This is a genomic window from Glycomyces sp. MUSA5-2 (assembly GCF_037034145.1).
GTDB classification, from domain to species: Bacteria; Actinomycetota; Actinomycetes; order Mycobacteriales; family Micromonosporaceae; genus Glycomyces; species Glycomyces artemisiae.
On sequence record NZ_JBAGKG010000002.1, the window covers coordinates 57672 to 113997 of the forward strand.

Annotated in this window: 60 protein-coding genes and 2 pseudogenes (1 of these 62 running past the window's edge); 8 read left to right on the forward strand and 54 right to left on the reverse strand. The window is 68.3% G+C overall.

The features are described 5' to 3' along the window. The 28 genes and pseudogenes from WA640_RS05925 to WA640_RS06060 all read right to left on the reverse strand — a co-directional run. On the reverse strand, nt 1–592 hold the 5' portion of the coding sequence (locus WA640_RS05925; RefSeq protein ID WP_335986613.1) for a DNA-processing protein DprA. Its footprint begins 350 nt before the window's first position; 592 of the gene's 942 nt are visible here — the first part of the coding sequence; it begins with the start codon at nt 590–592; its stop codon lies off the left edge, out of view. A gap of 110 nt (nt 593–702) precedes the next feature. Next, nucleotides 703–1314, reverse strand: coding sequence for a hypothetical protein (locus WA640_RS05930; RefSeq protein ID WP_335986615.1), 612 nt, complete (start codon nt 1312–1314; stop codon nt 703–705). A gap of 105 nt (nt 1315–1419) precedes the next feature. After that, a complete protein-coding gene (locus WA640_RS05935) occupies nt 1420–2328 on the reverse strand; it encodes a hypothetical protein (protein WP_335986617.1) in 909 nt (302 codons plus the stop codon). Between the two features lie 70 nt (nt 2329–2398). Further along, entirely contained in the window at nt 2399–3028 is a 630-nt protein-coding gene (locus WA640_RS05940) for a hypothetical protein (RefSeq protein WP_335986618.1), read from the reverse strand. Between the two features lie 83 nt (nt 3029–3111). Further along, entirely contained in the window at nt 3112–3792 is a 681-nt protein-coding gene (locus WA640_RS05945) for a hypothetical protein (protein ID WP_335986619.1), read from the reverse strand. Between the two features lie 79 nt (nt 3793–3871). Then, nucleotides 3872–4372 carry a hypothetical protein gene (locus WA640_RS05950; protein ID WP_335986620.1) on the reverse strand — a complete coding sequence of 167 codons (501 nt, stop codon included), beginning with the start codon at nt 4370–4372 and terminating at the stop codon, nt 3872–3874. Nucleotides 4373–4467: 95 nt separating this feature from the next. Continuing rightward, nucleotides 4468–5586 (reverse strand): hypothetical protein, encoded by a 1119-nt coding sequence (locus WA640_RS05955; protein ID WP_335986622.1) that lies wholly within the window; start codon nt 5584–5586, stop codon nt 4468–4470. A gap of 97 nt (nt 5587–5683) precedes the next feature. Next, nucleotides 5684–6229, reverse strand: a complete 546-nt coding sequence (locus WA640_RS05960; protein WP_335987543.1) for an antirestriction protein ArdA — start codon at nt 6227–6229, stop codon at nt 5684–5686. Continuing rightward, nucleotides 6229–6582 (reverse strand): hypothetical protein, encoded by a 354-nt coding sequence (locus WA640_RS05965; RefSeq protein WP_335986623.1) that lies wholly within the window; start codon nt 6580–6582, stop codon nt 6229–6231. Before WA640_RS05965 ends, WA640_RS05960 begins: the two co-directional genes overlap by 1 nt. Before the next feature lie 76 nt (nt 6583–6658). Further along, nucleotides 6659–8584 (reverse strand): hypothetical protein, encoded by a 1926-nt coding sequence (locus WA640_RS05970; protein ID WP_335986624.1) that lies wholly within the window; start codon nt 8582–8584, stop codon nt 6659–6661. Between the two features lie 112 nt (nt 8585–8696). After that, on the reverse strand, nt 8697–9233 hold the full coding sequence (locus WA640_RS05975; RefSeq protein ID WP_335986625.1) for a DUF4192 family protein: 537 nt from the start codon (nt 9231–9233) through the stop codon (nt 8697–8699). Further along, nucleotides 9230–10777, reverse strand: coding sequence for a YifB family Mg chelatase-like AAA ATPase (locus WA640_RS05980; protein ID WP_335986626.1), 1548 nt, complete (start codon nt 10775–10777; stop codon nt 9230–9232). Before WA640_RS05980 ends, WA640_RS05975 begins: the two co-directional genes overlap by 4 nt. A gap of 206 nt (nt 10778–10983) precedes the next feature. Continuing rightward, complete coding sequence (locus tag WA640_RS05985; protein WP_335986627.1) at nt 10984–11988, reverse strand: DUF4192 family protein; 1005 nt, start codon at nt 11986–11988, stop codon at nt 10984–10986. Nucleotides 11989–12067: 79 nt separating this feature from the next. Continuing rightward, on the reverse strand, nt 12068–12490 hold the full coding sequence (locus WA640_RS05990) for a hypothetical protein (protein ID WP_335986628.1): 423 nt from the start codon (nt 12488–12490) through the stop codon (nt 12068–12070). After that, nucleotides 12487–12951, reverse strand: coding sequence for a hypothetical protein (locus tag WA640_RS05995; protein WP_335986630.1), 465 nt, complete (start codon nt 12949–12951; stop codon nt 12487–12489). Before WA640_RS05995 ends, WA640_RS05990 begins: the two co-directional genes overlap by 4 nt. Continuing rightward, nucleotides 12948–13403 carry a hypothetical protein gene (locus WA640_RS06000; protein ID WP_335986632.1) on the reverse strand — a complete coding sequence of 152 codons (456 nt, stop codon included), beginning with the start codon at nt 13401–13403 and terminating at the stop codon, nt 12948–12950. Before WA640_RS06000 ends, WA640_RS05995 begins: the two co-directional genes overlap by 4 nt. A 133-nt stretch (nt 13404–13536) precedes the next feature. Beyond that, nucleotides 13537–14715, reverse strand: a complete 1179-nt coding sequence (locus tag WA640_RS06005; protein WP_335986633.1) for a DNA-processing protein DprA — start codon at nt 14713–14715, stop codon at nt 13537–13539. A gap of 112 nt (nt 14716–14827) precedes the next feature. Further along, nucleotides 14828–15688, reverse strand: a complete 861-nt coding sequence (locus WA640_RS06010; RefSeq protein ID WP_335986635.1) for a hypothetical protein — start codon at nt 15686–15688, stop codon at nt 14828–14830. 541 nt (nt 15689–16229) lie between these two features. Further along, nucleotides 16230–16805: pseudogene (locus WA640_RS28790) on the reverse strand (sigma-70 family RNA polymerase sigma factor); the annotation flags it as partial. A 1475-nt stretch (nt 16806–18280) separates the two neighbouring features. Then, the gene (locus tag WA640_RS06020; RefSeq protein ID WP_335986637.1) at nt 18281–19096 is read right to left on the reverse strand and encodes a S1 family peptidase; all 816 of its coding nucleotides are present in this window, start codon (nt 19094–19096) and stop codon (nt 18281–18283) included. Beyond that, nucleotides 19093–19413, reverse strand: coding sequence for a CU044_2847 family protein (locus tag WA640_RS06025; RefSeq protein ID WP_335986639.1), 321 nt, complete (start codon nt 19411–19413; stop codon nt 19093–19095). Before WA640_RS06025 ends, WA640_RS06020 begins: the two co-directional genes overlap by 4 nt. A 243-nt stretch (nt 19414–19656) precedes the next feature. After that, entirely contained in the window at nt 19657–20466 is an 810-nt protein-coding gene (locus tag WA640_RS06030) for a replication-relaxation family protein (protein WP_335986640.1), read from the reverse strand. Beyond that, on the reverse strand, nt 20466–22907 hold the full coding sequence (locus WA640_RS06035) for a type IV secretory system conjugative DNA transfer family protein (protein ID WP_335986641.1): 2442 nt from the start codon (nt 22905–22907) through the stop codon (nt 20466–20468). Before WA640_RS06035 ends, WA640_RS06030 begins: the two co-directional genes overlap by 1 nt. A gap of 13 nt (nt 22908–22920) precedes the next feature. Continuing rightward, nucleotides 22921–24075: a M23 family metallopeptidase gene (locus tag WA640_RS06040; RefSeq protein WP_335986642.1), complete on the reverse strand. Its 1155-nt coding sequence runs from the start codon at nt 24073–24075 to the stop codon at nt 22921–22923. After that, nucleotides 24072–25823: a VirB4 family type IV secretion system protein gene (locus WA640_RS06045; protein ID WP_335986643.1), complete on the reverse strand. Its 1752-nt coding sequence runs from the start codon at nt 25821–25823 to the stop codon at nt 24072–24074. The genes WA640_RS06040 and WA640_RS06045 overlap by 4 nt, the downstream gene beginning before the upstream one ends. Then, the gene (locus WA640_RS06050) at nt 25820–26671 is read right to left on the reverse strand and encodes a PrgI family protein (RefSeq protein WP_335986644.1); all 852 of its coding nucleotides are present in this window, start codon (nt 26669–26671) and stop codon (nt 25820–25822) included. Before WA640_RS06050 ends, WA640_RS06045 begins: the two co-directional genes overlap by 4 nt. Nucleotides 26672–26688: 17 nt before the next feature. Continuing rightward, nucleotides 26689–28200, reverse strand: coding sequence for a hypothetical protein (locus WA640_RS06055; RefSeq protein ID WP_335986645.1), 1512 nt, complete (start codon nt 28198–28200; stop codon nt 26689–26691). Nucleotides 28201–28209: 9 nt separating this feature from the next. Next, entirely contained in the window at nt 28210–28596 is a 387-nt protein-coding gene (locus WA640_RS06060; protein ID WP_335986647.1) for a pilin, read from the reverse strand. Between the two features lie 638 nt (nt 28597–29234). Here WA640_RS06060 and WA640_RS06065 point away from each other — a divergent pair. Beyond that, nucleotides 29235–29930: a hypothetical protein gene (locus WA640_RS06065; RefSeq protein WP_335986648.1), complete on the forward strand. Its 696-nt coding sequence runs from the start codon at nt 29235–29237 to the stop codon at nt 29928–29930. A 16-nt stretch (nt 29931–29946) separates the two neighbouring features. Here WA640_RS06065 and WA640_RS06070 read toward each other — a convergent pair whose 3' ends face one another. Beyond that, the gene (locus WA640_RS06070) at nt 29947–31293 is read right to left on the reverse strand and encodes a hypothetical protein (RefSeq protein WP_335986649.1); all 1347 of its coding nucleotides are present in this window, start codon (nt 31291–31293) and stop codon (nt 29947–29949) included. Nucleotides 31294–31495: 202 nt separating this feature from the next. Between WA640_RS06070 and WA640_RS06075 the strand changes: the two genes are divergently transcribed. After that, a complete protein-coding gene (locus WA640_RS06075; protein ID WP_335986650.1) occupies nt 31496–31972 on the forward strand; it encodes a GNAT family N-acetyltransferase in 477 nt (158 codons plus the stop codon). 9 nt (nt 31973–31981) lie between these two features. On the opposite strand, the gene WA640_RS06080 is transcribed toward WA640_RS06075, so the two are convergent. The 3 genes from WA640_RS06080 to WA640_RS06090 all read right to left on the reverse strand — a co-directional run bounded on the left by WA640_RS06080 (nt 31982) and on the right by WA640_RS06090 (nt 33834). Continuing rightward, a complete protein-coding gene (locus tag WA640_RS06080) occupies nt 31982–32764 on the reverse strand; it encodes an IS5 family transposase (protein WP_335986651.1) in 783 nt (260 codons plus the stop codon). Nucleotides 32765–32830: 66 nt separating this feature from the next. Further along, the gene (locus WA640_RS06085; protein ID WP_335986652.1) at nt 32831–33529 is read right to left on the reverse strand and encodes a 2'-5' RNA ligase family protein; all 699 of its coding nucleotides are present in this window, start codon (nt 33527–33529) and stop codon (nt 32831–32833) included. 17 nt (nt 33530–33546) lie between these two features. Next, nucleotides 33547–33834, reverse strand: coding sequence for an ArsR/SmtB family transcription factor (locus WA640_RS06090; protein WP_335986653.1), 288 nt, complete (start codon nt 33832–33834; stop codon nt 33547–33549). Between the two features lie 57 nt (nt 33835–33891). On the opposite strand from WA640_RS06090, the gene WA640_RS06095 reads away from it, so the two are divergent. Then, nucleotides 33892–34206 carry a cupin domain-containing protein gene (locus WA640_RS06095; RefSeq protein ID WP_335986654.1) on the forward strand — a complete coding sequence of 105 codons (315 nt, stop codon included), beginning with the start codon at nt 33892–33894 and terminating at the stop codon, nt 34204–34206. A gap of 142 nt (nt 34207–34348) precedes the next feature. Here WA640_RS06095 and WA640_RS06100 read toward each other — a convergent pair whose 3' ends face one another. The 8 genes from WA640_RS06100 to fxlM all read right to left on the reverse strand — a co-directional run bounded on the left by WA640_RS06100 (nt 34349) and on the right by fxlM (nt 44577). Beyond that, entirely contained in the window at nt 34349–35347 is a 999-nt protein-coding gene (locus WA640_RS06100; protein WP_335986655.1) for a hypothetical protein, read from the reverse strand. A 117-nt stretch (nt 35348–35464) separates the two neighbouring features. Further along, on the reverse strand, nt 35465–36607 hold the full coding sequence (locus WA640_RS06105; RefSeq protein ID WP_335986656.1) for a hypothetical protein: 1143 nt from the start codon (nt 36605–36607) through the stop codon (nt 35465–35467). Nucleotides 36608–36791: 184 nt separating this feature from the next. Beyond that, nucleotides 36792–37820 carry a hypothetical protein gene (locus tag WA640_RS06110; protein ID WP_335986657.1) on the reverse strand — a complete coding sequence of 343 codons (1029 nt, stop codon included), beginning with the start codon at nt 37818–37820 and terminating at the stop codon, nt 36792–36794. A 94-nt stretch (nt 37821–37914) separates the two neighbouring features. After that, nucleotides 37915–38799 carry a thiopeptide-type bacteriocin biosynthesis protein gene (locus WA640_RS06115; RefSeq protein ID WP_335986658.1) on the reverse strand — a complete coding sequence of 295 codons (885 nt, stop codon included), beginning with the start codon at nt 38797–38799 and terminating at the stop codon, nt 37915–37917. Next, nucleotides 38799–40016: a lanthionine synthetase C family protein gene (locus WA640_RS06120; protein ID WP_335986659.1), complete on the reverse strand. Its 1218-nt coding sequence runs from the start codon at nt 40014–40016 to the stop codon at nt 38799–38801. Before WA640_RS06120 ends, WA640_RS06115 begins: the two co-directional genes overlap by 1 nt. Beyond that, nucleotides 40013–43045: a lantibiotic dehydratase gene (locus WA640_RS06125; protein WP_335986660.1), complete on the reverse strand. Its 3033-nt coding sequence runs from the start codon at nt 43043–43045 to the stop codon at nt 40013–40015. Before WA640_RS06125 ends, WA640_RS06120 begins: the two co-directional genes overlap by 4 nt. A gap of 76 nt (nt 43046–43121) precedes the next feature. Continuing rightward, a complete protein-coding gene (locus WA640_RS06130) occupies nt 43122–43280 on the reverse strand; it encodes an FxLD family lanthipeptide (protein ID WP_335986662.1) in 159 nt (52 codons plus the stop codon). A 28-nt stretch (nt 43281–43308) separates the two neighbouring features. Then, nucleotides 43309–44577 (reverse strand): methyltransferase, FxLD system, encoded by a 1269-nt coding sequence (gene fxlM, locus WA640_RS06135; protein ID WP_335986664.1) that lies wholly within the window; start codon nt 44575–44577, stop codon nt 43309–43311. Between the two features lie 251 nt (nt 44578–44828). Here fxlM and WA640_RS06140 point away from each other — a divergent pair, with 251 nt between their 5' ends. Then, nucleotides 44829–46010 (forward strand): helix-turn-helix domain-containing protein, encoded by a 1182-nt coding sequence (locus tag WA640_RS06140; protein WP_335986666.1) that lies wholly within the window; start codon nt 44829–44831, stop codon nt 46008–46010. A gap of 263 nt (nt 46011–46273) precedes the next feature. Here WA640_RS06140 and WA640_RS06145 read toward each other — a convergent pair whose 3' ends face one another. The 13 genes from WA640_RS06145 to WA640_RS06205 all read right to left on the reverse strand — a co-directional run bounded on the left by WA640_RS06145 (nt 46274) and on the right by WA640_RS06205 (nt 52343). After that, on the reverse strand, nt 46274–46396 hold the full coding sequence (locus WA640_RS06145; RefSeq protein WP_335986667.1) for a hypothetical protein: 123 nt from the start codon (nt 46394–46396) through the stop codon (nt 46274–46276). Further along, a complete protein-coding gene (locus WA640_RS06150) occupies nt 46393–47238 on the reverse strand; it encodes an alpha/beta fold hydrolase (protein WP_335986668.1) in 846 nt (281 codons plus the stop codon). The genes WA640_RS06145 and WA640_RS06150 overlap by 4 nt, the downstream gene beginning before the upstream one ends. A gap of 37 nt (nt 47239–47275) precedes the next feature. Continuing rightward, nucleotides 47276–47881 carry a hypothetical protein gene (locus WA640_RS06155; RefSeq protein WP_335986669.1) on the reverse strand — a complete coding sequence of 202 codons (606 nt, stop codon included), beginning with the start codon at nt 47879–47881 and terminating at the stop codon, nt 47276–47278. Then, nucleotides 47878–48297 carry a hypothetical protein gene (locus WA640_RS06160; protein WP_335986670.1) on the reverse strand — a complete coding sequence of 140 codons (420 nt, stop codon included), beginning with the start codon at nt 48295–48297 and terminating at the stop codon, nt 47878–47880. The genes WA640_RS06155 and WA640_RS06160 overlap by 4 nt, the downstream gene beginning before the upstream one ends. Further along, entirely contained in the window at nt 48285–48674 is a 390-nt protein-coding gene (locus WA640_RS06165) for a hypothetical protein (RefSeq protein WP_335986671.1), read from the reverse strand. Before WA640_RS06165 ends, WA640_RS06160 begins: the two co-directional genes overlap by 13 nt. A gap of 122 nt (nt 48675–48796) precedes the next feature. Beyond that, complete coding sequence (locus tag WA640_RS06170; RefSeq protein WP_335986672.1) at nt 48797–49084, reverse strand: hypothetical protein; 288 nt, start codon at nt 49082–49084, stop codon at nt 48797–48799. Further along, nucleotides 49084–49692, reverse strand: a complete 609-nt coding sequence (locus WA640_RS06175; RefSeq protein WP_335986673.1) for a 2'-5' RNA ligase family protein — start codon at nt 49690–49692, stop codon at nt 49084–49086. The genes WA640_RS06170 and WA640_RS06175 overlap by 1 nt, the downstream gene beginning before the upstream one ends. Continuing rightward, the gene (locus WA640_RS06180; protein WP_335986675.1) at nt 49685–50146 is read right to left on the reverse strand and encodes a hypothetical protein; all 462 of its coding nucleotides are present in this window, start codon (nt 50144–50146) and stop codon (nt 49685–49687) included. The genes WA640_RS06175 and WA640_RS06180 overlap by 8 nt, the downstream gene beginning before the upstream one ends. A gap of 117 nt (nt 50147–50263) precedes the next feature. Beyond that, on the reverse strand, nt 50264–50908 hold the full coding sequence (locus tag WA640_RS06185; RefSeq protein WP_335986677.1) for a hypothetical protein: 645 nt from the start codon (nt 50906–50908) through the stop codon (nt 50264–50266). A gap of 100 nt (nt 50909–51008) precedes the next feature. Next, the gene (locus WA640_RS06190) at nt 51009–51344 is read right to left on the reverse strand and encodes a hypothetical protein (protein ID WP_335986679.1); all 336 of its coding nucleotides are present in this window, start codon (nt 51342–51344) and stop codon (nt 51009–51011) included. Continuing rightward, the gene (locus WA640_RS06195) at nt 51341–51616 is read right to left on the reverse strand and encodes a hypothetical protein (protein ID WP_335986682.1); all 276 of its coding nucleotides are present in this window, start codon (nt 51614–51616) and stop codon (nt 51341–51343) included. Before WA640_RS06195 ends, WA640_RS06190 begins: the two co-directional genes overlap by 4 nt. Beyond that, the gene (locus WA640_RS06200) at nt 51613–51927 is read right to left on the reverse strand and encodes a hypothetical protein (protein WP_335986683.1); all 315 of its coding nucleotides are present in this window, start codon (nt 51925–51927) and stop codon (nt 51613–51615) included. The genes WA640_RS06195 and WA640_RS06200 overlap by 4 nt, the downstream gene beginning before the upstream one ends. Next, a complete protein-coding gene (locus tag WA640_RS06205; protein ID WP_335986685.1) occupies nt 51924–52343 on the reverse strand; it encodes a hypothetical protein in 420 nt (139 codons plus the stop codon). Before WA640_RS06205 ends, WA640_RS06200 begins: the two co-directional genes overlap by 4 nt. A gap of 544 nt (nt 52344–52887) precedes the next feature. Between WA640_RS06205 and WA640_RS06210 the strand changes: the two genes are divergently transcribed. The 4 genes from WA640_RS06210 (at nt 52888) to WA640_RS06225 (ending at nt 55449) form a co-directional block, all read left to right on the forward strand. After that, entirely contained in the window at nt 52888–53115 is a 228-nt protein-coding gene (locus WA640_RS06210) for a helix-turn-helix domain-containing protein (protein ID WP_335986686.1), read from the forward strand. 18 nt (nt 53116–53133) lie between these two features. Further along, nucleotides 53134–53748 (forward strand): DUF5753 domain-containing protein, encoded by a 615-nt coding sequence (locus WA640_RS06215; protein ID WP_335986687.1) that lies wholly within the window; start codon nt 53134–53136, stop codon nt 53746–53748. Further along, nucleotides 53745–54398, forward strand: coding sequence for a DUF397 domain-containing protein (locus WA640_RS06220; protein WP_335986688.1), 654 nt, complete (start codon nt 53745–53747; stop codon nt 54396–54398). Before WA640_RS06215 ends, WA640_RS06220 begins: the two co-directional genes overlap by 4 nt. Nucleotides 54399–54561: 163 nt before the next feature. Then, the gene (locus WA640_RS06225; protein ID WP_335986690.1) at nt 54562–55449 is read left to right on the forward strand and encodes a S66 peptidase family protein; all 888 of its coding nucleotides are present in this window, start codon (nt 54562–54564) and stop codon (nt 55447–55449) included. A gap of 66 nt (nt 55450–55515) precedes the next feature. Here WA640_RS06225 and WA640_RS06230 read toward each other — a convergent pair. Then, nucleotides 55516–56316 (reverse strand): annotated as a pseudogene (locus tag WA640_RS06230) (IS5 family transposase). Between the last annotated feature and the right edge of the window lie 10 nt (nt 56317–56326).

Below are 56326 nucleotides of genomic sequence, written 5' to 3' on the forward strand. Positions count from 1 at the left end.
GGGAGGTCTGGCCGAATCCGCCGGCGACCACGGCGTTGACGGTCCGCCGGTGGGCGATCGCCTCGGCAGCGGCCTCGGCGGCAACACCAAGCCGTGCCGAGCACACCACGGTGACGCCGTGCTCGGACAGTCGCGCGGTGAGGTCGCGGGTGAACTGCTTCGCCCAGGTTGAGGGCCAGTCGTTTCCCACTACCGCGCTCCTGGGCCGATGGTGGCTGGCATCGACGCCTTGGACCCACAGGCACCACGGTTCACCCCAATTCGCGGTGCTCGGGTGTGCATGGAGCTCACTGAGACTGCGCGGCCATGCTTCGTCGTCGGGAGTCAGCAGCCGGGCCCGGTGCTCCTTCGCGGTGGCCTGCAGTCGCTCGGCCAGCCGGTGCACGTCATCGGCGCTGCTGATGCCGGTCCTGGCGAGTCCGGCGGCGACTTGTGCGGCGGGCCTGCCTGACAGGCCGCCGGTGAGGCCGAGGGCGAGGACGTCGGGGGCGCCGTGGGCGCGAATGAGGTCGCCGATCGCGGCGTGGCCGGGCCCCGTCACGGCGGTAAGGACGGCGCGTGCATCGCCGTCGTCGAGTTCGATGTGATCCATGGCGGTATCGCCTTTCGTTGTCGTGGAACGGAAAAAAGGCCGAGCGGCCGAGACCTGGTTGAGGTCTCCGCCGCTCGGCCGGTCATGGAGTTCGGTTGGGTCCGTGCCGATCAGCGCGAAGGCGTCGTGCCGTTGGTGTTCGGCGGCGGGACAGGCGTGTCGGTCGTGACGCGGCACCAGACGCGCTGGGAGTCCTCGTCGGTGTAGTGCTCGCCGAGGTCTTCGCCAAGCAAGTTGTCGAGGTCCCGGTTCGCTGCGTTCGTGCACTTGCCGGGGTGTAGCAGCGCCTGCTCCCAGCCGGGCGAGAGTTCGTCGCGATCGAAGGTGCGGGTGTAGCGCTTCTCCCACCAGTATTCGAACGTGACTGGGCCAGTGCCCGCGAGATTGAGGAAGCGGGTGTCCAGCACGGTGTCGGTGACTTCGAGGACGGCGCGGGCGTAGGGGACCGCGTTGAAATCCCACGGCAGACCCCGTGCGGTGTCGGCGTCGCGAACCGCCCCGGCGAGCACGAGCGCGGCCAGGTCCTGTTCGGCGCCATGGCGTTGATCGGGATCGTCGCTGCGCAGGCCGCGCAGGAGGGCCTGGAGGGTGTCGGTGGCGGCGGCGATGATCGTCTCGCGGTCGCCTTGTTCGTCGCGGTCCAGTTGGACTGCGGCGGCGGCGATGTGTGCGATCGCAGCCTCGGAGTCCCTCTGGCCGGTAGCGGGTGATGGCTTGTTCAAGATGTGTCCTTTCGCGTTGGTGTTGCCGTGAATCGACTGGAGCGCGGTGCGCTCACGTGGGTCCCGTGGTCAGGTCTCGGGTCTTGCCGGGCCGGGCGGTGCCGGTCACGGCCGCCACCCGAGGGCGGCGGCGCTGACCCCGATCCCGAGGAGGCTACGGACGTGCGCCGACAGTGGCTGTGTCGTCGTGCTGTACAGGTCCGTGGTGCTGACCTCCATGCCCCACCGCCATCGCGCGAGCGCCTGGAGCGCGAGACCGTTCTGGTCGGCGCGGTAGCCGGGGCCGTCGGTGCCCATGCCCTCCGACCAGTGCAGCGTCCTGACTGCGTCGGTCTCGGCAAGGAGGTGGTCGATGGCCCCTGCAAGCAGGCCCGGGCTGAGGGAGAACCGCTCGGCCATGAGCGCTCGTTCGCTGTCGTCGTCAGGTGTGAAGTTCTCGGTCAGCGCAAACAGGTCCCGCGATGGCAAGTGGCTGCCATCGGGAATGCGACCGAAGTCGGGGAGCGTTCCGCGGGGCGCTCCGGCCTGTTCGAGGCGCGCGTGCAAGCCGATCGCAGTCATGCGTGCGGCGACGGGCTCGGTGGCGGGAGGGTCCTGGAGCTTCCAGAGGTCGTCCCACATCAGCGAGCCTTCGAGCCAGCGCCGGTCCCCATAGATCCAGATGGATCGCTCACCGTCCCAGTGCATTCCGATCGCATCGACGAACTCGTGGGTGAACGTTTCCTCCCATGCCAGGTTGGCCCGGCCGGAGTCGAGGCTGCACAGCAGCGTCGTGAGACGCTCGGGCCGCAGTGGCGCCCAGGTCTCGGCGATGCCAGCGCCACCGGAGGCGATGACGTCATCGAGGTCGTGGACGGTCATGCCGCACGGCGCACCGGCCCGGGAGCCGAGCAGGACCATGGCTTCGTCGGGACGCTCGACCAGGTAGGGCGAGAGCGCGACCAGTGCGGCCGGGGACATGGCGGTCGGGTCGTAGTCCGGCTGGAGGGCGGTGGTGGGCAGTGGCTTGTTCAAGGCGTATTCCTTTCATCGTGGCGGGCGGGAGTGGCCGGTGCCGTTCCCGTTGGCGGTGTTGCGGGATCGGTTAGGCCGTGGCCTGCTGGTGCCGGTTGCGGCATCCGCAGTCGCACGCGCACGGCCGTGTGTCGCGGCCTTCGGTGATGTAGCGGCCCTGGCAGATCGAGTGCAGGCGTGCCGCGCATCCGACCGAGCGTTCGGGCCCGGGGTCGAGGTCGCGCATGTCGAGCGCGACCGGGCGCGCATGCACGCCTTCGTCGAGGTAGTACATGCAGAACACCGTCCGCCCCTCTCGGAAGGCCAGCGCGACAACGGAGGTCGTCTCGAACAGGTCTGGATCGAGCAGGGCCGGGTTGCTGTCGTACCGGGCCCGGTCGTGTTCGGATAGGCCCGCTTCGGGCAGCTCCAGCGCGAGGTCGCTGATGCCGAAGGCGATCGGCGGTGTCGTGACCTTGCTGATGATCTCGTTGAGTAGCGCCCCTGGTGAGAAGGCGACTTTGGCGCCTCCCCGGTACCAGGTCACGGCCTCGATCGCGGCACTGACCTGGGCGCGGTCGCTCTCGCGTGCGGTGCGCTGGCGGGCGAGGATCGACCAGTGCCGGTCGGTGCCGTCCGGGAGGTGCTCGGAGAGCCAGTACCCGGTGCGGGTACTGGGAGAGCCGCCGGTGGCGGCGGGTGGTGGTGGCTGGTGGTCCATGTGCTGGTACTCCAATCGGTTTGGAAAGAGGAACGGGCGCGCCGTACGGCGCGCCCGGGGGATCGGTGGTGTGCGAGCAGTTGCTAGTCCTGCTCGGGTTCGGCCTGGTCTTCGTCGGCGAATGCGTTCTTGCCGCGCTGGTAGATCGCGTCGGGGTCGAGGCCGTCGCGGCGGGCCAGGTGTCCGAGGTCGCCGATGAGGTCGGACAGGATTTCTTCGCGCCCTTCGCTGTCGGTGGACAGGTAGTCCCAGCCCTTGCGCGTCAGCGCGCTGAACGCCTGCACCGCAATCTCCGCCCAGGCGGCGCAGTGCTCGGCGATGGCGGACTCGTCGTAGGGGAGCAGGCCGGTGTGCAGCTGGCCGTTGCGTTCGCGCTGGCAGTTGTGGCAGCGCAGGTACCAGCGCGGGATCTCCCACACCTGCGTGCCGCAGTCTGTGCAGGTGAAGTGCCCTTGGCCGGAGGCGATGGCGGCATCGATCTCGGCCTCGCGGCGCTGGGCATGGAGTCGGATCGCTTCGATGACGATCAGCTCGGGATACCAGCCCGCGACTTCGGCGTACTCGAAAATGGCGGCGACGGCGGCGACGGCGTCGGCGCGCAGCACCTCCTCGGGCCCGGTCGGCGGGTCCTGGGACTTGTTCACGGCCATGATCACCCCCATGCCGCCGTACACGGCATGGTCGCGATTGGCAGCGATGGCGGCCTCGTGGGCTGCTTGCAAGTGCGGACGGGCCGGTGTCTCAATGGCGGCTTCCTCGCTCATGGTTGCTGTCCTTTCTGGTTGTCGGGTAAGACGAGCCGGGGCTCGCGCAGGAATGCGCGAGCCCCGGGGTGCGGTGTGGTTATCGGTGCTGCTTGGGCAGACGGACTCGTCCGGGCTCCAGCACCAGGAAGAACGCCTGGTGCTGCCGTTCGAGATAGTCGGCGTCCAAGGCGTCGCAGGCGTCGCCGAGCGCGACCTTGGACCTGCGGACCAGCCCTGCGAGGTTGCGGTGCTCGATGGCCTTCCCGCAGTCGGTGCAGGCGTCCCACAGCTCACTGAAGTGCTGCTCTTGGACGATGTCGTTGTCGTCGCCGAGGACCAGCAGCTGCATCCCGGGAGCCCGGTAGCGCCAGACGGGTTCAGTGTCATTGCAGAAGTCGCAGCGGTTGTCGATCTGCGCTTCGTAGTGCTCGTCCCGTGGTTGCGGCTCCGGGTCGTGGGCGGCCTCGTCGTCGAGCGGGTGCCTATAGATCACTTCACCGGTGGGTTCGCCGTCGTCTCCGAAGGGCAGGTACCGGTTGAGCGGTCGCAGGCAGGCCCCGCAGATCATGCGCGGTGCCGGTGGTGGTGTGCTGTCCAAAGCAGCTCTCCTTCTCGTTCTCTTGCGGAAGTGGATGAATGGCGGGTTGCAGCCGGCCGGGGCTCTCGGGTTCGAATCGGAGCCTCGGCTGGCACCTACGGGTTCGGGCGTGAGCGTTTGCGCGGGTTGGCGACGATCGCGACCAGGTCCGCGGCGTATCTCGTGTCGCACTCGGCGCGGCTGATGTAGTCGCGGCTGCGCACCCGCACGAACCCGAGGCCGTCTGGCACTGGGGGCGCGGAGACCCTGGCGCGGCGGCTGACGCTGGAGGTGAACTCGTCGCCGACGGCCAAGGCGCCCATGACGGTCGCCCGTCCGTCCCGCTCGCACCCGCACTTGCACGAGCACGGTGCGGTGCCGTTGGTGGTGCGGCCCCGGCACTGGCCGTGCTCGCCGCGTCGGCACGCACCGCTCGCACCCGGCCCCGGGGGTGCGGGCGGCAGGGCGCGGGTCTGGACGAGGACCGGCACCGACCGGCCCACCACCGCCAACCCGAACACCTCCACCGCAGCGCCCGTTTCGAGGGAGCGGACGGCGACCATGCGGACTGAGCTCATCGGTGCGCCGATGCCCCTGCCGAGGAGCCCGATCGCGACCAGTGCCTGTGTCGGCCAGGACGGTTCGCCTTGCACAACGCCGACGGCGGCGGCCAGGCCCGAAGGCAGCTGGTGGAGCAGCGGCGCAGCGCTGCTGCGGTGCAGCAGGTCCCCGCTGCGGCCGACCGACACCCAGTCGCAGCGGGCGGCGAGCACGCTGAGCTGCTCGCGCTGCTCAGGGGCGTGGTTGACCGCGCTGGCGCTGCTCGGCCAGGTCCGGCGAACTCCTTCGGCGAGGAGCCCGGTGACCGGGTCGGCGGCCAGAGCGACCAGTGCCGCGTCTCGGATGCGACGTGTGCGGTCGGCGCGGCCGGAGTCGTCGAGGTGGACGCCGACGGCGGCGAGCTGGTGCTCGCGTTCGGTCTGGTCGATGCCGCGGAAGGCGCTGCTGCGGCGCAGTTGCCCGGTGTCGGTGAGGATGCGCTCGATCCCCTCGGGCTGGGCTCCGGCGATGAACTCCGAGACCTGCTTGGGGCTGGTGCCGAATGCGGCGGCGAGGTCATCGACGGTCGTCCACGCCCCGAACGGCATGGCTTTCAACACGGTGGTGACGTGGTCGCGCCACGGGTGGCTCAGCGGCGGCGGTGCACTGCCGCTGAGGTCTTCGATACTGCGCATAACGAATGTCCTTTCGATTGCTGGATAACGGAAAGCGCCGCAGCCGATGGCTGCGGCACCGAACGTGCGAGCCCGGTGCGGGCCCGATGTGATGTGGTCATTCGAGGTGCCAGACGTGCAGCGTCCGGCCGATACGGGCCGACTCGTAGTCGAGGAGATCGTTCTCGCCGACCTCCTCCCAGTCGATGTACGGGTCGAGCACCTCCTGCACATGCCCCGGGAGTTCGTGCCAGCCGAGCAGGTCGGCGCCATGCTCCATGCCGAACGCCCGGACCGACGCGAACGCCCCGATGTAGTTGCCCTCGCACTGCGCGGCAAGCTCGGCGCTGGCCGGTTCGCCGACGGCTTTGACGTAGGCAGCGAATACGGCGCGCTGGTCGGGCTCCATGTCGTCGAGGACCCGTGCCACCTCCACGGCGGTGACGACGGATTCGCCGATGGCGTCGCTGAAGTGCCCGAGGTCGCCGTCGAGGTCGAACACGCCGATCTCCTCGTGCAGCTCCAAGTCGTCACGGTGGTCGCCGTGGTCGACGCCGAGCTGGTGCACCAGCTCGATGCTGGGGGTCTGGTCGGGCAGATCGAACCAGGCGCCGACGAGGAAGCCCTCGTTGTAGCAGGCCCAGCACCCGACCCATGCCTGCATCACAACCGCGGCCCCGGGTCCGCGTCGGTGCCGTCGGCTGCGGGCGGCTCGTCCCACAGGAGCCGGCCGTCGTGGACGACGATCTCGATGTCCGCCGACGCCCCCGCGAGGACTTCGGCGGTGTGCGGGTCGTCGAATGCCTCGTCGCAGATCACGATCGTCTGCAACGGCTTCCCGGATTTGTCGTGGAGGGAAATGGCGACCGACTGCTTGAGGTCGAGCTGCCGGCCGTGCCGTTTGCAGGCGTAGAGCTGCTCGGCGGCCATGCGCCGCAGGAACTGCCGGTCAGCCCCGACCTCGGGTCCGCGGCCGGTGACGATCGCGTCGACCATGTCCCGCTCATAGGCATCCACAATGGTCTCCTTTCAAGAGTTGTTGCAGGACGGCACGGCAGGACCGCGCCCAAAGGCACGGTCCTGCATTGTGGTGCTATTTGTCGGTGTCGGTGTCGGTGTCGGTGTCGGTGTCGGCTTCCTCCGACCAGTCGTCGGCCTCGTCGTCGGCGTCGTACTCCTCGTCGGCATCGAAGCCGTCGTCCTCGCGATTGAGGAGCGCGTCGTGGTCGGGTTTGACGGTGGACCGGTAGGTTTCCACCCGTGCGTCCCTGACCCTTTCGATCGGGGAGCCGTCCTCGAGCGTCAGATTGACGAGGGCGTTCTTGACCGCGCCAGCGCTGCGGGGTATGGCTCGCTTGGTCGGGTCGGTCTCGCTGATCGCCTCGCTGGTCTCCGCGACCTTCTCCTCATCCTCAAGGTGGTTTTCCACCCAGGTCGCGAGCCAGTCGAGCATCTCGCCGCCTTGGCACGCGCGCACCAGGACGTTCAACAGGCCCCCCGGCGTGCGGACGGCCGGGTCCTTCCCGGCTTCCATCTCCCAGCCCGCGGGCGCGGCATTAGCCCAGGCCAGGATCATGACCCTGAGTGCCTTCGGCGGCAGCGGCACGCCCTCATCGTGCGTGTTCGCCCGGGGCTCTCCCTTGACCTTCTTCTTCCCTTCGGTGGGAGCCCCGCCCGCGATCTGGCGACCTGCGAGGGTGCGCCCGCAGGTGGCGCATCCGAGCATGGAGGGTGAGTCGCTGGGCCGGACCAGGTGCGCCTGGTCGAGCGTGTGCTCGGTGGCCCGCCACATCCCGCCGTCGGGCCGGCGGATGTGGGAGCACTCGACGATCCGGCACGCGCGCATCGCCCACAGCCCCTGCAGGACCACCGGCAGCCGGAACCCGGTGTACTCGGCGATGGCCTTGGCGTCCATCGGGTCGCCGTGGTCGAGGAGCATCGCGGCGAACATGATCTCCGGCGACCGGGCGTGGGCGTCCTGCTCGGCCCGCTCGGCCAGGCCCGCGGGCGCGGGCGTGTCCGGATCGAACGGCTTCACCGCGCTCGCTGCGCCGTGCTCGTACTGCAGGACCGCGTCGTCTCCGCAGTCGGGGCAGACCACCCGCCGGGGGGCCTTGGACATGTGGATGCCGACGAGGTGCCGGTGCGTCGCTCCCGGGGCCTGTCGCCACTGGCCGCGGTCGGCCCGCCAGTTCCCGGAGGCTTCGGCAACGCCGTGCTCCCACATCAGCCAGAGGGCTTTGACGATGCGGATGCTGCGCATCGCCGTCCCTACGAGCCGGAGCAGGTAGGGCAGGTCGACGCTGGTGTCCGCGCCGTGCGGAGGCAGGCAGTTGAACACCATCATCACCTCCAGATCAGAGCCGCCCATACTCGACGGCTCCTGGAGCGGACCGCCGGTCGTCCACTCCAGATCCGCGTCCGCGAACTCCTCGTCCCCGGGCTCCTCCTCTGCAACCCCTGTCGAAGCGGTCTGCGTGTCCGCTCCCCGACCGGACTCAACCGCCTGATCGCCTTCTGCCACGTCGTTGTCCGTGGCGGCTTCGCATTCGCGCGTCGCTTCCGCATCCGGCGGCTCCGGCGCCGTCTCCTCGTTTTCGAGCGGATCGGACCCCGGGGATTCCGGATCGCCGTCCTGCTCCAGGTTGCTTCCGTCGTCCTCGGAGCCGTCGGCGCTGGCGAGACCGGCCGCAGGCGCGTTCTCCTCGATCCCTGCGTCCTCGGCGGCGTCCGAACCGGCAGCCTCGGCATCGGTGCTGTCGTCGGCGGTGGCCCCGAGCAGGTGCTCGGGCAGTTCGACCGGCAGGGCGAGGTCCCGGTTGATGAACCACTGGATGTTCTTGCCGCGGCCGGTGTGCTTGAGGATCTGCTCCTCTTTGAGGACGGCGAGGATGCTCTTGACGTCCGTCTCGGGCAGCGCGGTGCTGGTGGCGATCTCGTCGACCTTTTTGGAGTCGCGCGGCTCCGAGAGGCAGTTGATGACCGCAGTGATCGCTGCGGGGTCGTACTCGGTTTCCATGGTCGTTCCTTTCATGATGGTTGCGCCCCAACCGGTGTCGGGGCATGACGAAGCAGGGGCCGCGAACGAGTCGCGGCCCCTGCGGGTGGGGATGTGGATTGGTGTCGCGGTCCTAGAACCGCTCGGCGCCGACCGGCTGCACCTCCTCGGCGGGCACGGCGCGCTCGATCGCGTCGAGGTAGGCGCGCGCGTCGACCAGATCCGGATTGAGCTCCAAGGCGCGTTCGAGCGCGCTGTGGGCCAGACCGGTCTGGCCGGACCGGTAGGCGGCGTAGGCGGCGACGGTCATTGCCTGGGCTTCGACTGGCGTCTCGATCGCGTGCCGAGCGACCTCAGCCCACCGCTCGAAGCGCGCCGCGGACTCCAGGCCGATGCGCTCGCATGCGGCCGCGCGGCAGCGGATCTTGACCAGGTACACCAGCGCCTGTGCGATCTCGCCCTTTTCGAGCGCGGCTGTACCTTCCGTGATCGGTGCAAACACAGGACCGCTCTGGGCGACGAGTTCGTAATCGCTAAGGCGACCCATCGCCGCCGCCAGGCACAAGGCGATGATCCCGACGGTTTCGATTCTGACCGCAGAGACCGGAGCGAACATCGTCGCGAAGGTGCGGTCCGCTGCGTCGCCGCTGGGCTCGTCGTGGCCGGTCACTGTTCCTCCGAACCGAGATCCAGGCCCAATCGGAGGCTGGCGGCGGCGGCGACGTCGTCTCGGGTCGGCTCCTCGTGACCGCGCAGGTCCGCGATCGTCCAGGCGAGCTTGAGCGCCCGGTCGTATCCGCGTGCGGTGATCCGCTCGGTCCTAATGAGCTGGTGAGCGACGGCGACCGCTTCGTCGGGAAGTCGCCATGCGGGCGAACGGAGTATGGGGCCCGGCACGTCCCGGTTGCACCGCCACGGCTCCCCCGCCGCCGACCAGCGGACAGCGGCTGCGGCGCGGGCGGCGGCCACGCGAGCGGCGACCATTTCCGAGGACTCCCCGCGCGGTCGGTCGGTGCCCTCGGTCAGCGGGCCGAGCGCGGGCAGGTGGACCCGCAGGTCGACCCGGTTCAGGACTGACCGGGAGATCTGGGCCAGGTAGCCGCGACGCTGCGAGCCCCGGCAACGGCACGCCCCCGGTGACGCTGCCCTGCAAGGGCACGGCGCGGCAGCGAGGACCAGTTGGACGTCCGCCGGGTAGGCGATCCTGGTGTCGCCGCGGCGAATGCGGACCTCACCGGACTCCAGGACCTGCCACAGTGAGTCCAGCACGGGCAAGGGCCAATCGGGGGCCTCATCGATGAACAGGACCCCGCGGTGCGCGAGCGCGACCTCCCCGAGCACTCGTGCTCCCGCACCGCCGCCGATGAACGAGGCCGTGGTGATCGAGTGGTGCGGTGCAGCGAACGGCGGATGCTCGATCCGATTCGCCTCGCTGCCGATCAGACGCCCTCGCAGCGAATGCAGGCCCGTCACCTCCTCGGCCGCCTCCGCCGTCAGCGCGGGAAGCAGGCCCGGGAGGCGTTCGGCGATGGCGGTCGTGGCGGCACCAGGCGGGCCGACGAGCAGCATGTGGTGCCCGCCTGCCGCCGCCACCTCGAGCGCCCACCGGGCCCTGGCGCTGATCGGGAGATCAGCCAGATCCGGCAGCGCGGGCAGCGGCCCCGCAGCGGGTGCAGGCTGCACCGAGGTGATTTCTGCCTGCCCCCACAGCCAGGCGGCGAGCGTCGCCAGATCGGGGACGGTGAAGACCGTCATGCCCTCGACCAGCGCGGCCTCGGCCGCGTTGTCCGCAGCGACGATCGCGCCGTCGAATCCGGCAGCGCGGGCGGCAGTGAGCGCGGGATACACCCCGGGCAGCGCTCGCAAGCTGCCGTCCAGGCCCAGCTCGGCGAGCAGGACTGTCCCGGACAGGGCCGCGGTGTCGATGTCACCGGCCGCGCCCAGCACCGTGACGGCGAGCGCGAGGTCCGTGGCCGAGCCGACCAGTCCGGGCGTGGCCGGGTTGCAGGTGATGGTCACTTCCTGGTCGGGGAAGCGCAGAGATGAGTTCGCCAGGGCCGAGCGGACGCGGGTCTGCGCCTGCTCGGCGACGGTCTCAGGGAGCCCGGAGATACGGACCTTGGGGTCCGCGGTCGCGACGATAGCGGTCTCGACGGTCACGATGGTCGCGTCCGTGCCGGTGAGGGCGACGGCAGTGGTGCGGCTGTAACCCACGGCGCGCTCCTTTCCTCGATCGACGGGTCTGCCGGTTGGTGTCGGGGGACGGCGGCGCCGTCCGGTTAGTGGTGTGCGTTCGCACGGTGACTTCCTTTCCGCCCGCGCAGCGGGCATGCGAGAACAGCGGCACCGTCCGGTGCCGCTGTGGGGCGGGCGGCGCACCTGGTGGTGCGCCGCCCGCTGGGATCGTGTGGTGGAGCCGGTCAGGCGCGTTGGCGCACGGCGGCGAGCCCGACCGGCGACGCGGCGTCGCGCTGCGGTCCGAGGACGGTCAGGCTCGCGGCGCTGATGCCGGTCGCGATGAGCGCGGCGACGGCCCGCGCCAGATCGCAGTCCGGGTCGGCGGCCAACGCGACCTCGGCAGCAGCACCGGCGTCGAGGCCCTCGGCCCAGGCCGCCAGCGCCGCCAAGGCGGCGGCGACAGCGCGCTCGGTCCCGCCGAGGTAGGACGCGACCTGCGTCCACATGCGCCCGTGCCAGTCCTCGGCGGTGAGCACGTGGCCCACCAGCCACGAACGCAGCTCCGCGTTGTCGGCCACCGCGACCCCCAGCGCCGTCGCATCCTGCGCCGAGACCTGCGGCGCCTGGGCGCACGCGTAGTACAGCCCCGCATCGACGGCGGTGCGATCGGACACGGGCCGCTGCTCGCGCTCGTGGCGGCGCAGGTCGCACCACGCCTGGACCGCAGCCGCATCCGCAGCGGCCGGGAACGCGAAGCGCTGGAGCTGGGCCTCGTAGACGGCGGCGGCGCGCAGGCGCACCGCGGCGACGACGGCCGCGGGGTCGTCCTCGGGGAAGGCGACCGCAAAGCGCCGGTTGCGCTCCTCGAGTTCGTCGGCGACGAACGACCACCGGCCGCTGGCGGCCACGATCCACTGGTGGCCGTCAACGAGGTCGGGCCGGACGGCGAGGAGGTTGGTCATGACCCGGTCGAGCACGATCGCGCCGTCCCTGCGGTCCGGGCTGAATGCGACCGCATACAGCTCGGTCGCGTTCGAAGCGGCCCACCGGTCGCGGAACGCCGCCATCTGCTCGGGCCGCTCGAAGTCCGCCATGGGCCGGCACTCCAGGTCGACCGGGCGCCCCTCGCAGGTGCCAATGGCGACCAGCTCGGCAGCGCCGAGAGTGGTGCGCAGGTACGGCGCGAACCCGGCCAGGGCACTGGTCGGGAGGGTGTCGAGGTGCTCGTAGATTCCGTAGGATCGCATCTGGACCCTTCCTTTCTTCCTTGTTGGTTGGGATTCCGGTTGCGGCCGAGCGAGAGTCGGATTTTGCTCGGCCGCAACGTCATTGACGTGCAGCGGTCACCGGGTCGAGCGCGTGGAACTCCAGACGCACCACCGATCCCAGGGCCGCCGTGACCGCGGCAGCATCAAGCCCGCACGCGCCGGAGACTTCGAGCCCGATCTGATCGACCGGGCCCGGCACCTGCGGCGCGGGCGGATTGCCGTGCAGCACACCGCCCCCGAGCTCCCCGGTGATGCGCGGCGCGGTCGCGCCAGTGCGCTGCCGCGGGATTGCGGGCGCCGCTGGGACCGCCGCGAGGACGCCGTACGTACGAAGCGGCACCCGGACCAGCACCAGGCGGACCAGATCGGAGCCGGGTGCGTGCAGCGCGATCCGCAACCGCTGACGACCCGCCTCGCCCACTGGCGTGCCGAGGCGCAGCACCCCGGTGCCGAGCACATGAACCGTCCCGGCGGCCTTCATCGCGCACCTGCCGAGTCGGGCGGGGGCAGCTCGCGCAGCTCCACCGGGCGCAGCAGCTGCAACTCGACGAACGCGCCGCTGACCTGCGATAGCGCCTGCGGGTCGAGCCATGGTCCGCGGTAGCCGGGCCGGTCGGGCTCGACGCCGATCGCCTGCGGTGTCCGGGGGGCGGTCAGGCCGGTGACCCGGACGCGACCGGACCCCAGCCGCACCGGGACCTCCCGGTCCACCGCGAGACGGATCTCGCCGGGGGCGAACCAGCGCCGCCACCGCAGACACACGATCCGCTCGCGCCGCACGGCGACGAGCACCGCGTGCGTCGCCACCGGGACGCCCGACAGCTCCAGGTACTGCCCGTCGTCGCCGAGCAGCGCCACGAGCCCGAACCTGCCGCCGCGCTCGCTCCTGGGCACCGTGAGATAGCCCCGGCCGATCCTGAACACGCTGGTGGGCTGGCTCAAAACAGCCCCCACTCGGTCTCGACCGGGCCCCGGGAGGAGCACGGGCACGCCGAAGTCGACACCGGGTGGGCCTCCAGCAGGACCGGGCGCTGGCGCACGTGCGGGCTCTCGACCACGGGCCGCAGGTTCAGCCGCCGTCCATCAGGGTGTGCGAGGCCGATTGCGGTCGCTGACCTGCCTGCCCATGTGAAGGGCTGCGCGACCAGCACCCCTTGCGCGATCCGGCGCCGCAGGAGCGGGGCCTGCTCGGTGTGCGGCTGCACCGGTTGCGCCGTCAGCACCCGCTCGCGGCCGAGCCCGAACGGCTCGAACTGGAGCGGCAAGTGGTACTGGTCGAGGACCAGCACCGCCTCCCACGGGCCCTCGCCGGGGACGTCCGGTACGAGGAAGCCGACGGCAACAGCGTGTCCGAGCACACCAGCGTCTGCGAGACGAACATCAGGTTCATCCACAGTGCTCTCCTTTCTTGGGTTGGGCGCGGGCCTCCTCGGCGAGGGACCCGCACCGGGACATGCGAAAACCGCCCCTGCGCGCGCAGCGGCGGTCGATCAAGGCGGGCGAGAACCTGCCTCGCCCTGTATGGGTTCAGGCGCCTTCCGGGGACGGCGGGTGCTCCGGGCTGAGGCGCCAGCGCCCGTCGATCTGCTCGACCCAGCCCGACGCCTGGAGCTCTTCGAGCGCCGCGGCTGCGGCCCCCTCGGGCATGCCCGCTGCCGCGGCGAGCCGATCGGCGGTCACGATGTAGCCGCGCGGCAGCACCTCGACCAGCCGCTGCTGGAGCAGCGGCAACGCCGCGAACCGGTCGCGCCCGGCCCGAGGCTGCGGAGCCGAAGCGGACTCGGTGCGGGCGAGGTCGTTGAGGACGTCCTGCGCGCCGGTCACGAGCCGGGCACCCCAGTCCTCACGGGCGATCTGGTGGACCCCGGTCGACAGCGACGAAGTGACCGGCCCGGGGGTGAACATGACCGCCCGGCCCAGGGACGCGGCGTACCTGGCGATGCTGCGCGCATCGGACCGGGCCGTGGCCTCCACCACGACCGTGCCCGCCGAGGCAGCCGCCAGCAGCCGGGACCTGGACAGGAACCGGCCCGACATAGGACTGGTTCCCGGGGGCCACTCGCTCACCAGCAGCCCGCCCCTGGCGGTGATCGTGTCGAACAGCGGCGCGTGCGCCCTCGGATAGGGCGTGTCCACCCCGCAGGCCAGGACCGCCACCGTCGTCCCGCCCCGGGCGAGCGAGCCCTGGTGCGCGGCGCGATCGATCCCGAACCCGCCGCCAGCCACGACCGTCCAGCCCTCCCCAGCGAGGTCAGAGGCGAGGTCGTCGGCTACATGCTGGCCGTACTCGGTGGCAGCCCGGGAACCGGTGATCGTCACCGACCGCGACAGCGCTTGCGCGGGGTCGCCCTCGCCGCGGACCCACAGGCACCTCGGCGGGCGCAGGTGCAGCTCATGGTCTGAATCCAGGCCCCGCAGGTCCTCAAGTGCGGCGGGCCAGTCCGGATCGCCGGGGATGAGGACCCGGGACCTGCACCGCTCGGTGGCGCCGACCAGCCCGGCCGCGAGCCATGCGGGTTCCTGTTCGAACGCGATCGTGGTCCCGTTCGCGCCCGGACGCAGCCGCTCGGGCACGTCGCCGCTCCAGACCCGGTGCACGGTCTCGGACGCGCCGCAAGCGGCAACCAGGTCGTCCAGATCGGCGTCACCGGGCTCGAACAGCCCTGACAACAGCATGCGCGCCTCACGTTCCTTGAGCGTTTTCACTTGCTCTCCTTCCCCTCTCGCCCGTCGCCGGGCACAAAAAAGCGGCGGCGCGATCGGAGAGATCGCGCCGCCGTGTTCGCCTCGAGCTGACCCCGACATCGGGGCCTGTGTCCTACCGCTTCGCCTTCTTCGCCTTCTTCACCGCCTTGACCGGGGTCTTGTGCAGCGGCGCCTCCCCCAAGCAGGCTTCGGGGTCGGTCGCCTCCTTCTCGGTCTCCGGCCCGGCCTCCGCGACTGCATCTCCCTCGTCCTCACCGTCCGCATCCGGTGCCGCCTCGGGTTCGGGGCGGGGGTCGGCGGGGACGTGGGTGATGAGTCCGGCGATGGGCGCCCACCGGCCGATGGCCTCGTGCAGGTGCCGCCGGGCGGTCTCGGGCAGCTCCCGGCCCCGTCCGGGCACGTACGCGTTGACCCACGCCTGGACCCAGGCGAACACCGGGGCGAGGGCGGCGAGGATCTGGGCGACGGCGCGCGCGACCTCGGCGGGCGCGGCCACCGGCTCGCCCTCGGTGGTGCACACCCGCTTCGCGCACTCGGCCGCGGCCTCCTGGAGCGCGGTGAGCGCGTTCCCCTGGTGCAGGGGCGCCGGGGCGGGGATGGCGACGTCCAGCAGCCCAGCGGTCAGCGCGAGCGAGTCGAGCGCCTGCCACAGGTGGCTGCCCGCCGGTTCGGCGTACTCGGCCCCGATCCGCGACCAGTGCTCGATCACGTAGGCGCCGGTGACCTCGCCCATCTGCGCGAGCGCAGCCACGACGGCGGCGACGGTGTGCGCCAGGTGCACCGGGGAGAACGCCTCCGGGGACGACTCCACGAGCGCGGCGCAGGACCGGGCCCGGACCGCGAGGTCGGTGACCGGGTCGGCGGGCCGGGTCGTGCCGGTGACGGTGTCGACGAACGCGTCGACGGTCGCCTCGGCGACGGCGGGCTGGGAGCCCGGGTTGGTGGAGAACAGGGACTTGATTCGGCGCAGCATGATGCGCCTCCTTTCGAATGATCGGAGGTTGAGGAACGGGAACGGGTGCTGTGCGGGTGCGCAGCATGAGCTGCCGCAGGGCAGCAGAAGAGGCCGCGCGAGGCGGCTGGGACACCACTCCGTGGTGGCGGGTCCCGCTCAGGCTGTGAGAGCGGCTCGGGGGCGGCTGCAGGACCAGACCGGGTTATCCCGGTGGGCGACTGTCAGCGGATGCCCGCAAGCTCGGCTCTCGCCGTCGCGGTGGTGAATCGAAGATTCGCGTAATTGAGGAAACGCTACCTCGATTTCAGGGCGTTTCCCCTGTTTGTGCGGGGTGCGGGACCCTCACAGCACCCTCACAACCACGCGCAATGGCCCCTTGTGCGGGGTTGTGAGGGTTGGCGACTCGAAGAGTGAGAGCGTCGCACGACTTCAGCTGCGGAGTTGGCGTGGGGCGCGGGCTCGCTTGTGCGAGGAAGCAGTCGGGTCCTGGCGGGATCCACTTGGAGGAACTGCGCCCTGCACTTTGTGCGGAGGGCTTTCTTGCGCGCGAACCAGCCAGTCAGCCGAGGAAGCCGTCAGGCAGAAGCCGTGCGAGGGTGCGCACTGCCCGGTACTGGAGTGTCTTAATTGCGCCCTCCCCCTTGCCCAAGATGCGGGCGATCTCCGCGATGGTGCGGCCTTGCAGGAATCGCAGCACAATGAGTTCCTGCTGGTCAGAGTTGAGCTTCTTGATAGCCATCAGGAGCGTCGCGTTCGTCAGCCTTTCCAGTGCAGCGGTCTCAGGCGAGATAGCCGGGTCGGCATCCTGCGCGTCGGCGCTGAATACGTCGGGCTTAACGATCTCCAGCCGATACCGGCCGGACTTGAAGTGGTCCACGATGAGGTTGCGTGCGATGGTCACCAACCACGCGCCGAATGCCCTGCCTTGCCAACCAAAGCTGGAGAGTCGCCGGAGCGCGCGCAGGAATGTCTCGGAGGTGAGGTCCTCGGCAAGTTGTGCGTTGTTCACGCGGAAATAGACGTAGCGAAATACCGTCTCGCTGTACAGGTCGTAGATCGTTCCGAACGCTGTCGGATCGCCGTCCTGGGCACGTGCGACGAGTTCAGCGACATCACTGCCAGCTACCCCATCGTCCAGAAATGCGAGCGGAGACTTGAAGTATCGAAAACCGATAATTTCACGTCGAAGTTCCGCTTCACCGAAAGCCCGATACGATTTATCTTCCGGAGGTTCGGCAAGGGTTGAGGTGCGATAGTTGAACAACTCCTTGCGGGGGCTCATGTAGTCGGCGTTCCAGCCAAAATGTGAAACGATGGGGCGGGTAAGAAGCGCGACCGATGATCCGAAAGAAGATTGATCGTCGGAGTCGACAGAGCTGCATAGTGCGAGTTGATGACGCACTCGCACCGCCAGGGCATGTTCGTGACCAAAAACCAGTTCGGTGAATACCGAGGCAGTTGCGAGCGATTCGCGAACCGCCTCGATAGACGCTCGCGATCGGCTTTGGCAAGCAAGATCAAACTCCGAAATTACGATGCTCGACCTAACTATTACCGAAAGCGGTGACATTGCTCCAAGCTTTTCAACGGCTACTTGATCTATCATCCTGAGTTCGGATAGGGCGGTTCGAAGATATTCGATAGATTGCGCGGATCGCGAGTACTCAACGCTCGCTATCGCTGCAGCCGCACGCAATGCAATTATCTGGGGGTTCTCTGGTCCTAGAATACCTTCAGCTTCGGAAACGAGTAGTTTTAGATCGTCAAGACGTGAGCCTATCTCCGGGAGATTTCCGGCAAAGAGTTCCATTTCGAAACAGCAAATGGAAAAGTTGATTGAAACGGCGAAGGCACGGGGATGCCTTCGACCGATTCTGGCGGAAATCATCTGTGCGGCAACCTCCAGAACATCACACGATCTAGACATACTGGCTAGGTCTTCAGACATCTTTGCGACCGAGAACCGTGCCTTAGCATGCGACGCAAGAGCAAGCATGCCATTAATGGAGTCTGGGCCCGCCTCTGCGGAGACATGGCGCGAGGTTTCTGCAAGCTGCTGAAGATAGTTTTGGGCCTGTAGATAGTCCATTCGAAGCACTGCTTGATCAATTGCGTTCTCAAGGAATGCGACACGCAGCAGTGCGGATATCTGGCTCTCATGGGTGGCCGATTGATGTATAGCTTTCCATATATCAGATTCGGAAGAGTTGCCCATGCGATCGGCAATAGATACTAGGTTCGCGGCGATCTTAGCTCGAAGTTGAGGGAATTCCGGCCCTGCTTCCTGAAAAGCGGAATTTAGAATCTCGTAGGCATTAGAATACTCGCCTTGCTCTGTGAGGATCTTTGCTCGAAGGTTCAGGGCATCTGCTTTAACGTCGGGTGCTACCGCACGCTCAGTGAACCGCTGAAGTATATCATTCGCTGTTGGTCTCAAATCGAGTAGTACGAAAAGGCCAGCGAGGTACCGGATCTGCGTCCAACGATCTTTCAGTGCGCCCGGAGCTATACGCTCGATAGCCTCCAGGATTTCGCCTTCATGAAGCTCGTAACCATTCCGGTTCGAGTATGCCTGTTCCGTGAGTCGAACAATCTCGTCTATAGACAGGCTCATGAAAGACCTCGATCGAGTGTTCTTTCGATAATTCGCAGACGGAGCTGGGATGCAGTTTGCTGGTCGATGAGTCCGCCAGCCTCCCAGGCATCGACTTCAGCCATGAATACCCGGCTGTCATCTATTGCTCGTGTTGCTTCGGATCGCTCCTCTTGGTTTGGGGTGTTTTCAATTGCCGACGCATCGTCAAGTTCAGGTGCAAGTACGCCATGCAGATGTTTGACGTCGAACTGACTAAACGCTGTGAGTGCAGTGCCGAGATCAGTTGCAAAGAGGACGTTTGACGATCGTTCCGGATGTTGTCTGTCTGGGTATTGCTCGATCAGGATCGCAGTCAAGTACGGGTTGAGGTCGTCGTTTCGTTGCTCGATTGGGCTTCCGGAGTATCCGGAATAATCTCCAATATCCGTTCTAGTTTTGAGTTGAAGCGCCTTGATTGTGTCCCCGCCTACGCACTGGTAATCCATGTCGCATGCGAGGACTGTGCCTGAGATTTCGGGATCGGATTGACTAGGGCGGTATCCGGAAGCCCATCTGTCGTCCGGTCTGCTTTTCTCTGCACAGGGAGGTCGAGGAATAAATTCTTCTGATTGCCCAATCTCGATAAGTGCAAGGTCTTTCCGGGGGTGCTGCTCGACCACCGTGCCATCAATCCGCGCACCAGAAGCAAGCTGAATTTGAACTCCGAGAGTGTCGGGCGGAAGCCACCTCAAGCAATGGGCTGCAGTCAGGACATATCTGGAATTGACGATGAATCCAGCACCAAGTTCGGTCCCGGAATAGAGAAGATTGACGTGGTACTGGTCTTTCAATCTCCACGCTCCATCACAATCTTGATCTCTATCGAAGCAGATCCGGACACTTTCGAGATTAGCGCTCCTGCTTCGGCGCTCAAACTTAGTCCGAATACCCCTTCGATTGTTTTCACACTCAGGTTCTTGCCCGGAGGAACAGCCTCGAACGAGCTTGCGAGAAGGGACGCGGTCTCGGAGATAGCTGCTTCGACGTCCTCCCGGCGTTCGCTGAGCAATTCAAAGTTTCGTCGATTTGAGCGGATCTGCCGGTTTCCTTCTTGATCCAGATCAAAGATTTCGATTCGAGTTCGATGACGATCCACGCTGCCTCGCAAGGTAGGATGAACTTTCTGCTTCAGAGTGTACCGCTAGTGGAATCACCTCGCTTGCCCAAAATGTTGCACACGTCTGAGTCGACATGCAGTTCCTGGTGACCTATGGGCCTCGATTCCACAGTCCTGGCAATTGTCTATTTTGCGTCTGTTGGATCGTGTGCTTGTGTTTCTCGCGTATGCTCGCGTCCTGACTCCAACATAAGCACCAGACTGCCAGAAGCAATGGTTGAGTGCATCAAGGTGTCAACGACGGGAGGTTAGCTGTTCCAGTGGCCATCTCCCTCCCCGGTGGAGCACGCGCCAGACACCGGCGGCCGGGTGCTCGGTGCGGTCGGTGGTAGCGGTGGCGACGGCGAAGTGCGGCCGCACCTCGGCGAGCGCTTCATGGAGGTGGGCTTCGCGTGCGGTGCTGGTTAGTTCGATGAGCAGGGCGCGGTCGAGGCCGGGCAGGCGGGTGCGGTAGCGCTCGACTTGCCCGGCGAGTCGGTGCAGGGTCTCGGTGCCGTTGTCGTACTCGAACCAGAACGCGATGGTGCCCGCGGGCCCGGTGAAGGTGCCGGCGCCGTCGGGGCGGACGAGGCCGCCGGTGAGCGCGCTCGCTTCGGTCTCGTTGAGCCATTCGGACACTTCCGCGTCCGCCTCGTGCCGGGCGTGGCGGGTCAGGCGGGCGAAGAAGGCGTTGACGCCGAGCAGGTGGCCCAGCGTGGAGGAGGCGATCAGGTCGGCGGTCTGGCGCTGGAAGACGGCCTGTCGCGGCTCGGGTTGGCCGGTGGCGGCGGCATACAGGTACGCGCCGGTGTAGCCGAGGCTGTGGCGAAAGGACTGGCTGCCGGGCCGGACCGAGCGCCGCCACCGGGTGACCACATCCAGGTCAGCCAGGACCGTGATGCGTTCGCGGGCGGACCTGGTGGTCGGGAACAGCAGGTCGGTGATCTGGTCGATGGTGAGGACCCGGTGTCTGCCGAGCAGACCGATCAGGTCGAAGTCCCGATCGGTGAGCCGCTGCGCGAGCTGGCTGAGGTCCCTTCGCGGGAATGAATATTTTCGGGGCATTACGTGACCTCCCCGTTGTTGCGTTGGCGACCTGGGCTGTCAGGGGGTATCTCACCGGGGATCTCGCCCGGCACCTCCAATACGTGCGACTTCCCCGGCGGCTTCCCCGGCGACTTCGGGTCGCGATCGACACCCTTCTTCTTGTCCTTTTTAGGCGGTACGGGTGTCAGGTGCGCGGCGGCGTCGGCGCGGACCTGCCCGGCCTTGCCGACCGGCTCGGCCGGGGGCTGGCAGTCGAGGGTGAACGCGGGCTGGTCCTTGCCTGCCGCGTGGAGCTGGACGACGGCGGTGTAGTCGTCCAGGTTGGCGAGGTCGTGCGGGGTCAGTTGCGGCGTGTGCCGTGCGAGCACGTGTGCGTCCTCGGGGCCGACGGGGAAGAAGAACTTGTTGCGCGCCTGCGAGCTGACTGCGAACTGCATCTCGCGCGGCATCTGCGCGACGTACTGGTGGGCCATGACCAGGCTCAGGTGGTAGGCGCGGGCCTCGGCGAGCATGTCGTCGAGCCGGTTGGGCAGGTTGAGGAAGTTGTGGGCCTCGTCCATCATCAGCGTGAGGTCCCGGCGTTTGGCTTCGGGCCAGGCCGATCGCGCGGTCGCGACCTGCCAGACCTTGGAGACGAGCACGGAGCCGATGAGGCGGCTGGTGTCCTCGCCCAGCTCGCCCTTGGGCAGCCGGGCCAGGACGATGCCGCCGCGGTTGAGGACCCGGTCGAGGTCGAACTCGTATTCCGGGTCGCCGAACAGCGAGCGGACGAACGAGCGCGCGAGCAATGCGCGCATGCGCGTGAGCACCGGGCCTGCCGCCTGGGTGCGGATGCCGGGCGGGAGGTCGTTGTACCAGCCCCAGAACGCGCGGATGCCGGTCATGTCCACATCGAGCGGGTCGTCTCCGGGCATCTGGCCGCGCTCGAAGTCCTCGTCTTCGAGGAGGTTGTGCCGGTACTTGTCGCTGATGAGCAGGTTCGGCAGCCGTGAGAACGGGCGGGTGGCCGCCAGCAGGGTCTTGCAGGAGTACCGCAGGATGTCATCGGCCCGGGGGCCCCAGAACTTCTCCCAGATGGAGCGGCAGATCCCGACGAGGTTCTCCACCACCAGGTCGGGGTCGGTGCCCGCGAGGGGGTCGAGGCCGGGGAGGCGGTCTTGGCGCGGGTCGATGAGGTACAGGCGGCCCCGGGCCGCGTCAGGGTCGATCCGGTCGAGGAGGTCGTCGACCAGGTCGCCCTTGGGGTCGATGACGACCAGGCCGCGCCGGTCGCGGACATCGGCCAGCGCCAGGTGCTGCAGGAGCGTGGACTTGCCCGAGCCGGTCTTGCCCACGATGTGGAGGTGCTTGCGGGCGTCGGCGGCGCGCAGGGCGACCTTGCGGCCCCCGACCGCGGCGGTGCCGAGCACTTTGGTCGCGAACCCGCCGGAGGGGATGGCGGGGACCGGTGCGATCGGGCGCGACCCGGCGCGCGGCAGGCTCGGCACGATCGCGTCGGAGGGCAGGTGCGCCAGTTGTGCAAGCTCGGCCGCGGTGAGGACCTGCGTCCGGGCCGCCTTCGCCCAGGTGTTGATCGATCCGCGGGCGCGGGTCGTAGTGCGGCGGTGGTGGCCGACGCCTGCGAGCGCGGCGACGGCGTACCCGAGCTCGGTCGCATGGGCCTGCGCGGCGTCTATACGGGGTGCGATGGTCGCCCAGCGGATGCCGACGTTCCAGCACTGGGCCGCGAGGCGTTTGCGCAGGATCTGGCGGTGCTCTCTGACCCACGCTGGCTCGGGTGCGGTCTTGCCCTCGGCGGGGCGGGGGCGGACGATCGAGGCCAGCTCGGACCAGAACGTCGGGGAGGCGTTCGGGCCTTCGGCCGAGCGGCGCAGCCGGTTGATCTGCCGCCTGGTGGCGGGTGCGGCGACGACCTGGACGGCGGCGGTCATCGCCTCGGTGGCGGTGGGCCCGGTCTCGACCAGCGCGCGGAGCGCGTCGGTCGTGGTGTCGGTCGTGACCGGTTCGGGCACGGCCCGCCACACCAGGTGCCCGCCCGCCGCCTGGCCGGTGTCCGGGAGCGGCGCATGGGCGTCGGTGACGGTGCAGCGTGATCCGGGCCAGGCGGCCTGAATCGCTTTGACGACCATGCGGTGCGGGAGCGTGCTGGGGACCCAGACGCGGACGGTGAAGGCCCCGCCGCGCCAGGCGTACTGCCAGATCAGGTGCGGTTGGCCCCGCCACCACGCGGCCCAGGGGCGGCGTTCGATCCCGCCGAGGGTGGCCCAGGCCCCGAGCGCGGCATCGGGCTCGACCTCCGGTGGTGCGGCGATGTCGATGTAGTGGCTGCCGGTCCGGCCCCGGCGGGCCTGGCCGCGGTGCAGCAGCACCCGGGTGGCCGCGACCGCGGCCAGGAGTACGAGGGCCGTTGCGGCGATGGAGGCGAGCGGCAGGAGCAGCTCGAACGGGTTGATGGACATGGCGATGGTCTTTCTAGTAGAGGTCGATACCGACCGATTGCATAAAAGAGACAGGATGGGTGGGCTCGCCCTCGTCGCTGCCGGAGCCGCCGAGGCGGACCTCGAAGTGCAGGTGCGGGCCGCTTGATCCGCCGGAGTTGCCGACGTAGCCGATGAGGTCCCCGGCCTCGACGGCCTCGTTGGTGCGCAGCACGGTCTCGGATTCGAGGTGGCAGTAGCGGGTGACGACACCGCCTTCGTGGAGGATCTCGACGTACCACCCGCACCCGCGGATCGCCGTCGACCCGTCCTCGTCGCACGAATACCCTTCGGGCACATCGCAGGCCGACAGGCGCCGGGCGCCGTCGGCGGCGGCGTAGACGGGTGTGCCCTTGGCGGCGGCGAGGTCGATGCCGTCGTGGGTCGGGCGTTCGGGCGTGCGGTACCCGGAGGTGAACACCCCGCCCGGGAGGGGGTGGGTCCAGCCCTCGGCGCTGACGGGTCCCGCCGCGGGCTCGCAGGAGACGCCCGCGCCCAGAATCCATCCGGCGATCCACCACGCCTGGTCCTCGTGATCGGCATAAGCGTCCGGATACTTGCTGATCTGGACCGCCTGCGCGGCTTCGGCAATGGACAGCGACTCCCAGTCCTCGACGCGCAGGAGCTTCTCGTAGAACTTGCCTGCGGCATAGGCCGGGTCCATGATCTGCGCGACTGTGCCCCACCCCATCGAGGGCCGCTGCTGGAACACCCCGATCGAGTCGTGGTCGTGCCCAACATCGTCGTGGGGGTAGTTCAGCGACTCGGGTACGGCCTGGTCGTTGGCGAGATTGCGCAGCGACGATTCCTGGATCGCGGTCGCCAAGGCGACGACGATGCCCCGCTCGGGCAGGCCCGCGGCGGTGCCGACCTCGGCGATGGTGACCGCATGCCCCTGCTGGGAGGCGTTCAGGTCCGTCCACGCCGGCGGCGGGTCCTCGCTGCCGTCGGCGGGCACGGTGATCCGGCAGGTGCTGGTACTGGTGGTGGTCGAGGCGGTGGTGAACCAGGACTCGAAGTCACCCAGGTTCCCGCCGAAGAGATCCCCACCGGCCTGAAAGAACTGCTCGAGCAGGGTGACGAACACGATGATCGGGACCGCCACCGCCGCGACGGCGGCGAAGACGATCGCTTTGGCGAAGCGCTTCATGACGCCTGCCCCCCGTCGCGTGAGAGCCCGGTCAGGCACAGCCCGTGCTCGGTCTCGGAGGCGAGCGCGGTGAAGGCGACCCGGGTGTCTCCGGCGAGCAGGAGCGCTTCGCCGCGGCGGGCGGTCGCGGCCAGGGCGCGCTCGGCGTCCGAGAGGCCGAACGCGGCCGCGACCTCGGCGACCGATTGCGGCGCTTGGCGCATGACGATCTGGGTCGAGGCGTTGGCGATGACGGTGTGGCCCAGCTCGGAGGCGAGCATGTCGCCCACGTCCTGCGTCACCACCGTCAACCCCGCGGTCCGCTTCCTCGCGGTCTTGGCGAGGCGGGACAGGAACTTCGCGCCCGGCCCGGTCGACAGCAGCAGCCACGCCTCATCGACGATGACCGAGCGGCAGCGCCCGTCCGAGCGCAGCGCCCGCCAGACCCGGTCCAGCACCAGCAGCGTCGCCAGGGGCGCGAGTTCCTCGGCGACCCCGGACAGGTCGACCACCTGCAACGCCGCCGCAGGACCGTCTGCGGTGTCCTCGTGCCCGGCCAGGAGACCCGACAGACCCCCGGTGACATAGGGCGCCAGTCGGACCGCGAGTCCCGCACCCTCCTCGCTCCCGCCGCCTGCGAGGGCGGTGAGGAGGTCGGTCATGGTTGGCGGGCGCCGATCCCACGTCGCGGCATCCTCGGTGATTCCCGCCGCCTCGTAGACCTCGGCGGCAGCGGCATCGACGCAGGCGATCTCCGCGCCGCTCAGCTCCTCGCCGAGCGCCGTGGCGACGACGGTCCCGGCGAACATCTTGCGGCGCGTCAGCGCATCCGCCTCCGGCTCGAGCGGGAGCGCGAGCGGGTTGATCGCCTGCGCCCCCGGCCGGGTGACCGTCCCCCCGACATGGCGGGCCAGATCGGTGTACTCGCCTTCGGGATCGATGACGGTCGCCTCGACCCCCTGGTACAGCTCCCGCAATAGCAGCGTCTTGACCAGGTAGGACTTGCCGACGCCGGAGTGGCCGACGACGACCATGTTGTGGTTGTCCTGCGCCCAGGGCGACCACACCAGCGGCGCGCCCGAGCCCAGGTTGATGCCGTAGAACGCCCCCCGCTCACCGGGCCCCGGCAGCGGCGCGTCCGGCGACGCGAACGGAAAACCGGCGGCGACCACATCGGTGTCGACCGTCTTCGTGCACCCGGGCCCGTCGATGCCGACCGGGACCGTCGCGGTGATGCCCAGCATCTGGCGTTCGGTCAGCGGGCGCGTATCCATCAGCTGCGCCGCCGACGCCGAGCGGATGCGGGCCACCGCCAGAGCGAGTTCGGCGCGCGTCGGCGCGTGCACGGTGAGGTAGACCGACATCGGGTGCATGCGCGTCTCCCCGCGCACCAGCCGATCCACCAGATCCGCGGTGTCGGCCGCGGCGGCTTCGAGCTTCGGATCCTCGAGCCGGTCGTGCGCCGCGGCGTAGCGGCGGTTGGCCTCCATGCGGGCCTGGCGCCGCCGCAGCTTTCCGAGCGCGGTCTCGGTCGGGACCGTGTCGACGTGCAGGGCCACCTGCACATGGGTCTGCGGCGCGATGAGCCCCTCGACCCACCCCAGCGGGAGGGACGCGGGCCAGTCCAGGACCACCAGCGAGCACGACCAGCCGTCTCCGCAGGCCAGATGGCGCGGACCCACCCGGAACGCATCGGGCCACAGCCGCGAGGGCCACAGCGCACTGGAGGTCTTCGCACGCGGACGTGCAGCACCGAGCAGGCGTTTCATGACGCCCTCCTGACCGGGGTCCCCCACGGGTCGATGCCCGCCCGGACCCGCTCGGCAACCCCCGCACCGTCCAGACGGCGCGCGGCCACCCCGATCGACTCCGCGAACGCGGTCACCGCCTCCACCGCCCGCTCGCACAACTCGGCGTCGGCACACCGGACCGCGACGGTGACCTGGCGCTCCAGCAGGCGCTGGCCGCGCATCAGCTCGGCGAGCCACACCGTGTGGTCGGCTGCGGCCTGCGACAGGGCCGGGTCGGCGAGCTCGCGGGCGGTGCGCGCGGACTCGGCCAGGTACCCGGTCAGGTCGACCGGGCGGGTGGCGACCAGGACCTGCACGTGGGCCTCGACCGCGCCCAGCAGGCCGGCGAACGCGGCCACCAGCTGCTCCTGCTCATCGGCCGAGCGCAGCGAGAAGTTCACACACCCCACATCGACCGCGCATGCGACACCGGCGGGGCCGAGGTCGAGCAGGCCCTCCTCGCTGAGCGCGTGGACGGGGCCGCGCACCGGCCGCGGCACCGGCGCACGCGACGCCGCGACTCGCGCGGCCCCGGGGTCGGGGCGTCCCGGCGCGAGCGGCCCCCGGGGGCGGCGCAGCGCCGCCAAGGCCAGGCGATCCAGGTCCAGGCCGTCGACCCGCCCGAACGCCAGCGCCGCGACTGCCGCCAGCGGCGGTGCGGTGATGACCAGCAGCAGCCGCGGATCGACGTCTCCGGCGAGCCGGTACCAGGCCAGCAGCGCGACCAGGCACGCCGGGGCCAGCAGCGCCACCTGGCGGCCGTTCGCACCCCACAGCACCGCATCCGGTACGTCCAGGTCGGCCGGGACCGGCACTGCGCGAGGCATTTCCATCGTCGTACTCATCAGCTCTTTCCCTTCCGGTATCCAGGCCGCCGCTGCGGCGGGTCCTGCCATTTCGGTTTCGCTTTTCCTTCACCGCGCGCAGGCGGCGTCTCCCATTTCGGGCGCCGATCCGGCGGCAGCGGACGACCGCCCAACCTCGATGACGGCGGCAGTTGATGCGGCGGATGCGAATAGCGCTTGCCCGATGCCTGCGGGAGCGTGCCGGTGCCCTGCGGCGACGGCTTCGGCGATCCCGACTTCGGCGGCGTCTTCGGGGACTTGCCGTTCCCCGCGCGATCAGCGCGCTTCGCCTGGCCTTTGCGCGGGCGCTGCTGACCAGCACCACTCGGCTTTCCGCCCGGCTGCCGCTTCGATGGCGACGGCTTCGACTTCCCGACCGGTGCGCAATGCGGGCACGACGCCTGTCCGGGGCCATGGGTGTGCAGCTTCGTCGCCCCGTTCGGGCCTTTCGTATTCGTGCGCATCCGCCAGGGCGTGCTGCTGCTGTAATTGCCCGATTGGCTCGCCGCCTGCTGCTCGGATGGTCGCTGCGCGCCTTTGGCGAACACCTTGGAAAAGCGGCCGCGAGTGAGGTGGTTGGCGAACCGCGAGAAGCCGGGAACGCGCGAGGCGAGCGCCCCGACCGGATTCGATCGCATGACCGCGCCCACCACCAGAGCGGTGGCGGCGGCCTTGAGCAGCCGCGCACCGGGAATGCGCGTCGGCCTGCCCCGCGCCCACAGGAATACGCTCTTGTGCACTCTCCAGATCAGCCAGACGAGCACGAGCGCGTACAACGGTTCGAGCGGGTAGTTCAGGAGCACCGCCGAATCCGATAGGCCCTCGAACAGCGTGTCCCAGACCCATAGAATCCACGCTTGACCCAGCGAGGACGCCATGCAGGCAACCGTCATCCGCCACCACAGAAACGCCGCCCCCTCCGTGGAGGGCAACCCGTGGGCGGCCAATGCGGCAGGGGCGAGCACGCAGACCATGAACCACGCGATATTGCGCGTGAACATGCAGATGAACAGCATGATGATCGCGATGATCCGCAGCACCTGCACGGCCAATTCGACGAACACCATCGACGTCAGGTCATAGGAGAGCATGAGCATGTCGAGCGCCCCCGACACGGACGACGCGTCACTGGGGATCTCCGCGTCGCTATCGCCGAGCAACAGTGCGACGACAATGCTGTTGTTGATGCTCGCCAGACTGGTGACGATCTCCCACGACATCAGCGCCAGGCAGAAGCCCGCGACCAGCCTCGGGACGATCTCCCGCGCGGAGTACGTGAATTGCAGATTATCGGAGCCCATGATCATGAGCGCGCCCACGCATACGACGAGGGCATAGCAGGTGACGACCACGATGCGAAAACGCTCGTTGATGACCGCGGTACTCTGCGTCACCCACGGAGGCAATGCCAGCATCCCCGCTGCGAGCAATGCCTCGATCAGGCTCGCCGAGGTGTCGCGCAGCATTTCGACCAGCCAGTCGAAAATGGCATCCAGAATGTCGCCGACCATGACAATCGCCTACTCGCTGCCCTGGATGAAATAAGCGGCAATCCCGACAAGCAATTCAGCGAGCAGCACGATCGCGAGTCCGATTGCCGCCGACCTGAGACCATTCTTGGCCTTCTCGGTGCCAGTGGTATCCGACGACACCAGGTAGCGGATACCGGCGATGCAGGCCATGACGACTGCAAACGTCAATGCGATTGCCTGAATCCAAGTTTTGATCCTATTGAGGATGGTCTCGACGCTGGCGACGCCGGGCAGGTCGACCCCTGCGGCCCAGCCGACCCCGGCGCTCACGACGACCGCGGTCACGGCCAGCGCGAGGACCACCAAGCCGCGCAGAACCAGACGGGCGCGGTGCGGCCTGACCCCCGGCGCCTCCTCGGTGCGTTCGGCCTCCATGGCCGACCCCCTTCGAGCGAAGTCGAAGGAGCCGCCCGAGGCCGGAAACCGACAAGCGGTCTCGGGCGGCTCGGCCTCTCAAGCCGGGGCCGTGACGGTTCGTCATCACCCCTTTCGCGGGCCGGGAACTGGACGGTCATCTGAGACCTGCCACCCCGACGCCGAGAGGCCCGTCAGCGCTCGGTGCGCCGACGCACCCAAAGACCCCCGGCTGTGCGGGACTGTGCGGGGCAGGCCCACCCGCACAGCGACGCACAGCGGACGCACATCACCTCAGATACTTGAAGCCTCAACGAATATGGGCAGGGTTCCTCCCAGCATCCCGACGCAGGGAGTGAGCTGGTGCTTCGCGGGTCTGTGCGGGGGTGTGCGGGTGCTGTGCGGGGCGGCTCGGCCCGCACAGCCCCGCACGGACGGGGGTCAACCACCAGCGGGAGCGCCGCCGACGACGACCGTGGGGCAGGGCGCGCGACAGGTCGGGAACCCGGACCGGCCGTGCGTGGTTGTGCGTCGACCAAGACGCACAACCACGCACAAGGACTGGACGCGTGCCGGACAGCGGAGGCGTACTGGAGACAGGCCCCGCGGGCTCCTCGGCGCGAGCACCACGCCGGCCCCGGGCACGGAGGTGTCACACCATGCGACGCGAACCCTTCACCACCATCGAGCGGGCCTTCGGCAAGCTCGTCGCCGCCGACGCGCTCACCGTCGATGCAAGCCTGCACCCCGGCCTGCCCAACCGCCCCCTGCCGATCAGCGAGGTCGTCACCTTCCTGCAAGACCCTGCCAGCCCCAGGCCCGCCTGCGACCGCATCTGGCGAGTACTCCTCACCGCCCCCGACCGGCAGCAATGGGACCTCGTCTGCCTCGGGCTCGCGCTCCCCGCCCTACGCAAAGCCGCCGCACGAGCCGACCGCATCTGGCCCTATGACCCCGACGGCATCCAAGCCGAAGCCCTCGACGCCTTCATACGAGAACTCCACCAACCCAAAATCCCGGAAGAACGCATCTTCTCGACCATCTGCATCCGAGTCAAAACGGCATGCCGCACCTTCGCGAGGGAGCTTGCCAGGCACGCCAGAGGACCATCGGAAACGGTATTCGAGTCCCAGACCCCAGCTTCTCCTTGGACACACATCGACCTGGTCCTAGTCCGTGCGGTCGAGCAGGAAATAATTTCCAAGGACGAGGCCATACAGATCGCAATGTTTCGGCTGGAAGGAATCCCCGACGCAACCATCGCTGAAGCCATGTCAGCATCTCGAAAAGAATCCAGGTTGGCTCGTAAAATCGCGGAACACAAGCTTGCGAAATGGATCGTGGATTACAGTTGAGATTGTCTTGTATCTCTCAGCGAGATCCGCCCGGGAAGATTCCAAGGACCTGCTTCTTTGCTTCTGCGTCGGCTGGAATAAGCGAAAGAACAGCAGAGGCGAAAAGCGCAACTTTGATACCTGTCTCAGCCGAGGAGCTCAGATCAATGAAAGGTACTGAAGGGAGAGCTAGTGCGGTTCCCGTCAATAGTACGGGCGTTGCCAGATGTTTCAGGATATTACGAACTCGCGAGGATGTGGTCTCCGGGATTACTTCGGGCAGGCCACTCCAGTCTCCTTTGCGTAGTGATTCTGCTGCATCGTCTACCTGTTTCACCAATGCCAAATACTCTGCCCGGGTGCTCACGAGGGGAATCTGACTGGCAACGAATCCTATGAGCGCAGACGCTCGTTGATATTGATCACGAATCTCCAGCAGTGAACTTCTGCGGAATTGGAGGGGAATCCTGGTTCTTTGCGCATGCCCATCAAGAACGCTTCGGAACAGAAGCGCCTCTTGGATCAGTAGCTTTTTCGTCCTCGGCTGCAGATATGAACCTGATTTGGAGAGAGTCCGGGACAGGGAATCGATTACCACGAGTGAAACCTTAATTGGCGGCATTGTATCGACGTATTTGAGCCTGATCGGATTGATGAGATATCTTTGAATTGGGGTTGATATCAGCGTGAGCATTAGCATGAAAATAAATATGCTAATAGCTGATGCGGCTCCAAGGAGAAGTGGCGTAGCGGTCTTGAATTCCTCGATTCCTTGACGAAGATCGCGTTCGTTCGCAACTGCACTTATCAGTGCGAAGATTGCCGCAAAGATCACGACGACGGCAGAGATTCGTCGTATTGAAATGACGGTGGAAAAACATGCGATGATAATTCCCACCGTACTAGTTGTGAGCAGCATCACCACTATAGATGCAAATATTTCGATTCCGGATACTTCCCTGAAGGCGGACACCATTTTTAGCACTGCCCAGAACGGGAGAACAAACATCAGCAGCATAAAGCCAATAGAGGCCATGCCTTTCGTGAAATCATTGAAGCGATACTCTCCGAAGGCGGCTCTAATCCTATACTGCCTTTCCGTGGCATGCGGCACTCCTGCTTGGCGGTTGCCTCGCACGTCCCTAACTTGCTTTGCTGCCTCACGAGCGCGAGGCAGTTTCCTTCGAGTCCACCTGGCCTGAAGCCTGCGTCGGCGCTCCTCCTCGGATTCAAGGATATAGTCAAGGAAAAGATCCCGTATTGACCGAATCCGCTTCTTAAGAAGTATCGGACGGTTGCGAAATGTTGGGGCCGGTGGATCACTTCTCGCATTTGAAGGGGCATCACCCAGAGAGTTGTTGTGGGTCTTGTCTTGAGAGGCCATGACCCCATTCTTGCTCACGTTTCCGAAGAGCGGTGTACTCAAACGTGCCGACTCCCACCACCGCGGCAGTCACCGAAGCGATGACGCCGCCCCTCCGTGAGCGTGGCAGCTACATTCGCGGAGTGCAAGTGATCAGGCGCCAGCACATGACCGCTGGTAGCGTCTGAAATTCGGTCGTTGGTGTCTCGCACGGAGGTTGCTCTTGAACATTGCGTCGTTGCGGGTGGATCTCATTGGCCCGGTGCGGGACCTGCTTTCTATGGGAGAGCCCTACATCTCACCGCGTGGCGTCTCCGACTACTGGCTGTATGCCAGCTTGTTCGGCGACACCTGCCTGGTCGCCATCGAGAATGAGCAGGTAATCGGAGCAGCCTTGGGTTTCCAGAGCCAGGTTGACCCGACCGATCTATACCTCCAGGACGTCATGGTGCATCCCGAGCATCGGGGTCGCGGCATCGCGAAGGATCTGATCACTGCGGTCGCCGAGACCGGGCGCAAGCGCGGCTGCACCCGCATGTACCTGACTTCGGAACCGGAGAACTCGGTTGCTCACCAGACGTGGCTCGGGCTCGGGTTCGTCAATGTGCCCGGAGACTACACAGAGCATGGCGTGCACGTCACGGCCGACTACAAGGGGCCCGGCCGCGACCGAGCGGTGTATGAGATCCATCTTAGGTAAGAGCGCGTCTCAGTTGGCGAGTTTCTTGTAGCAGGTGAGTGCAGCTGCGAGGGCGAGGAATGAGGTGAAGAGGTGGCCGTGGCGTTCGTATCGGATGGTGAGTCGGCGGTAGCCGCCGAGCCAGGCGATGGTGCGTTCGATGACCCAGCGGTGGCGGCCCTGCCGGGTCGAGGACTCGATGCCGCGGCGGGCGATGCGGTCGCCGATGCCGCGTTCGTGCAGGGCGCGATGGCAGCCGGGGATGTCATAGGCCTTGTCAGTGTGGCGCTTCGCCGGTCTGCGGCGTCGCGGGCCGCGCCGGGAGCGGATCTTGGGGATGCCTTGGATCAGGGGCTCGAACGCTTGTGAGTCATGCAGGTTCGCGCCCGAGACGCTGAGCGCCAGCGGCAGTCCGTTCCGGTCGGTCAGGACATGGATCTTCGAGCCCGGCTTGCCGCGATCGACCGGGTTTGGGCCGGTCAGCGATCCCCCCTTTTTAGCGCGCAGGCTCGCCCCGTCGACGATCGCGCGGGACCAGTCGATCTCGCCGGCGGCACCGAGCCGGTCGAGCACCGCGCAGTGGAGCTTCGCCCAGAGCGCGGCCTCGGACCATTCGGCGAAGCGCCGATGCGCGGTCTGGTGCGAGACGCCGAAAACCGGCGGCAGGTGCCGCCAAGCGTACCCGGTGGTCAACACGAACACGATCGCCGCGAACACCTGCCGGTCATCAGCCCTGGGAATCCCACCGCCCTGTGCTCGATTCGGCGGAGCCGGGATCAGCGGCCCCACTATCTCCCACAACCCATCGGGCACAAGGCGTCTTGGAAACTCCTTTACCGGTCGTCTGTATCAGATCCGTTGCGCCGCAGGTTATCCAGATCACCAGCTGATGCGTTCGATCTCTTCGATGTTGGCTGCGTGGAGGTCTGGTCGCCAGCGAACGAGTGAGACTTCGGTGCAGGTGACGGAGCCGAAGTCGAGGTTGGTACGGGCGGCCACGTAGGCGGCGACGTCAGGTTCGGGGACGGGTTCGCGTGGGACAAGGAGGGAGATGTGGGCGTTGTCGCGGTACCGGTCGCCGTCGCCTCCTGCGGGGCCGAGGTTGCCGAACGGCATACGGGCGTCGCGCAGACGACGCCGCAGCTCCAGCAGTGCCGCATTCGGGAAGCCGCGGATGTAGAGTCCGCCACGTGAGCCGCCGAGCCCTTGGAATCGAGCCTGGATTGGGCCAAGGTCCTCAGCGGCTTGTTTGAACTGGCCGCGGTAGTGGTCGATCTGGTGTTGCGGGACCGTGTCCTGGTAGCCCTCGACGCTCCGCACGGTCATATGGAGGTCCCGCTGGACATAGTTCAGGTGGCTACCGCGACACTGCTTCGCGATCGCGTCGGACTCGGCCGCGATTAGGTCTGCGAATGGGCTTTCGAGGCGAACGACGAAACTGAGCCCGAAGCGTGGCACTCCGTCGCAGGGAACGGGATCGGGCAGGAACGTCCCATCGGCGAAAGCGGTCTCGCCCTCGGACCACTCACGCTCGTAGTGTGCTCGCAGTGCCTCATGGTCGGGTTGGACAACAGTCAAAGAACCTCCAGAGCCGATCAGGTGCCGCCTGCGGCTGTGTCAAGTGCCCGCACCAGGTCGCGAACTTTCGGCGACGCCAGCCGGTACCGCATGACGCGTCCGTCGCGGTCGGCCGCCACCAAGCCGGCGTCGCGCAGGATCGCGAGGTGGTTGGAGACGTTCGACTGCGTGGCACCGGTGCGCTCGACCAGTTCGCCCACGGACGCTTCGCCCGTGGCGAGGGTGCGCAGCACGGCCAGGCGGAGGCGGCAGCCCAGGGCGCGGCCGATGTCGAACAGCCGGTCATCCACGTCGCGATAATCCATCAGGAATCCATGATACATTGCAATTCATATCATGAAACGCTGATATATGGAGGAAGCATGACCGACATGATCTGGTCGCACGTCGACGAAGTGCCCGCCCGCAAGTTCACCGACGGCATCACCCTGCGCCAGATGTGGGAGGGCGCGGGCGGCCGTTCGTGCCATGTCATCGACATCGCCCCCGGCGCGGTCTGGCCGAACCTCGACGTCCACAAGCCAGGGCCCGAAGAGGTGTTCGTGGTCTCCGGCGTCTTCAACGACGGTGTGCGCGACTACCCGCCCGGCTCGTTCATCCACTGCCCGGCCGGATCCAGCCATGTCCCGCAGTCGCTGACGGGCTGCCGACTGTTCGTCTTCTACCCCGAAGGCTGAGCAGGAAGCGTCAGAGCACAAGGCCGACTGCCTGCCAACTGAGACACGCTCTAAGTTCGTCAGAATCGCAGACGACGCTGATCGGTCATATAGGTAGGCGGTACTCAAGGAGGGATACCGCCGATCGATTTGATTTCGGGACCTAGATCACGTTCGTCTCGGCAAGGAACCGTCGGCACCGTTCTCGCGCTTGAGGATCGATAGTGAGGTTGGCGGCGCCGCTTTGCAGCAGTTCCCGGGCGCCGGGAACGCCGAGCTGGTGGAGCCGCCCGGAGGCGGTGACGCGGTCGTTCATCGCCAGGGTGCCGTCGTTCGCGAGCACCCACAGCGCGCGCTCGCAGGCGCTTGCGGAGAAGTCGCCGCTCTGCATGGCGGCGTCGTACCGGTCGGTGAAGTCGAGCTTCGGGTCCTGCACGATCGCGAGCAGTGCTGTGGCACCGGAGTCGGCGTCGATGGCGCCGAGCCGGGCACCGGCGAGGATGCGATCGGTCGGTCTGATGCGCTCGTCCGCGCACAAATTGGCGTACTCGGAAGCGGCGATGTTCCTCGCCCAGCGCCGCAGCTCATCCACCGCCATCAGCCGGATCTCCGACCCCAGTGCCCAATCGCGGGCGATGAGCATCAGCAGGTCGATCCCTTTGGACTGGTTCCGTCGTGCAAGGCCGGTGGCGATGACCACCCGGTGGAACGGCGCGGTCTTGCGGTCGGCGGCCCACCTCCACACCTCGCTTTCGGCTTCCGCCCATTCAGTCTCAGGGACTTGGAGCAGTCGTTGCACGAGGGTGAGGACGGCGTCCTCGGTCCCGTCGGGCGCGGCATGCAGCCTCGCGAGGTTCTGGTCTTGTGCTTCGTCCTCCCCGAGGATCATTTCGAATTCGGCGCTGACGTCGACGATGGTGCGTTCGGCGTCTTTCCGCTCCACGACGAGGCGCACCGAGTACCCTCGCTGCTTGAGCCAATTGACCAGCAGGTATACGCCGCTCGCGGCGATGCCGCAGGCTGGCGTGATCCAGGTGAGGTCGATGAGTTGCGCGAGCCCGGCCGGAGGCAGGCCGGCGGATGCCAGTGCCGGAGCGGCGATCGTGAGGGCCAGCGCTTTGCGGGATCGAGGCTTCCGATGCTCGGAGCCGTCCGTAAACATGAAGTGGGATCTGTCTCTCGTGTCTGGTCGGCACGGGGCCGACGTCAGTCCTGGAAGGGGATTCCTCTGTTGCGCAGTGCGACCGGGCGCGAGCGCCCGGCTGGCGCTCAACCCTAATCAGTGATTCCCACTCCGTGTCGCACAGTTTGTCCGCCGCAGGCCGTTGACCTGCGGTAAGTCGAGAAGTGTCAGTTTTCTGACAACCTCGAATCGCTCCCGCTCGTCGAGATCAGGTATCTCCAGCAGCGCCCGAAGTGCCAAGGCTCCCTGGCCCTCAGCGACGGCGCCCAGACGGGCGGCAGCCTCGATGCGCGCCCAGATCGGCAGCTTCGGGTCATGGACGAGGGCGGTCCACGCACCCGCACCGGAGTCAGGATCGACCTCGGCGAGCCGCCCGCCGCACCAGAGCCGTTGGGGCGCGGGCAGACGCGAGTCGTTCGCCAGCAGCCACAATGCAGGCCGGTAGCGCTTGACGCCGTGCGCCCGTAGGATCTTGCACGCCTCGACGCGCGCCCAGGGACCGACGCTTGCGTCCGCCACCAGCAAGGAGATGACCTCGACGCGGTCCAGGCTGGTGGTGCCTTGGCGCACGCGTTCGCTGAGGATTGCGGCGGCTTCAACGCGGAGCGTGTCGGGGACGTCGGTAGACCTGCCAAGCGATTCCAGGTTCAGGTCGGCAGTGACTTCGTCGTACCACAGTAGGGCCTCGGCTGCGTCGAAGCGGACGTTGGCGGGCACGTGGCGGGCGTCCCCAGCGAACTGGCGGAGGAGGTCGACCCCTTCTTGAAGGTTGGCGCGTGCGGCGAGGACGGCGATGTCGAGGCGGGCTTCAGCGGGAACTCGGGGGTCTCGGGCCCAGTACAGCATGTCGGCGGCAGCGGCGGCATCACGGCGCTCGCACAGCAAGTCCACCAATTCCAGCTTCGCTGCAAGGGACAGATCGCTTCTGGTCAACACGGAGCCGACTTCGCGCCGCCAGCGCCTGGCGCGCACCGCTTTGATTCGGGAGGTCAGGGCCCCAGAGCCCTGCCTCCTCGGCGGCCGGTGCCGGTCCGGCACACCACCAGGGCGCGTCCCGACCCACAGGCGAAACCCCAGCAGAAACCCGATGGCTGACACGAGGGTCAGCCCGCCGTCCAGCCAGGACTGGACGTAAACGGCAAGCGCTGCTAGCACGAGTCCCGCAAGGAGTAGTCCCCATGTCACCTGCCGGTGATGGGCGGCGATACGATCCACGAAGCGTGTGCTCTTTGCTGCCACGAGCGGCTCCACTACCTACGGATCAGGGACCTGGTGCCGCAGGCACGCCGACCACAGCGTGTCCAGACACGCCTTCTAGCATATCCACAGCGGCGCAACAGAAAATCGGACCGCCTGTCCGTCAGCTTCCTCCGAAGTTCACTTCGGTGCTGGCGCGCCTGAACCATGAGTGTGCCGATCGCCTTCATCCGAGCACGAGGGTTCGGGCCAGCGATGTGACGGCATCGTCCATAATCGCCCGCAATCTGCCGGTGAGTCGGGGCCCGTCGGAGTCATGGTTCCCGGTTCGAGGCGGTGACGGGTCAGTCCCTGGCTCCAGACCGGATCGCAGCATCGTGGTCGTGAGGTGCGCCGCGGTTGCCGGGTCCACCGCCACCCGGAAGGCGTCGCTTGCAAGGAGGTCCCGAGCGGCGTAGGCATCCGCGGTGCGCAAAGCGGTCTGTGCGAGCGTGGTCGCCAGCTTTGCTGCATCGCGGTGGTCGGAAGCCGCGACCTCCAGGGCGCTCACGCCCAGTCGGATCTGGAACAGCTGCTGCTCGATCGGCAGTTCCAGGGCAGTGATCTGGTCGATCAAACGCTCGTATCTGGCCTCGATATCCAGGTCGCTCGCAGGGGAGGCGCACAGCTCCAAGTAGGTGAGGAGCGCCCGCTCCCAAGGGTCGATCACTTCGGTGTCGGCCAAGAGCGCTTCCGTGTCTTCTCGTTTCCCAGCGGCGAGGCTGGCGATGATGGCGGTCTGGCGGCCGTCGAGGAGGCGGATTCCGATGCCGTTGCGGCGTTCAGCAGCTTGTTGTGCCTCGGCCCAGCGTCCTGCGCGCGTCAGCGCTCGGGCGCCGTCGGACAGGAACGCGATCCACAGCTTCTCCTTCATCGCGTGGCATCCAGCGGCATCGGCTGCGAGGGTCGTGAAGTCGACTGCTCGCCCGTCGATCGCGATGCGGGCCGGTTCATGTGCCGCTGTCAGGGCCTGGTCGAGGAGGCGGTGGGCGCGGTCGCCGTCGTCTTGGCGGGTGGCGAGCCTGGCGAGGTTGATGATCGGCTCCATGGCGAGTGCGGCATGCTCGGCACCGAGCGGTGTGTGCTCGGCGAGGACAGAAAACTGCCTCCAGCACATGTCGCGGGCGAGGTCGTGTGCGCCGATATCGGAGGCGACGAGCGCGGTCAGGTTGAGGGCGGCGGCGGCTTCGGTCGCGGAGCGTGCACGGTCGGCCATGGCGGTGACGGCGTCGAGGCGCGCTTCAAGTGGGGCGCAGATCGGTCGGGCTCTGGGGACGAGCGGGAACCATCGGGCGAGTGCGTCGGGAAGTTCAGGCATCGGTTCGGTTCCCTTCGGATCGGGTGCGCCGGGCTTGCGGGTGGGTGCGGGGGCTGGTGAAGACGGCATCGCGGGCGGCGCGGGCGAGGGCCCTTTGATCGGTGATGGTGACGCCGATGCGGTTCCAGGCGAAGAGGATGTGGTGGGCGAGGACGTCGCGGAGTCCGCGTTCGAGGTGGCCTCGGTCGGCCAGGGTCCGCAGGGCGATACCGGCGGTGCGGTACTCGGTGAGAATGCCCGCGGCGTTGGCGGCGAGTGGGCCGGGGAGTCCTGCGGCAGTCGTGTCGGGGTCGGCGGTGAGGAGGTGCCAGGCCGCGTCGGCGGCCGGGTCGGCGTCAGCGGGCAGGTGCGGGTCGGCGCCGCGGATAGCGGCCAGGCGGGCCCAGATGTCGCCGTGCTCGTACCATTCCTGCCCGGCGGCGCGGGTCATGGCGGTGCACAGCAGGAGTGAGAGTTCGCGGCGCCGGTTGGGGCCGCCGTTGTGGTGGAGGTGGCCGAGGTAGTCGCTGACGAAGCCGGAGTCGTGGTTGAACAGCCGGTGGGCTACGTCCATGGCTTGGGTTCCGCCGAAGGCCGCGGCCTCGGGTTCGTAGACCTGGTGAGTGATCTCGGCGAGGTGGGGGCGGGAGCGGGGGCCGGTGAGGGTGGCGGTGATGAAGTCGCGCGCCTGCTCGGGTTCGATGCCGCGGGCGGGGCGGTAGCGCACGCGCCAACAGGGCGACTTGCGGACGAAGAACCAGCCGCCGAGGATGCCGTCTTCCAGGGCCGACCAGATCGCGGGCCACAGCAGGTGGGCCAGGTAGCGTTCGGCGCGTGTGGGGTCGGTCAGGCGCACATTGGTCTGGAGCCAGGTGGAGGCCGGGGGCTGGTGGTGCATCAGCGGAGCGCTTTCGGTGCGGTCAGGGCGAGTGCGGCGTCCCAAGTGCTCGCGTCGGCGATCCGGGGGCCGGTGGCGTGGAGGGTGAGGGCGAGGCCGGCGTCGCCGTCGAGGAGTCCGGCCTCGCGCACCGGGGCGGCGGCGAGGCGGGGTTCTAGGTCGGCGAGCGCCGCGCTGAGTCGGTTGTCGAGTGCGTCTTCGGCGGCGCGCTGGGTGATGCGGTAGAGCCCGGCGGTGCCGTGGCACAGTCCGCCTTCGGTGAGTCGCTGGGTCTGGGTGTGGTCGGTGAGGCAGCGGGTGAGGGCGTGCTCGGCGGCTCGCTGGCGGGCGGGGTCGTCGAGGGCGATAGCGGCGAGTTGGAGGGCGCGGGCGATGCCGGGGGTGCCGTAGCACCAGCTCGGGCGGCCCGGCCCCGGTTGGGAGGCGCGGCCCCGGTCGAGGTCTGCGCGGGTGAGCCATTGGGGCCACCATCCCTCCTCGTGCTGCCAGGTGTCGTAGTAGCGGCAGACGGACTCGATCGCGTCGCGCTGGCCGGGGACGCGCAGGTTCGCGTTGTAGGCCAGGGCGAGTGCGGCCAGCGGCCCGGGGATGCCGTGTGCGGCACCGAGGTTGAGGTGCCCGCCGGGGAAGTCGGGCGAGCGCTTCAGGTAGGGGTCGTGCTCGGACCACCAGCCGGGGAGCCAGGTGCCGTCGATACGGATCGGCTTGGTGAGGGCGACGAGGTAGGTGAGGACGTCGCCGGTCAGGTCGCTGTGGGGCTCGGTGGCGAGCAGGTAGGTGGCGAGGCCGGACAGGCCGGAGAGCTGGCTGTATTCGGCGAAGCCGGTGGCCTGCTGCTGCTTGATGCGGTCGCGGGCTTGCGTGAGCCGCGCGGTGATGATGGCGCGGACTTGGTCGTGGAGTCGGATGCGCAGATGGTCGTAGCGGGGCGGGGCGTCGGTGGTGTGGAGGACGAACGCGATGGCCGGGGCCCCGTTGAACAGGTTGGTGGCGGTGGCGGCGTTGACATGCGGGTAGGCGACGGCGCGCAGCCAGGCCCGGGCGGTGTCGGGGTCGGTGAGGCCGAGGCGGGCGCGCTCGAAGTGCAGCAGGACGCCGCCGAGGAGTCCGGCGCCCAGCGACTGCGACGCGATACCGGGGCGGAAACCGGTCGCATCGGGCTCGGCCAGGCGAGCCGCGATCGGGTCGGCGGCTGCGGTGGTGATGGTGCGGTTCATGATCGGCTCCTTCGGGAATGGCGGGCGAGTGCGGCGGTGCGGGCGAGTTTGAGGGCGGCCTGCTCGGCGGCGGGGTCGATGCCCGCGGCGCGGATGTGGTGCAGGTGCAGTAGGGCGGACAGCACCGCGTCGGTCGGGTGACCGTCGGCGTCGAGCGCGGCGCGGTACCGGGCTGCGGCCTTCGTGCGTTGAGTCCAGGCGTCGAGGATCGCGGCCCCGGTTGGTGATGCGGCCAGCAGTTCACGGTCCGCGGCGTGGGGGGCGAGGAGTCCGGTGAGGATGCGGGCGGCGGTGCGGTCCAAGGGTGGGCCGGTGCGGTCGACGTGCCTGGTCAGCCATGCCATGGCGGCGTCGACCGATCCGGTGAACGCGATCGTCAAGTCGATGAGGCTGGCCGCGTGGAGCGGTCGCGCGAGGTCGGGGGCGGTGGCGGCGTGGCGGATCTGGGCGAGGGCGGCGAGCGAGTCGGCGGTGAAGACGCCTTCGGCGGCGGCCATGGCGGGACCGTGGCCGAACCGGCCCGACTCGGGTGTATAGGTGTCGAGCTGGAGTCCGGCGATCAGCCCGCGCTGTCGCATTTCCGTTGCCCACGATCCGAGGCGCTCGGCGGCGGCCCCGTATCCGGTGGCGGCAGTGAGGCGAAGACGGACGCGCAGGTGTGGGCGGGGGTCGAGGTAGCGGATGAACCACCAGTCGAGCCCGATCGCTCGAGCGAAGGGGGCAATGTGGTCGGTCAGGAGTCCGTCCATCCGGCCAGGGTGGGTGTGGAGCTTGGCGTAGAGCCAAGCGCCCGTCCCGGGTGGGTGCTCGCTGTCGACCGTGGTGACCTGCACCGGCAGGAGCGGGACGGTGCGCTGGGTGGCGGGTGGGGCAGTGGCGGCGAGCGGGAGGGTGATCTCGTGGGTTCGCCCGTCGATCCAGGCGAAGTCGTCGCGGCCGGGGGCCTCGCGTACGAGGATCGTCCGGTGCCGGTCGAGGTCGCGGCGCAAGAGCGCCAGGTGCGCGGGGTCGGTGGTGTCGATGCGCAGGCGCAGGTCCCCCTCACCCAGGTACACCCGGGCGGGGATCGCGAGTTCGTCGCGGAGTTGCTGCCATGCTGCCGCCCACTCAGGCCAAGCGCGGTGCCGGGCGGGGAGCTGTGCGGCGCGGATCCTCCACCGCGCGGGGGTGAGGATGCTGCGTCCCAGCCGGACCCGTGGCAGGGCGGGCAGGGCGCTGGCGGCCCCCCAGTCGAACGTCGTGTAGACCGAGGCGCGGGCGCGCGGCAGTTCGGCGAGGAAGCGTTGGACGGGGTGCATCCGGGTGGTCGGCTCGACGGCATTGGGCACCATCGGCTCGACGATCGAGCCGTCGGTGCGGTCGATGAGGAATAGGCGCTCGGTGTCGGCGCTCACGCCCAGGTCATCCAGCTTGACTGGGACGGTTCCGGGTGGCGGGTATTCGCCGAGGGCGAGGAACTCGCCGAGGACCTGGGGGACGCGGGCGACGTTCACGGCCGAGGTGAACAAGGGCGGCGCTGAGACCTGCACGCGTTTGGCGCCCGCGATGCTGGTCGGCAGGTGCTCCCAGACCTGCCGGACGCAGTCGAAGTCGGCTTCATCGAGCAGGTGCAGGAAGCGGCCCGCGGTGGTGCCGACCGCGCGGCCGGCGCCGTCGACGCCGAGCGTGAACCGTCCGGCCGTCACCGCGTCGAGGCCGGTGGCGCGCAGGTGGAAGGTGATGCCGACGTGCGGTGGTGCAACGACCGCTTCGGCGGCGATCTGGTCGATTCTCCCGTGGGCCAGGTCGAGTTCGCGGTCGGTGCCGACCGCCTCGTGCGCGAGCGCGATGAGCGTCCGGTCCCGGTCGGTCAGCGATGGCTCTCTCCGCGGGAACAGCGAGTCGCGAAAGCCCGCCGGAAATCCCAGTCCTGCAACCGGGTTGATGAGTTCCTTCACCGGCACCACGGCGCCGAGCCCGTACCGGTCGAGGAACTGGTGGTGGTAGTCCACCCATGCCCGGAACCCGTGCGGCAAGGGTGTGAGGCGCAGCAGTGCGCTCGCCGCGCGCTCGGCTTCGGCGGCCACGACCGGTGGCAGCGCGACGTCCAAGTCGACCGCGAGGTCGACCGCCAGGGCCGGGCGGTCGCCGTCGACGCCGAGGACGCGGGCGGCCCCGCGGAGCGCGGCGCGCCGTTCGCCGTCATCGCGGGCCGCGGCCACGGCGTGCAGGGCTCGCTGCCCGTCACGCAGGACCGGTTGCAGGGCTGCATCACCGAGCCCGGTCAAGGCGTCGGCGGCGGCTGCGAGCGGGTCAGGTTCGCTCATCGGCGGATGCAGCCGCGTCAGGAGCACCCCGTGGTCGACCAGGGTCCGCAGCATCTGCTCGATCGTCGGCGCTGCGGTGGACGGAAACTCGGCGGCGAGCTTCGCGGTGAGATCGGTGTAGCCCAGCGGGACGGCGGCGAGCCGTTGCACCGCCGCGGTGGCCCGAGTGTGCCGCAGGAGCGCGACCGGCCGAGCGGAGGCGGTGCGGTCGGCCTGGTGCAGGACGACCAGGCGCTCGCCCTGGATCGCGGTGAGGTTGTTGAACAGGACCGTCGCATTGCGGAGCCGGTCGTGCGGGATCGCGGCGAGCAACCGGTGCAGGTGCTGCGCGTCAGGTCGTGCGAGGGCGCGATGCTGCGATCCGGTCACCACCTTCGGGGTATCGGTGAAGTGGACCGGGGCGATGCCTGCGAACAGGCCGAACGGGGTCGCGCGCGAGTCGAAGCGCAAGTCGTAGCGCAGGATCGCGAAGGCGGCCCGCCGGATCTGATCGGCATCGGCAACCGTACCGGCCAGGATCGCCTCGATCCGGGTAGCGAGTGCCGGGGAGGCGGTCTCGACCGCAGCGGCGAACCCTGCCTCGCCCCAGGCGAGCCGGATCCATTCGCGATGGGCTTGGGCGGCATTGTCGTCGGACTGGTCGGGCGCGGGCAGCGGCGGGAGCGGTGAAGTGCCCGCGCGGGCGGTGGCGCGGAGGAAGGTGGCGTCGAGCGCGCGGAACATTATGCTCCTCAAACGGTGCTGTGCGGGCTGGGGGAAGGCCGGTGCCGACCGCGCGGGTCGGCACCGGCTGGTGGAGCTAGGCGCAGCTCGTGCAGGCGGTCTCGCAGGTCCCCCCGCAGTTGTCGCCGGTGTCGTAGAGGATGGTCTGGAGGTCGCCGGACTCGATGAACTGGATGTCGAGTTCGAACGCGTCGTCCTCGGTCTCGATCTTGGGCGGTTGTGTCTGGGTGCTCATGTCACTTCCTTGTTGTCGGTTGCGGTTACTACACCTGGCTCGTGCGACCGGGAGTCGGGGGCCAGGAGACGGTGACGCGGCTGTGCCGCTTCTCGCAGACCAGGCCCGGCGGCAAGTCGCCGTCGAGCGCGGTCTTGGGGTGGACCTGGACGTGCGGGCCGGTCTCGCGGCGCTGGTCGCGGTCCCAGCTTCGGGTGTGCTGCACGATGCGGTCGGCGAGTTCGCGGGCGCCCGGGCCGTGGCCGAACGCACCGAACTCGAAGACCGTGCGGTCCTCATTGACCGGGCGCAAGGTGAGGTAGGCGAGGGAGTCGCGGTCCCAGATCGCGGCCATGCCCCAGCGGATCGCGAGCGTGATCAGTCCCGAGTCCAGGCCGGCGTCGGTGGCGGTGAGGTACCCGAAGGTCGGGGCGACGGTCGCCAGCCACAGGTCGAGGTCGTCCCACGCCTCCATGCCCCCGACCTGGACGCCTGACCATGCCTCGCAGCGCGGCTGCTCCAGCGCTCGGCGCAGCGCGGGGACGTCGACCGGTTGGCGGTCGTCGACCCCCAGCGCGATGTCCTCTTGGTACAGGGCGACCTGCCGGAGCCGGTTCGCCCCGGCGCCCTGCATCGGGACGAACCCGCACAGCTCGATGTCCGTGGACACCAGTCGGCTGCCGTCGCGCTCGAACACGAAGGACCGCTCCAGGCCGCGGATGCGCAAAGGGACGATCAAGCGGCCATCCTCGGTGAGCTGGTCGACCCACGCCGGGGGGATGTCCGGAGCGCCGACGGTGACCAGGATCCGGTCGAACGGCCCGTGCTCCGCGGCACCGAACTCGCCGTCGCCTTGCACGACAGTGACCTTGTCGCCGTATCCGGCGGCAGCCAAGCCCTGTTCGGCACGTGCGATGACTTCGGCGTCGATGTCGAGGGTGACGACGGTCCCGGCGGGGCCGACGAGCTCGGCGATCAGGGCCGCGTTGTAGCCGCCGCTGCCGATCTCAAGCACCCGCATACCCGGGCGCAGCTGCGCCTGCTGAAGCATCGCCGCCTGGAGCCAGGGCGCCGACACCGAGCTGATCGACACGCCGTGCGCATCGCGCTGCATGATCGGCGAGGTGTTGGCGTACGCCTCCTCAAGGGTCAGGCCGGGAGTGAAGGCATGGCGCGGGACCGTGCGTACCGCGTCGAGGATCGCCTCGTCGACCGACCGGCCCACGTCGGCACGGCTCTTGACGACCACCTCGGCGAGCTGGCTTCGCAGCCGCTGGGCCGTGGCGTCCTCATCGGTCATCGTGGGTTCGGTGGTCACAGTTCCTCCTGTTGCTGGTGGACATCGGATGTTCTGGGATCATGCATGCCGGATCGAGGCCCCCGGGGGACGCCGGACCGCTCTCTTTTATTAAGGGGGAGCGCGGGAGCGGAGGCGAGCGCATCGCCCGCGCGCTCTCCGCGCGGAAACCGCGCATTTCCCGCGCATCGCCCCCACCGAGCGGTCAGGGCGCACGCTCGGGCAAAGACCGGGATAAACTGGAAGATCATCTGCACCCCGGGGACACCGCCATGACGCGACGACGCAGGCGCTTGCAGCAGCGCCGCAGAGAAATCGGGCTCAGCCAGGAACAGCTCGCCGATGCCTGCGGCGTCAACACCTCGACCGTGCGGCGATGGGAGTCCGGGGAGACCGAGCCGCAGCCGCGCCAGCGCCGCCTGCTCGCGTTGACCCTCGACCTCTCCCCGACCGAGCTGACCGGGCTGCTCGACACGGATGCCGCCGCGCTGGACCGTGCCATGGTGCCGTTTGCGGGATATGATCCGACGCCTATGGACTCCGAGCCCGGACCTGATGCCGTCCGCGACGCCCTGGAGTGGATTCTCGACCCGACCGGGCCGCTCCACTCCCTCACCGCCGCACCCGGACGCACCCGCCACGTCGGCACCGCCTTGATCGACCACGTCGCCGACCGGATCATCCGATTCCGCCGCGCCGACGACACCGTGGCGGCCCGCCGCCTGCTCCCCGAAGTCGTCGGCGAGATCGACCGCGTCGAGACCGTCCTGTCCCACCACTCCTACAACGACACCACTGGGCGTCGCCTCCACGGCATGCTCGCCGAGCTGTACCAGCTCGTCGGATGGATGGCAATCGACCTGGGCCGCATCAGGCGCGGCGAGGAGTTCTACGCCACCGGGGCCGCCGCCGCCCGCACCGCCGGTGACAGCGCGCTCGTCGCGCAGCTCCTGTCCTGCAACGCCTACCAGCGCACGAGCCGCGGCCAGGATGCGCTGCTGCTGGCCCGCGCCGCCCTCCACGGCGGACGCGACACCCTGTCGCCGCTCGGGCGCATCCTGCTCACCGAACGCATCGCCTGGGCCGCCGCCAACACCGGCAACGCCGACCTCGCCCGCGCAGCCCTCCACGACGTGGACGACACCTACGTCCTGGTCGGGACCGAGCCCGAACCGGACTGGGTGTACTGGCTCGACCGCAACGAAAGCGACGTCATGGCGGCCCGCTGCCACCTCCGACTCGGCGACCCCGGCCGCGCCGCCGCGCTGCTGCGCCCGGCCATTGACCGCTACCCCGCCGACCACAAGCGCGAACGTGCCCTCTACCTCACCTGGCTCGCCGAGTCCTACACCCAATCCGGGAACCGCGACGCCGCCACTGAAGTCATCAGCGAGATCGAAGACCTCGACGTCGACTCCGCACGCCTCCAAACCCGCCTCGCCCTCATTCGCTAGACCCCAAAGCCCATAGGGCTTCGAGGGGACGTCATCGGAGCTGCGACGACAGCGTCGGTGCAGATCCGGCCTACGAGCTGGAAAGTTCCTCAGTGACATGCCTTCTTCTCCTTCCGTGATGTTGGTCAGTAGCGAAGTCGGCGGACCGACTCTTTATGGAGGGCAGCCGCACCGGGTGAGAACATTCCGCCAGCTCGACATCGATGGCGACCTGGTGAACTGAGTTGGCGCGGCTGCCCCGGAACGCGGGCCGAAAGGAAGCCTCACGTTCGTCTAAGGGGCCCGCCGCCCTGGGGGCTTTGAACGGCGGCGGGGAGTGCAGGGGGCACTTCGGCTGCGAAGGTGATCTCGAAGTCCTCGTGCTCGGGCCGGGTGTCGTTGCTCATGTGCTCGCCTGTCCGTCCGGGGCCATGGCCCGCATAACTGCTTGTTGGAGTCCGATCGGGTTGCCGATCATGGCGAAGTGCCCGACACCCGCGATCTGCTCGACGCGAACCCCGTCGAGCAGGTGCCCGAGGTGGCCGGGAGGCCCGGTGTGCTCGCCCCAGATATAGGTGCGGTCGGTTAGGCGGCTCCAGCGCTCGGCGAGGGCCCCGGAGTCGCACCACGCCACAAGCGAAGCGGCGCTCGCCCAAATCGACGCGGGGTCGGCGCACGCGAACCACGTCGACCCCCAGAACCGCGCATCGGCATCGGGCGAGGCGATGAGGTCGTCCCGCATCCTCGCGAACCCGGACCGGATGAACGTTCCCCTGGACTGGGTGGCGATCCGGCGGGAGATCAGGCCGCAATCGCGGGCGACGAGGTTGCCCTCGACGGTGATGAACGCGCCCCCCGGCAGATCGGGCGCGGCAGCGAGCGCGACGGCGGTACCCATCGAGTGCGACACCAGATGCACCCGGTCCGGGGCGAGTTGACGCACCAGCTCGACCACGACGGCGGCGTGGAAGCCGATGGCGTCGGCCTGGCGAGGCGGCAGCGGCGCGGACTGGCCGTGGCCGGGCAGGTCGATCGCCAGCCACCGGCGGCGATGGTCAACGGCGGGGACGACCGCGTCCCAGGACTCCCGGGTGCAGCCGAGGCCGTGCAAGAGCACGACGAGCTCGTCTCCGGCACCCTCGCCGCTGGCCGAGGCCGCGACCGTCACGGGCCTGCCTTTGACGGTCACGCTCAGACGGCTGAAGGTCCGCATGCCGATGGGCCAGGCGTCGTAGTGCTGTTCGTTCAACTGGAGCTCCGATCGTGCGGTTCGGTGGCCGCGGGGGTCATGGCAGCCATGCGAATGCGTCGGCCACTGTGGTCACGTAGGGCTGGGCCCGGAGGACGGCGGTGATGGCGGGAGCGAGCGGTAGGGCAAGGGCGAGCGCGGGCAGGCCCAGTCCTGCGGTGAGTCCGAAGAGTCGCCTGCGTCTGCGCGTCGTGCCCTGCGCGCGTTCGAGGTGGCGGTCCCAGTCGATGCGGGCGCTGCCGCGGGGCAGGACGCGCAGCAGGTGCCCGAGGTCGTCGAGCATCCCGGCCGGGTAAGGATGGTGCCGTTCGGCCGCGAGCGTGTAGACGACGTGCGCGACCGGATCGCGGTCGCCCGGATCGAGCGCGAACACCCGAAGGCGGTCCGGCTGCGACCAGCGGACATCGAGCAGGCGCAGCGCCTGTGCCCACACCCGCAGCTCCGTCTCGCTGCATCCGCCGGCCCCGCAGTCGTCGAGGGCCGCCAGCAGGTGCGAACGGGTCAGCAGGACCGCCGGACACGTGCGCGCCGGTACCTCCTGGAGCGCTCGCGCCTCGGTGATCGTGTCCTCAAGCGGCTGCTGGCGGATGACCAGGGCCGCCATCACCTCGGTGTAGGCGCCTGGCGGCGCGTCCCCGGTCATGACCGGCCCCACGCGTCGGCACCGGCAGGTGCTGGCAGGACCTGGACCGGCTCGGCCGGGGTGCGGGGGGCGGGGCGGCGGGTCCGGGCTCGGTGGAGGACGCGGATCGTCTCGCCGTAGAGGTGATTCGAGATCGCCGTGCCCGATTCCACCCCGCCTTCGCCCATCCACCGCATGTACAGCGGGACCCCGGTGCCGAGCAGGAGGACGTCGTCGAGGTGCAGCACGTGCACCGGTTCGTCGGCGACGATCCCGTAGAGGTCGACCACGTTCGGACGGGCCTGGTCGTCGCCGAGGACGAAGAACTCCATCAAGTTCCCGTAGGCGAACTCGCCCAGCGGCACATCGACGTCGCCTTCGGGTGCGAACACTTCCTGGCTCGCCGCAGCGCGGGTCGTGGTCCTCAGCTCACGCATGTCATCCCCAGTGCGTTGACGGCGAACGCGTACGGGCAGTCGTCCGCTTTCTTGAAGTTGAACTCCGCGGGCACGGCGGCACCGGTGGTGATCGAGGCGGCGAGCGCGGTCATCAGACGCAGCAGGCCCTTCTCGGTGAGGTTGCCGCTAGTGATGCCGATGCCGCCCGCGGCCTCGGCCCAGTCGAGTTCAGCTTCGCGGTGCTCGTGGACGATGATGGTGCCGAGCTCGGTGCCGTCCAGGAGCGACACGAGGAACCGGATGCCCTCGGAGTGGTCGGCATCGTGCCGGAAGTCGAGGCTCCGGCCGTTGCGCCGGGTCCCTCCCAAGGGCACCACCCCGGTCGGCGGCGCATCGGTGGCGTAGACAGTTCTCATCGGTCGGTCGCATCCTTACTGCATATCGGTGGCGGGAAGGTCCTCTGTGGTTGCGTCTGGGTGCTGGCGGGGCGCAGCGGCGGTCGGGAAGTTCGGGACGGCGTGCCGCCGGAACCGGGGTCTCAGGTACCGGGCGGCGGCTCGCGGTCGGCGATGAGGTCGCGGGCGTGGGCCTCGATCCAGTCGCGCCATGGGTCCCGGCGCCAGGTGTCGCTCCAATCGGGCGGGGCTCCAGGGTCGGCGGTGAGGCGGCAGACCAGGCCCGGCCCTGCGCCGTCGTCGCACTCGACCAGGTACCGGCCTGCACTGGCGTCGCCGGGCGGCTCCAGCACGGTGAAGACCGCGGGCCCTCGCTGGACGTCCCCGAGGTAGATCGCCTCCGGCGGCTCGGGTTCCTCGTGCTCTCCCATTAGGCGGCCCTGGCCTCGGTCGGCTCCTGCGACTGGAAGGTCCCCTCGACGGGCTCGGCCTCTGCCGCGCGGCCGCTGCGGGCGGCGGGGAAAGCGATGCGGGCCGCGGTCGACCACTCGGCCAGCGATCCGGTCGAGGTCGCCACCACCAGGTGCGGCAGCGCGAACCGGGCGCTGAACCCGCCCAGGACGGCGCGCGCCCGCGCGAGCGCCTCCATGCCCTGGTGCTGGGCGAGGGTGAGGTGCGCGGTGTACGGGTGCGCCGCCTCGGGACGGACCGGGCCTGCGCCCAGTGCCGCCGCGAGTGCCGCGCAGTCCTCCGCGCCTTCGGCCAGTGGGGCGTAGACGACATCGGTGTCGGGGAAGACCGTGATGCCGTTGCCGTCGAGGGCGATCGTGATCGGTCCACGGGTTGCGGCGACGGCCCTCGCGTGGCGGACCAGCCCCGGCAGCTCGGCCGGGCGGATCCGCGTCGCGGGGAGCACGGTGACGTGCGGGGGGACGAGCGATCCGAGCGGGTCGCCCAGGCCCGAGCGGACCTCAGCCAGCAAGCGCCGCCACGGTTCAGGAACCGGGAGCACGGCCCCGGCGAGAAGGTGCTCAACCATGGCCGTTCCCTTCGCACCAGGCGGTTACGGCCGCGGCCCCCGACGCGGGGAGCACGAGCCGGTGGAGCCCTTCCGGGGCGTCAATTCGCAGCTCGACCGCCTCGGCCGTCCCTGCGAGCGGGCGCTGCCCCCTCACCTGGGTCACGGCCTGGTGCATGGTCAACGGCGGCAGCGGGATCAGCCCGATCGGGTACCAGCGCAGCTCGGGCCCGATGATGGCGACGGTCCCGGGCCGGAACCGGCCCCCCGGGACCTCCAGGAGCCCGAAGCAGCGCAAGACCGCGCCCCGGGTGGCGGCGCGGGTCTGGACGGTGGCGACGACCGCAGCCGCGAGCAGACCGGCTGCTGCCGCGCCCGCGATCCCGGCGGCAACCGCCAGGACGCTCCCCGCTGGCGAGCCCGGCGGCGCGGGCGGTGGCGAGGATGGCGGTGACGATGGGGACAGGGTGTTCATGGTGTTGCTCCGATCGGGAAGTGTTGGACATGGCGGACGAGACGACCGGGGCGCGGCGGGGTCGGGAAACGCCTGGAGGCGGCGATTCCTCCTCCCCCTCCCGCCGCGCCCGGGGCCTCAGTCCCAGGTGATGCGCTCTCGGGCCCGGTCGGCGATCCAGGGCCGCCACGAGGACAGCTCCAGGCCCCCGCACCAGTCCGGTGGCGAGTGCGGACCGTAGAAGCGGCACACCAGCACCGGGGACGCCGCACCCCGGTAGGCGCGGACGTTGACGACGCCGAACCGCTCGCGGCGCACATCGAAGACGACCTCGTCGCGGCGGAACGTACCCAGGAGTGCGACCGCTTCCCGGGCCTCGAATTCGAGGGCGGGCGAGGCGAGCGCGGGCGCGAACCAGACGGGTGCGGCGAGCGGGTCCCCGGTGAAGGCGCAGACCAACACCAATCCCCTCGGGCTGTCGAGGACCACGGTGTACCGGAACGGGCGGCCCGCCTCGCGGAACACGGTGTACTCCGACCCCGCATACCCCGACTGGGCGCCGGCCCCGGTGAACGCGAAGCGAGCGACCTCCCGGGCGAGCACCCGCCGGGACGCCTCGCGCAGTCGCTCGCGTCCCGCCTTGCCGACCCGATCGCCGTCGTCGAGCCCCAGCACGTGCCGGAACCGGGCGTTCACCGCTATCAGCGGGCCGTCGGCGCGATCGAACCGGAACAGGTTCGCCACCCACAGCTCGCCCTCGGCGGCCGTTCGCACCTCCACCACCCGCGGACGGCACTGCGACAGCTCCAGATGCAGATCGCCGATCCGCACCGGGAGCGGACCCGCGATCAGACGCCCCCGGCGAGCCCCTTCGGGACGGCGCTCAACGCCCGGCATGATCGGGCTCCGCTTCACTCCCGGCAGCGTCGATCAGGCGCCGGGCCCGGTCGATCACTGCGACACCGTGCAGGGCCTCCTCGCACCAGTCGCCCTGCCAGACCGGCGGCGACACTGCAGGATGCGTGAAGCTCGTGATGGGGTAGGTGTGGACGGAGTCGAACAGATCCACCCGGTACCGCCCCGCCCCGTCCTTGGTGCCGGGACACCGGTAGAGGCGAAACTCCAGATGCGATTCGTGGAAACTCCCTACGAGGTCGCCCGCTGGCCCCTGTGGCTGACTCGGCCCCGGGTTCGCGGCGTCGAGCGCTTCCCAGGTCATGACGCTGCCCCCGCGGCAGCACCGATCACCTGGCGCGCATACGCCGCCTCTTTCACGCTCCAGCCCTCCGGGAACCGGAACGAGGGCGCTTTCGTGCCGAGCCCGGACGCCGTCGCGACGCCCTCGGCCCGGTCCGCCTCGGGCAGGGTCTGATCGACCCTGAACACCCCGGGCGCGGATTCCCGGATCACGAAGTGCCGCCCGCCCGAAAGCACGAACTCGCGCAGCACCGGTGGCTCGGAGCGCCCGTTCCCGCCGGTCGCCGCGCTCACCAGATCCCCCCGGACCGCACCAGTGACTCCCGGACCGCATCCAGGAACACGCGCGCGGTCTGCGGGGTGAAGTACCGGTCGTCCGCATCGCCCACGATCAGCGTCGGGGTCAAGTCGAAACCGACCAGGATCGTCCCCAGCCGCACGCTCGCGCCCTCGTCGGTGATCCCGGTGCAGTTGAGCAGATGCACCGACGAGGCCGACACCGGCTCAACGGTCGCGCTCTCCAGGCCGGTCCACCGCAGATACGCCGCCCCGTAGGTGCGCGAGAAACCCTGGGCGCACCGGGCGCGTCGCCTGCGGGCCATCACGCACCCACCGATACTGCGCAGCCCGACGCGTCCGGAAAGGGACGCGGGCGCGGGATCGAGGGCACCACGCCGCGCAGCGGCGCCGCCAACTCCAACTCCTGCCCGACCGACCCCGGCACCGAGCTCGGGCTTGGAGGCGCCAGCACTTGGGCATCGAGCGCCGCGATCATGCGGGCCTCGTCACCGGTGAACAACTCGGCGCGGTCGGCGAGGTCATCGGCGCGTTCGGACGGCACCGAATGCTGGAGGTACCCCCAAAAATGCATCTCACGGTCAGCGCATCCATGGGAGCCCCACGGCCGGTCGTCCGCAGCGCACCGCTGCGGCCCCAACCCCAACAGCGAGCGATACCACTCGCCGTGCGTCCGGAGCCCGGCTCGATGCTCGCCGACCAGCGCGACGCGCGGCGGCAGCACTTCCGGAACGTAGACTGGTTCTCGCCCCTGGTTTGTGAGCATGGAAGATAGCCCTTTCATGCGACGCCGGGGGCGAAGGCGGCCCGCCACAGACCAAAGCTTGGAACCCGAGGTCCCGTGACGGGCCGCCGCTCATGCACCCAGCGCGGTGAACGGTTGCGATTGCTGTGCAGTTGTTACACGGCCCGCCCGCCCCCCACTTCCAGGACGAGTCCCACCCAGACGGGCGGGCCGCGGCTGCGGCACGGAGGAGCACGCCGACACGGCGTCCACCAAGTTGCTCGGCCAGCGCCAGAAACACCCTCCGATCACGCAGCTTCGAAAAAGCTCGTCAGGACTGAACCCCTCGTTTCTGAGTACAGAAACTTCAGTGTGCAGTTCGACACCTCGGAGTATTGCATCGTTTCTGCTTCTGGTCAAGTTTCCCACTTGGGAAACTTATGGATCATTTGATAGCCTTGCATGGACCGTCGGCTTGCGGCATCTTCTCGGGCCCCAGGCGGCCCGTACCATGGCTTCAGGGCAATCGGAGGTGAACGCAGGGATGGCAGAGCCAACGACATGGCGTGCTCGCTGGCTGGGCAAATGGGTTCGTGAGCTGCGCGAAGCTTGCGGGCTAACGATCCAAGATGTTGCCGACCACCTCGGCAAAGTCAAGAGCGTCGTCAGCAAGATGGAGTCTGGGCTCAACCCGATACCCGGCGACGACTTGCTGGCAATGCTCGACCTGTTCGGAGTCTCGGACCTCACGCAGCGTGCTGACATGCAGTAGCTCGCCAAGGACGTGACTATGAGGGGCTGGTGGGACAACTACCGGCCGTACATCAACGGCAACTTCACCGATTATCTCTGGTTGGAGGAGAACGCCAGAACCCTGAACGTGTTCTCGTTGACGGTGATGCCTGGGCTACTTCAAACGCTGGAGCACACGACTGCTCTGATCGAGCACGGTCCCGAGGCCCAAGACAAGCTGAAGAGGGATCGAATGATCGAGGCCCGGCAGATGCGACATCGGGTCCTTGACGAGTCTCGCGGGAAGCAGTTCCGTTTCCTGGTCCATGAGCCGGTCCTTTACCAGAAAGTTGGCGGGTCGAAGACTGTGATCGGGCAGTACGAGCACCTGCTTGAGGTGATCGATCGCCCGCACGTGGAGCTGCGCTTGCTTCCCCAGGAGTGCTGGCGCCACATCGCGGCCGGGGTCAACACTGAAAATACGCACTTCAAGCTCCCTGAACGGCTTCCCGATGCCCTCGTGTTCGAGACTGCGGCGGGCGAGAAGTTCCTCGAAGCACCCGATCTAAACTCGTATGTAGCGACCTACGATGTGCTCTGGTCCGAGGAAGCACTTGACGAAGCCGCCACGGCAAGGCGCATCAAGACCCTGATGAAGGACGTGAAGCAATGACTACCCGTCAGCCTGACCGCTCCGCATGGCACAAGTCGAGCAGGAGCACTGGCAACGGCAACTCGAACTGCGTCGAAGTGCGCGCCGCTGGCTCAGGGTTCGAGATTCGAGACTCGAAGCTCGGCGGCTTGTCACCAATCCTCGCTGTGAGCGTCGCCAGTTTCGAGGCACTCCTCGCTCACGCCGTGACCAACTCGGTATGGGACAACTTCTCAGAACGGCTGAACCACACCAGCCCTGCTTGGCATCGCACCCTCCACAGCGATGGAACTACTGGGGCGATTGAAGTTGGCTACGCAGCAAAGGGAACGACCGCCTTGCGTCTCGCCGACGCACCGGAGGGAGACATCCTTGTTTACACCCCCGCCGAGTGGCGCGCATTCGTGGAAGGCGTGAATCTCGGCGAATTTGACCCGAAGCGCCTCACTACAGACCTGATCCCGACATTATGTCCCCGGTCCTCGAAGCATCCCGGTCAGACTTCCTCGCACTGCTCGCTGCCTCGGGGGCAGACCAGCGCTAGCATCCCCCCAGATTGGTTGGCGCGCGCCCTCGATCATGAGGCGCGCGCCTCTTGGTACTTGAATGCCGTCCGAACCTTCAATTTCTCCAAGGCGTGCTCGATATGGGCGCGAACCTTCCAACGATGACTAAGAACTCGTTTCTAGTTGCGGGGCTTTCACCAGTTCGGGTGGTGACATGACCCGACGGGGCAAGGGCGTCTGATACCCCATGCGGTGGAAGAATCTGGCGGTGGATTCCTCTGAAACACTCCAGACCCTCCGATCACCACGACTGAGCAGGGGCGATCGTGTGCGCATCGTCGCTCCGGCCTGCACCCCCGACCGTGATCACGTCGCCCGTGGGGTCGAGGTGCTCACCTCCTGGGGTCTCCAGGTCGAGGTCGGCGAGCACATCTTCGACCAGTGGGGCTACATGGCCGGACGCGACGCGGACCGCGTCGGCGACATCAACGCCGCCCTCCGTGATCCCGGCGTACGCGCCGTCTTCGCCGCCATGGGCGGCAAGGGGACCTACCGGATCATCGCCGATCTCGACTTCGAGGCGGCCAGGCACGATCCGAAACCGGTGATCGGGTTCAGCGATATCACCCACCTCCATCTCGCGTTGTGGAAGCAATGCCGACTGGCCGGCCTGCACGGTCCGTACCCCAACCCCAGCGAAGAAGGGGCGGTCTGGGCCGAGGCGCTGCGCCGCGCGCTGATGACCACCGAGCCGATCGTCCTCCACCAGGACACCGACGAGGCAACCGCGGCCGTCACGGTCGAGGGCACCGCGACCGGGACCCTGATCGGCGGCAATCTCGATGCGGTCCGCACCGAGGCCGGCGCGGGTCTGCCGAGCCTGGAAGGGGCGATCCTCTTCCTCGAACACCAGAAGGGCACCGGCCTGGGAGAGGTCGACCGGGCGCTCACCCAACTGGCACGATCGGGATCGCTCGACGGCCTGCACGGCGTCGCGCTCGGCCAATTCCTCGGCTTCGAGGACATCGCCAGCGACCCGACCCAGGGAGGCTGGGAGATCACCGATGTCCTGCGCGACCATCTGACCCGCCTTGGCGTCCCCGTCCTCGGAGGCCTGCCGATCGGGCACGGGCGCTATCCGACGATGCCGCTGGGAACCCAGGCCACCCTCGACACGGCTGCGGGAACCCTCACCGTCGAACCCGCCGTCTACTGACCAGCAACCAGTAGCCACCGGCCTGCAGCCTCAACGTGTCTGGAGACGCTTCGCGCGAATCTGGCCTCAACCGATCTGGGCGAGGCGTCTCCAGCAGATCAGCGCACCGGCAAGCTTGGTGAAGCCCTGATATAGGTCCAAACGGCGCTCCCATCGGATAGCGAGACGTTTGAACTGGTGGAGATGCGAGATTGACTGCTCGACAACCCACCGGATTCGGCCCAGCCCGATGATCCGCTTCCGGCCTCGTTTTGGGATGACCGATGTGATCCTTTTGGAGCGCAGCCACTCTCGGAACCCCTGGGAGTCGTATCCGCCATCGGTCAGGATGGTGTCCGGGCGGCGGCGTGGGTGTCCGACGCGCCCGGCGACCGGAGGGATTGCCTCGACCAGGTCCGGGGCGGCTTAAGTCGGGCACGTTCCCCACGGTGGTGATGACGGCCAAAGGAATGCCAGTGCTGTCGCATGCGATGTGATGCTTCGAGCCGGGACGCCCCCGGTCGACCGGCGACGGCCCGGTCCCGATACCCCCCTTTTGGCCCGGACATGACTGCCATCAAGGCAGACCGCGGACCAGTCGATCGCCCCAGCACGATGCAACTCGGACAGCAGCAGCCGATGCAGCTCGTCCCAGACGCCGGCTTCGGTCCAACGCCGGAAACGTCGCCAGCAGGTCACGCCGGAGCCGAAGCCGAGCTCGGGCGGCAGATGCCGCCATGCGATACCGGTATAGAGCACGAACAGGATGCCCTGCAGGCACTTCCGATCATCCATAGGAGCCGGCCCGCGCCGTCCTGGACGGTGATCAGGCAGCAGAGCGACGATCCTGGCCCACAACGACTCATCGACTTCCCAGGGCTTCACCATGCCAGGTTCA

Bases quoted from the DNA above. Each gene is read 5' to 3' on its own strand.
- WA640_RS06140 (WP_335986666.1), top strand. From the start codon at position 44,829: ATGACGCGACGACGCAGGCGCTTGCAGCAGCGCCGCAGAGAAATCGGG.
- WA640_RS06180 (WP_335986675.1), bottom strand. From the start codon at position 50,146: ATGAACACCCTGTCCCCATCGTCACCGCCATCCTCGCCACCGCCCGCG.
- WA640_RS06165 (WP_335986671.1), bottom strand. From the start codon at position 48,674: ATGAGAACTGTCTACGCCACCGATGCGCCGCCGACCGGGGTGGTGCCC.
- WA640_RS06095 (WP_335986654.1), top strand. From the start codon at position 33,892: ATGACCGACATGATCTGGTCGCACGTCGACGAAGTGCCCGCCCGCAAG.
- WA640_RS06065 (WP_335986648.1), top strand. From the start codon at position 29,235: ATGCGACGCGAACCCTTCACCACCATCGAGCGGGCCTTCGGCAAGCTC.
- WA640_RS06125 (WP_335986660.1), bottom strand. From the start codon at position 43,045: ATGTTCCGCGCGCTCGACGCCACCTTCCTCCGCGCCACCGCCCGCGCG.
- WA640_RS06010 (WP_335986635.1), bottom strand. From the start codon at position 15,688: ATGCTGCGCCGAATCAAGTCCCTGTTCTCCACCAACCCGGGCTCCCAG.
- WA640_RS06060 (WP_335986647.1), bottom strand. From the start codon at position 28,596: ATGGAGGCCGAACGCACCGAGGAGGCGCCGGGGGTCAGGCCGCACCGC.
- WA640_RS06210 (WP_335986686.1), top strand. From the start codon at position 52,888: ATGGCAGAGCCAACGACATGGCGTGCTCGCTGGCTGGGCAAATGGGTT.
- WA640_RS06120 (WP_335986659.1), bottom strand. From the start codon at position 40,016: ATGAACCGCACCATCACCACCGCAGCCGCCGACCCGATCGCGGCTCGC.
- WA640_RS06045 (WP_335986643.1), bottom strand. From the start codon at position 25,823: ATGAAACGCCTGCTCGGTGCTGCACGTCCGCGTGCGAAGACCTCCAGT.
- WA640_RS06190 (WP_335986679.1), bottom strand. From the start codon at position 51,344: ATGACCTGGGAAGCGCTCGACGCCGCGAACCCGGGGCCGAGTCAGCCA.
- WA640_RS05990 (WP_335986628.1), bottom strand. From the start codon at position 12,490: ATGAAGGCCGCCGGGACGGTTCATGTGCTCGGCACCGGGGTGCTGCGC.
- WA640_RS05940 (WP_335986618.1), bottom strand. From the start codon at position 3,028: ATGGACCACCAGCCACCACCACCCGCCGCCACCGGCGGCTCTCCCAGT.
- WA640_RS06050 (WP_335986644.1), bottom strand. From the start codon at position 26,671: ATGCCTCGCGCAGTGCCGGTCCCGGCCGACCTGGACGTACCGGATGCG.
- WA640_RS06070 (WP_335986649.1), bottom strand. From the start codon at position 31,293: ATGGCCTCTCAAGACAAGACCCACAACAACTCTCTGGGTGATGCCCCT.
- WA640_RS05945 (WP_335986619.1), bottom strand. From the start codon at position 3,792: ATGAGCGAGGAAGCCGCCATTGAGACACCGGCCCGTCCGCACTTGCAA.
- WA640_RS05955 (WP_335986622.1), bottom strand. From the start codon at position 5,586: ATGCGCAGTATCGAAGACCTCAGCGGCAGTGCACCGCCGCCGCTGAGC.
- WA640_RS06155 (WP_335986669.1), bottom strand. From the start codon at position 47,881: ATGACCGGGGACGCGCCGCCAGGCGCCTACACCGAGGTGATGGCGGCC.
- WA640_RS06220 (WP_335986688.1), top strand. From the start codon at position 53,745: ATGACTACCCGTCAGCCTGACCGCTCCGCATGGCACAAGTCGAGCAGG.
- WA640_RS05985 (WP_335986627.1), bottom strand. From the start codon at position 11,988: ATGCGATCCTACGGAATCTACGAGCACCTCGACACCCTCCCGACCAGT.
- WA640_RS06170 (WP_335986672.1), bottom strand. From the start codon at position 49,084: ATGGGAGAGCACGAGGAACCCGAGCCGCCGGAGGCGATCTACCTCGGG.
- WA640_RS05960 (WP_335987543.1), bottom strand. From the start codon at position 6,229: ATGCAGGCATGGGTCGGGTGCTGGGCCTGCTACAACGAGGGCTTCCTC.
- WA640_RS06215 (WP_335986687.1), top strand. From the start codon at position 53,134: ATGAGGGGCTGGTGGGACAACTACCGGCCGTACATCAACGGCAACTTC.
- WA640_RS06110 (WP_335986657.1), bottom strand. From the start codon at position 37,820: ATGGCCGACCGTGCACGCTCCGCGACCGAAGCCGCCGCCGCCCTCAAC.
- WA640_RS06090 (WP_335986653.1), bottom strand. From the start codon at position 33,834: ATGGATTATCGCGACGTGGATGACCGGCTGTTCGACATCGGCCGCGCC.
- WA640_RS06030 (WP_335986640.1), bottom strand. From the start codon at position 20,466: ATGCCCCGAAAATATTCATTCCCGCGAAGGGACCTCAGCCAGCTCGCG.
- WA640_RS06035 (WP_335986641.1), bottom strand. From the start codon at position 22,907: ATGTCCATCAACCCGTTCGAGCTGCTCCTGCCGCTCGCCTCCATCGCC.
- WA640_RS06175 (WP_335986673.1), bottom strand. From the start codon at position 49,692: ATGGTTGAGCACCTTCTCGCCGGGGCCGTGCTCCCGGTTCCTGAACCG.
- WA640_RS06115 (WP_335986658.1), bottom strand. From the start codon at position 38,799: ATGCACCACCAGCCCCCGGCCTCCACCTGGCTCCAGACCAATGTGCGC.
- WA640_RS06055 (WP_335986645.1), bottom strand. From the start codon at position 28,200: ATGGTCGGCGACATTCTGGATGCCATTTTCGACTGGCTGGTCGAAATG.
- WA640_RS05970 (WP_335986624.1), bottom strand. From the start codon at position 8,584: ATGGAAACCGAGTACGACCCCGCAGCGATCACTGCGGTCATCAACTGC.
- WA640_RS06160 (WP_335986670.1), bottom strand. From the start codon at position 48,297: ATGCGTGAGCTGAGGACCACGACCCGCGCTGCGGCGAGCCAGGAAGTG.
- WA640_RS06100 (WP_335986655.1), bottom strand. From the start codon at position 35,347: ATGTTTACGGACGGCTCCGAGCATCGGAAGCCTCGATCCCGCAAAGCG.
- WA640_RS06040 (WP_335986642.1), bottom strand. From the start codon at position 24,075: ATGAAGCGCTTCGCCAAAGCGATCGTCTTCGCCGCCGTCGCGGCGGTG.
- WA640_RS06145 (WP_335986667.1), bottom strand. From the start codon at position 46,396: ATGAGCAACGACACCCGGCCCGAGCACGAGGACTTCGAGATCACCTTC.
- WA640_RS06130 (WP_335986662.1), bottom strand. From the start codon at position 43,280: ATGAGCACCCAGACACAACCGCCCAAGATCGAGACCGAGGACGACGCG.